Annotated in this window: 49 protein-coding genes and 1 pseudogene; 25 read left to right on the forward strand and 25 right to left on the reverse strand. The window is 72.7% G+C overall.

Translation table 11 applies throughout. The annotated features are described in order from the left end of the window. Positions 1-64: 64 nt before the first annotated feature. Genes HPY23_RS01530 through HPY23_RS01540 form a run of 3 tightly spaced genes read right to left on the reverse strand, consistent with a single transcriptional unit; the run spans position 65 to position 1,530 of the window. The gene (locus tag HPY23_RS01530) at positions 65-301 is read right to left on the reverse strand and encodes an amino acid kinase family protein (protein WP_200649544.1); all 237 of its coding nucleotides are present in this window, start codon (positions 299-301) and stop codon (positions 65-67) included. Between the two features lie 4 nt (positions 302-305). Next, positions 306-998, reverse strand: a complete 693-nt coding sequence (locus HPY23_RS01535; RefSeq protein ID WP_091888041.1) for a (5-formylfuran-3-yl)methyl phosphate synthase — start codon at positions 996-998, stop codon at positions 306-308. A gap of 4 nt (positions 999-1,002) precedes the next feature. After that, positions 1,003-1,530 carry a DUF3280 domain-containing protein gene (locus tag HPY23_RS01540; protein WP_060847547.1) on the reverse strand — a complete coding sequence of 176 codons (528 nt, stop codon included), beginning with the start codon at positions 1,528-1,530 and terminating at the stop codon, positions 1,003-1,005. A gap of 144 nt (positions 1,531-1,674) precedes the next feature. Here HPY23_RS01540 and HPY23_RS01545 point away from each other — a divergent pair, with 144 nt between their 5' ends. From HPY23_RS01545 to HPY23_RS01575, 7 genes are all read left to right on the forward strand, one after another. Continuing rightward, positions 1,675-2,967 (forward strand): ABC transporter substrate-binding protein, encoded by a 1,293-nt coding sequence (locus tag HPY23_RS01545; RefSeq protein ID WP_091888039.1) that lies wholly within the window; start codon positions 1,675-1,677, stop codon positions 2,965-2,967. Positions 2,968-3,095: 128 nt separating this feature from the next. Continuing rightward, complete coding sequence (locus HPY23_RS01550) at positions 3,096-4,088, forward strand: YVTN family beta-propeller repeat protein (protein WP_060847549.1); 993 nt, start codon at positions 3,096-3,098, stop codon at positions 4,086-4,088. A gap of 157 nt (positions 4,089-4,245) precedes the next feature. Continuing rightward, positions 4,246-4,668, forward strand: coding sequence for a cupredoxin domain-containing protein (locus tag HPY23_RS01555; protein WP_091888037.1), 423 nt, complete (start codon positions 4,246-4,248; stop codon positions 4,666-4,668). A 65-nt stretch (positions 4,669-4,733) separates the two neighbouring features. Beyond that, positions 4,734-4,973: a hypothetical protein gene (locus HPY23_RS01560; RefSeq protein WP_091888035.1), complete on the forward strand. Its 240-nt coding sequence runs from the start codon at positions 4,734-4,736 to the stop codon at positions 4,971-4,973. Next, complete coding sequence (locus tag HPY23_RS01565; RefSeq protein ID WP_091888033.1) at positions 4,970-5,722, forward strand: ABC transporter ATP-binding protein; 753 nt, start codon at positions 4,970-4,972, stop codon at positions 5,720-5,722. The genes HPY23_RS01560 and HPY23_RS01565 overlap by 4 nt, the downstream gene beginning before the upstream one ends. A gap of 82 nt (positions 5,723-5,804) precedes the next feature. Beyond that, positions 5,805-6,662: an ABC transporter permease gene (locus HPY23_RS01570; protein WP_091888031.1), complete on the forward strand. Its 858-nt coding sequence runs from the start codon at positions 5,805-5,807 to the stop codon at positions 6,660-6,662. 24 nt (positions 6,663-6,686) lie between these two features. Then, positions 6,687-7,295 (forward strand): hypothetical protein, encoded by a 609-nt coding sequence (locus HPY23_RS01575; RefSeq protein ID WP_060849413.1) that lies wholly within the window; start codon positions 6,687-6,689, stop codon positions 7,293-7,295. Between the two features lie 206 nt (positions 7,296-7,501). Here HPY23_RS01575 and HPY23_RS01580 read toward each other — a convergent pair whose 3' ends face one another. The 4 genes from HPY23_RS01580 to HPY23_RS01595 are packed head-to-tail and all read right to left on the reverse strand — an operon-like array spanning position 7,502 to position 11,953. Continuing rightward, positions 7,502-8,299 (reverse strand): formylmethanofuran dehydrogenase subunit C, encoded by a 798-nt coding sequence (locus tag HPY23_RS01580; protein WP_060847554.1) that lies wholly within the window; start codon positions 8,297-8,299, stop codon positions 7,502-7,504. Then, the gene (gene fhcD, locus HPY23_RS01585; protein ID WP_091888029.1) at positions 8,296-9,228 is read right to left on the reverse strand and encodes a formylmethanofuran--tetrahydromethanopterin N-formyltransferase; all 933 of its coding nucleotides are present in this window, start codon (positions 9,226-9,228) and stop codon (positions 8,296-8,298) included. The genes HPY23_RS01580 and fhcD overlap by 4 nt, the downstream gene beginning before the upstream one ends. Further along, the gene (locus HPY23_RS01590; RefSeq protein ID WP_091888026.1) at positions 9,216-10,856 is read right to left on the reverse strand and encodes a formylmethanofuran dehydrogenase subunit A; all 1,641 of its coding nucleotides are present in this window, start codon (positions 10,854-10,856) and stop codon (positions 9,216-9,218) included. The genes fhcD and HPY23_RS01590 overlap by 13 nt, the downstream gene beginning before the upstream one ends. Beyond that, a complete protein-coding gene (locus HPY23_RS01595) occupies positions 10,850-11,953 on the reverse strand; it encodes a molybdopterin-binding domain-containing protein (RefSeq protein WP_091888024.1) in 1,104 nt (367 codons plus the stop codon). Before HPY23_RS01595 ends, HPY23_RS01590 begins: the two co-directional genes overlap by 7 nt. A gap of 307 nt (positions 11,954-12,260) precedes the next feature. Here HPY23_RS01595 and HPY23_RS01600 point away from each other — a divergent pair, with 307 nt between their 5' ends. The 10 genes from HPY23_RS01600 (at position 12,261) to HPY23_RS01645 (ending at position 20,967) form a co-directional block, all read left to right on the forward strand. Beyond that, entirely contained in the window at positions 12,261-13,241 is a 981-nt protein-coding gene (locus HPY23_RS01600; RefSeq protein WP_082742547.1) for a beta-ribofuranosylaminobenzene 5'-phosphate synthase family protein, read from the forward strand. Positions 13,242-13,556: 315 nt separating this feature from the next. Further along, positions 13,557-14,456: an NAD(P)-dependent methylenetetrahydromethanopterin dehydrogenase gene (locus HPY23_RS01605; protein WP_091888022.1), complete on the forward strand. Its 900-nt coding sequence runs from the start codon at positions 13,557-13,559 to the stop codon at positions 14,454-14,456. A 5-nt stretch (positions 14,457-14,461) separates the two neighbouring features. After that, complete coding sequence (locus HPY23_RS01610; protein ID WP_091888020.1) at positions 14,462-15,676, forward strand: ATP-grasp domain-containing protein; 1,215 nt, start codon at positions 14,462-14,464, stop codon at positions 15,674-15,676. 106 nt (positions 15,677-15,782) lie between these two features. Beyond that, positions 15,783-16,766: a methenyltetrahydromethanopterin cyclohydrolase gene (gene mch, locus HPY23_RS01615; RefSeq protein WP_091888018.1), complete on the forward strand. Its 984-nt coding sequence runs from the start codon at positions 15,783-15,785 to the stop codon at positions 16,764-16,766. A 24-nt stretch (positions 16,767-16,790) separates the two neighbouring features. Continuing rightward, complete coding sequence (locus tag HPY23_RS01620; RefSeq protein ID WP_060847560.1) at positions 16,791-17,699, forward strand: ATP-grasp domain-containing protein; 909 nt, start codon at positions 16,791-16,793, stop codon at positions 17,697-17,699. Further along, complete coding sequence (locus HPY23_RS01625) at positions 17,696-18,580, forward strand: triphosphoribosyl-dephospho-CoA synthase (RefSeq protein WP_091888016.1); 885 nt, start codon at positions 17,696-17,698, stop codon at positions 18,578-18,580. The genes HPY23_RS01620 and HPY23_RS01625 overlap by 4 nt, the downstream gene beginning before the upstream one ends. A 219-nt stretch (positions 18,581-18,799) precedes the next feature. Beyond that, a complete protein-coding gene (gene fae / locus HPY23_RS01630; protein WP_048436284.1) occupies positions 18,800-19,315 on the forward strand; it encodes a formaldehyde-activating enzyme in 516 nt (171 codons plus the stop codon). A gap of 393 nt (positions 19,316-19,708) precedes the next feature. Beyond that, on the forward strand, positions 19,709-19,855 hold the full coding sequence (locus HPY23_RS01635; RefSeq protein ID WP_167543924.1) for a hypothetical protein: 147 nt from the start codon (positions 19,709-19,711) through the stop codon (positions 19,853-19,855). A gap of 132 nt (positions 19,856-19,987) precedes the next feature. Beyond that, positions 19,988-20,125 (forward strand): hypothetical protein, encoded by a 138-nt coding sequence (locus HPY23_RS01640; protein ID WP_167543925.1) that lies wholly within the window; start codon positions 19,988-19,990, stop codon positions 20,123-20,125. Between the two features lie 104 nt (positions 20,126-20,229). After that, on the forward strand, positions 20,230-20,967 hold the full coding sequence (locus HPY23_RS01645) for a class I SAM-dependent methyltransferase (RefSeq protein WP_091888014.1): 738 nt from the start codon (positions 20,230-20,232) through the stop codon (positions 20,965-20,967). 23 nt (positions 20,968-20,990) lie between these two features. On the opposite strand, the gene HPY23_RS01650 is transcribed toward HPY23_RS01645, so the two are convergent. The 6 genes from HPY23_RS01650 to HPY23_RS01675 all read right to left on the reverse strand — a co-directional run bounded on the left by HPY23_RS01650 (position 20,991) and on the right by HPY23_RS01675 (position 29,017). After that, on the reverse strand, positions 20,991-22,289 hold the full coding sequence (locus tag HPY23_RS01650; protein WP_091888012.1) for an MFS transporter: 1,299 nt from the start codon (positions 22,287-22,289) through the stop codon (positions 20,991-20,993). Positions 22,290-22,374: 85 nt separating this feature from the next. Beyond that, complete coding sequence (locus HPY23_RS01655; protein ID WP_091888010.1) at positions 22,375-23,928, reverse strand: UxaA family hydrolase; 1,554 nt, start codon at positions 23,926-23,928, stop codon at positions 22,375-22,377. 349 nt (positions 23,929-24,277) lie between these two features. Next, entirely contained in the window at positions 24,278-25,021 is a 744-nt protein-coding gene (locus tag HPY23_RS01660; protein ID WP_091888008.1) for an ABC transporter ATP-binding protein, read from the reverse strand. 13 nt (positions 25,022-25,034) lie between these two features. Next, a complete protein-coding gene (locus HPY23_RS01665) occupies positions 25,035-26,864 on the reverse strand; it encodes a branched-chain amino acid ABC transporter ATP-binding protein/permease (RefSeq protein WP_091888006.1) in 1,830 nt (609 codons plus the stop codon). Further along, a complete protein-coding gene (locus HPY23_RS01670; protein WP_060847566.1) occupies positions 26,861-27,736 on the reverse strand; it encodes a branched-chain amino acid ABC transporter permease in 876 nt (291 codons plus the stop codon). The genes HPY23_RS01665 and HPY23_RS01670 overlap by 4 nt, the downstream gene beginning before the upstream one ends. Before the next feature lie 120 nt (positions 27,737-27,856). After that, entirely contained in the window at positions 27,857-29,017 is a 1,161-nt protein-coding gene (locus HPY23_RS01675; protein ID WP_060847567.1) for an ABC transporter substrate-binding protein, read from the reverse strand. A 254-nt stretch (positions 29,018-29,271) separates the two neighbouring features. On the opposite strand from HPY23_RS01675, the gene HPY23_RS01680 reads away from it, so the two are divergent. Beyond that, positions 29,272-30,342 (forward strand): malate/lactate/ureidoglycolate dehydrogenase, encoded by a 1,071-nt coding sequence (locus HPY23_RS01680; RefSeq protein WP_091888005.1) that lies wholly within the window; start codon positions 29,272-29,274, stop codon positions 30,340-30,342. Positions 30,343-30,363: 21 nt separating this feature from the next. On the opposite strand, the gene HPY23_RS01685 is transcribed toward HPY23_RS01680, so the two are convergent. Next, positions 30,364-30,777: a type II toxin-antitoxin system VapC family toxin gene (locus HPY23_RS01685; protein ID WP_060847569.1), complete on the reverse strand. Its 414-nt coding sequence runs from the start codon at positions 30,775-30,777 to the stop codon at positions 30,364-30,366. Next, the gene (locus HPY23_RS01690; RefSeq protein ID WP_060849416.1) at positions 30,774-31,001 is read right to left on the reverse strand and encodes an antitoxin; all 228 of its coding nucleotides are present in this window, start codon (positions 30,999-31,001) and stop codon (positions 30,774-30,776) included. The genes HPY23_RS01685 and HPY23_RS01690 overlap by 4 nt, the downstream gene beginning before the upstream one ends. A 147-nt stretch (positions 31,002-31,148) precedes the next feature. On the opposite strand from HPY23_RS01690, the gene HPY23_RS01695 reads away from it, so the two are divergent. After that, a complete protein-coding gene (locus HPY23_RS01695; RefSeq protein WP_091888003.1) occupies positions 31,149-32,168 on the forward strand; it encodes an SMP-30/gluconolactonase/LRE family protein in 1,020 nt (339 codons plus the stop codon). Positions 32,169-32,488: 320 nt separating this feature from the next. Here HPY23_RS01695 and HPY23_RS01700 read toward each other — a convergent pair whose 3' ends face one another. From HPY23_RS01700 to HPY23_RS01740, 9 genes are all read right to left on the reverse strand, one after another. After that, a complete protein-coding gene (locus HPY23_RS01700) occupies positions 32,489-33,238 on the reverse strand; it encodes an SDR family oxidoreductase (RefSeq protein WP_091888001.1) in 750 nt (249 codons plus the stop codon). A 19-nt stretch (positions 33,239-33,257) separates the two neighbouring features. Next, positions 33,258-33,914, reverse strand: coding sequence for an ABC transporter ATP-binding protein (locus tag HPY23_RS01705; RefSeq protein ID WP_091887999.1), 657 nt, complete (start codon positions 33,912-33,914; stop codon positions 33,258-33,260). After that, a complete protein-coding gene (locus HPY23_RS01710; protein WP_091887997.1) occupies positions 33,901-34,671 on the reverse strand; it encodes an ABC transporter ATP-binding protein in 771 nt (256 codons plus the stop codon). The genes HPY23_RS01705 and HPY23_RS01710 overlap by 14 nt, the downstream gene beginning before the upstream one ends. Beyond that, entirely contained in the window at positions 34,668-35,600 is a 933-nt protein-coding gene (locus tag HPY23_RS01715) for a branched-chain amino acid ABC transporter permease (protein WP_091887996.1), read from the reverse strand. The genes HPY23_RS01710 and HPY23_RS01715 overlap by 4 nt, the downstream gene beginning before the upstream one ends. A gap of 31 nt (positions 35,601-35,631) precedes the next feature. Then, positions 35,632-36,564: a branched-chain amino acid ABC transporter permease gene (locus HPY23_RS01720; RefSeq protein ID WP_091887995.1), complete on the reverse strand. Its 933-nt coding sequence runs from the start codon at positions 36,562-36,564 to the stop codon at positions 35,632-35,634. Between the two features lie 14 nt (positions 36,565-36,578). After that, positions 36,579-37,922, reverse strand: a complete 1,344-nt coding sequence (locus HPY23_RS01725; protein ID WP_091887994.1) for an ABC transporter substrate-binding protein — start codon at positions 37,920-37,922, stop codon at positions 36,579-36,581. Positions 37,923-37,994: 72 nt separating this feature from the next. Then, the gene (locus tag HPY23_RS01730) at positions 37,995-38,519 is read right to left on the reverse strand and encodes a Uma2 family endonuclease (protein ID WP_091887993.1); all 525 of its coding nucleotides are present in this window, start codon (positions 38,517-38,519) and stop codon (positions 37,995-37,997) included. After that, on the reverse strand, positions 38,509-38,649 hold the full coding sequence (locus HPY23_RS01735; protein WP_175539999.1) for a hypothetical protein: 141 nt from the start codon (positions 38,647-38,649) through the stop codon (positions 38,509-38,511). Before HPY23_RS01735 ends, HPY23_RS01730 begins: the two co-directional genes overlap by 11 nt. A gap of 70 nt (positions 38,650-38,719) precedes the next feature. Then, positions 38,720-39,307 carry a DUF3237 domain-containing protein gene (locus HPY23_RS01740; protein ID WP_091887991.1) on the reverse strand — a complete coding sequence of 196 codons (588 nt, stop codon included), beginning with the start codon at positions 39,305-39,307 and terminating at the stop codon, positions 38,720-38,722. A gap of 208 nt (positions 39,308-39,515) precedes the next feature. On the opposite strand from HPY23_RS01740, the gene HPY23_RS01745 reads away from it, so the two are divergent. From HPY23_RS01745 to HPY23_RS01755, 3 genes are all read left to right on the forward strand, one after another. Further along, complete coding sequence (locus HPY23_RS01745; RefSeq protein ID WP_200601833.1) at positions 39,516-41,183, forward strand: tannase/feruloyl esterase family alpha/beta hydrolase; 1,668 nt, start codon at positions 39,516-39,518, stop codon at positions 41,181-41,183. Between the two features lie 92 nt (positions 41,184-41,275). After that, a complete protein-coding gene (locus tag HPY23_RS01750) occupies positions 41,276-42,586 on the forward strand; it encodes a lipopolysaccharide biosynthesis protein (protein ID WP_091887987.1) in 1,311 nt (436 codons plus the stop codon). Then, entirely contained in the window at positions 42,583-43,761 is a 1,179-nt protein-coding gene (locus HPY23_RS01755; RefSeq protein WP_418888674.1) for a GNAT family N-acetyltransferase, read from the forward strand. Before HPY23_RS01750 ends, HPY23_RS01755 begins: the two co-directional genes overlap by 4 nt. Here HPY23_RS01755 and tsaA read toward each other — a convergent pair. Then, entirely contained in the window at positions 43,727-44,296 is a 570-nt protein-coding gene (gene tsaA, locus HPY23_RS01760) for a tRNA (N6-threonylcarbamoyladenosine(37)-N6)-methyltransferase TrmO (RefSeq protein ID WP_091887985.1), read from the reverse strand. The two genes, HPY23_RS01755 and tsaA, sit on opposite strands and share 35 nt — an antisense overlap. A 96-nt stretch (positions 44,297-44,392) precedes the next feature. On the opposite strand from tsaA, the gene HPY23_RS01765 reads away from it, so the two are divergent. The 3 genes and pseudogenes from HPY23_RS01765 to HPY23_RS32760 all read left to right on the forward strand — a co-directional run. Then, positions 44,393-45,871: an AMP nucleosidase gene (locus HPY23_RS01765; RefSeq protein WP_091887983.1), complete on the forward strand. Its 1,479-nt coding sequence runs from the start codon at positions 44,393-44,395 to the stop codon at positions 45,869-45,871. A 14-nt stretch (positions 45,872-45,885) separates the two neighbouring features. Continuing rightward, the gene (locus HPY23_RS01770; protein WP_060847580.1) at positions 45,886-46,392 is read left to right on the forward strand and encodes a hypothetical protein; all 507 of its coding nucleotides are present in this window, start codon (positions 45,886-45,888) and stop codon (positions 46,390-46,392) included. A 189-nt stretch (positions 46,393-46,581) separates the two neighbouring features. After that, a pseudogene (locus tag HPY23_RS32760) lies at positions 46,582-46,957 on the forward strand (bifunctional diguanylate cyclase/phosphodiesterase); the annotation flags it as partial.

A 46,957-nucleotide genomic window follows, 5' to 3' on the forward strand; every position in this document is an offset into this window, starting at 1 on the left:
CTACGGCCCCTGGCGGTACTACGGGATGCCGCTATCAACCCTGGAGGCCGATTTGGAGGCGGGGCTACTGTGAGCCCCTATCAACCCCGAATGACGAAGAACCGGAAAATCCGAGGGCCGTTTGCGTCGTGCGCACCGCGTCGGCGAGCGCGCCGCCGCCCGGCACGATCGCCACCGGCCCGTCCTCCCCGTCGGCGAGCGACGAGAGCACCCGGCGCAGCCGGTCGCGGTCGGCCACGAGGCTGCCGCCGACCTTGACGACGGTGAAGGCTCCCGGGAACCCCGGACCCTGCCGCGGCACCGGCTCAGGCCGCCGCGACGCGGGGCGCCGAGAGCCGCCGCGCCGCCTCGGCGATCCGCGCCGGATCGAGCCGCCCGGTGCGGTCCGCCGCCGCGCACAGGCCGCCGCGGAAGCCGAGATAGCCCGGCCGCAACGCCGCGAGATCGGGAATGTCGTCGAGCCGGAGCGAGCCGGCGAGGCCCGAGAGCAGGCCGTGCGCCCGGCACGCCGCCGTGAAGCCGGCGAGCCGCGGCAGGGCCAGGTGGTCGGTGAGGCGACGCCCGTCCTTGCCCCGCGTGTCGATCATCGCGCCGGAAAAACCCGCCTGGGCGAGCCCCGGGACGTCGGCCCCGTCCGGCCCGTCCTCGGCGAACAGCACCGCGATCACCGGCGTGCCGGCGGGCAGAAGCAGGCCCGCCGCGTCGCGCCCCGGCGCCCAGGCGATCTTGAGGTAGCCGACCCCCGTGCCGGCGAGCGCCGCGAGGCAGGCGGAGGCCTCCGCGGCGTCCCGCGGCTCGCCGGCCACCGCGCTGGTGAGCCGGTCGCCGCAGACCGCCACGATCGCCCGCACGGTCTCGGCCGAGAGCGCCCCGAGGGCGCCGCGCTCCGGGTCCTTGCCGTCGATCAGGTCGGCGCCGCCGTCGCGGGCGAGCGCCGCCTCCGCGGCGTCGCGGACGCTGACGAGGAGACGGACGCGGGAGGAAGACGGGTCGGGCACGGGATCAGGACCGGTTCGGCAGCGGCTCGGCAAACAGGCGGTTCTTCACCAGCGAGCGGACGCCGTGGAGCCAGGTCTCGTCGGTGTCGCCCTGGATCACCACCTGGCCGCCGCGCAGCACCTTGCCGCTCGCCACGTCCGTGATGGTGATGTTCATGTTGAGCACCTGGGGCGCGCTGCGCTGGACGTAGCCGTAGACGACCAGAGCCGCCCCCGCCGCCTGGGCGATCTTTTCGGCGCAGCCCTCGCACTTGTAGAGCGGGGCGTCGCGCCGGATCGCCGCGGCCTGGGGCGCCAGGTCCACGGGGTCGAGCCCGCGCCCGGCGACCTCGCGCCGCAGGGCCTCGGTGGCGAGCGCCAGGCGCCGCGCCTCGTCGGGCTTCAACGGCCGCGGCCCGATCACGCCGGGCTCGGCCAGCTCGATCGCGAACACCGCCGCGGGGCTCGACGCCGCCTGGGCGGACGAGCCGGCGGGCAGGGCCGCGAGGGCGGGCAGGATCGCCAGGGCGGAAAGGGCGCGCAGAACCAGCATCGGGCGACCCTCGCATGGCGATGCGGGCCGGCGCAACGCGGCCTCGCGCCACCGGCCTTCGGACTTTGGGCGAAGAATTTCTCAGAAATTCCTCATCGAACAGGCGTTGAGGGCGCCCGACGATCCGGGCTAGCCTGCCCCGGCATGGTCTCCTTCCGTAAGCGCGCCCTCGCCCCCCTCGGCCTCCTCGTCGCCCTGACGGCGGCGCCGGGACCGTGGGCCGTCGCAGCCCAGGCGCAAGCGCCCGATATGCAGGCGCCGGCACCCGCGCCGCCGACGGCCCAGCCCGCGGCTCCGAAGGCGGCGGAGATCCGCATCGGCCTGATCTACCGGCCGGCCCCGGCGCCGTCGTCCTACGACGCGCAGGCCGCGCCCGAGGACGAGGGGCTGGCGGGCGCCAACCTCGCCATCCGCGACAACACCACCACCGGCCGCTTCGTCGGCCAGAGCTACGCCCTCGACGCGGTGGCGCTCGGCACCGCCGCCCCGGGCGCGCCGCCGCCGCAGAGCCCGGTAGAGGCCGCCCGCGAGCTCGCCGCCAAGGGCCTGCGCTTCATCGTGCTGGCGCTGCCCGCCGACGAGATGCTGGCGGTGGCCGACGCTCTCAAAGGGTCGGGCGTCGTCCTGTTCAACGCCAGCGCCCCCGACGACCGCCTGCGCGGCGCCGATTGCCGGGCCGACATCTTCCACGTCGCCCCGAGCCGGGCGATGCAGACCGACGCCCTGGCGCAGTTCCTGGCCTTCATGCGCTGGCGCAAGCTCTTCCTGATCACCGGCCCGCAGGACGGCGACAAGCTCTGGGCCGAGGCGCTGAAGCGCTCGGCCAAGAAGTTCGGGCTCCAGATCACGGCGGAACGGCCCTGGACCTTCGGCCCCCTGGCGCGGGCGCGGGGCGACACCCCGACCCGGTCCGAGGCCCTCGTCTTCACCCGCGGTCTCGACTACGACGTCGCCGTGGTGGCCGACGAGGCGGGCGATTTCGGCGATTACGTGCCGTTCCACACCGTCGATCCGCGCCCGGTCGTCGGCACGCAGGGGCTGGTGCCGACAACCTGGCACCCGACGCTCGAGGTCTGGGGCGCCGCCCAGGCCCAGAACCGCTTCCGCCGCCTCGCCGGCCGGCTGATGCGCCCCCTCGACTACCAGGTCTGGGCGGCGGTGCGCGCCGTCGGCGAGGCCGCCTTCCAGAAGAAGACCACCGACCCGGCGGCGCTCACGGCCGCCATCGCCGACCCGGGCTTCAGCCTGCCGGGCTACAAGGGCGTGGCCTTGAGCTTCCGCCCCTGGGACCACCAGCTGCGCCAGCCGATGCTGCTGGTGCAGCCCCAGGCGCTCGTGGCGGTGGCGCCGGAGCAGGGCTACCTGCACCAGCGCACGCCGCTCGACACGCTGGGCATCGACCTGCCGGAGACGCAGTGCAAGCTGCCGAAATCGTGATGGGTCACGCCCGCCCCCGCGTCAGCCATAAGTCGGCCTCGCCCGCGATCCCGCGGCAGGCCAGGTAAGATCCGAAGAGCACGAAGAGACGGACCGCGCGGGACGAGCGCGGCCGGAAGGGAGGACGAATGAGCCGTCACCGGATCGGATCGGCGCGCCCCGCGGCGCTCGCAGCGGCGTTGTCCGCCGCCCTCCTCGCCGCGCCCGCCCAGGCCACCACGGTCTATGTCAGCAACGAGAAGGGCAACTCGGTCAGCGTCATCGACGTCGAGACCCTGAAGGTCACGGCGACCTGGCCGGTCGGGCGCCGGCCGCGGGGGATCACGGTCGGCAAGGACGGGAGCCTGCTCTACGTCTGCGCCAGCGACGACGACCGCATCGACGTGCTCGACACCAAGACCGGCAAGATCGTGCGCTCGCTGCGCTCGGGGCCCGACCCGGAGCAGTTCATCGCGCACCCCTCGGGCAACCCGCTCTACGTCGCCAACGAGGACGATAGCCAGGTCACGGTCCTCGACATCGAGAAGAACAAGGTGGTGGCCGAGGTGCCGGTCGGCGTCGAACCGGAGGGGATGGGGTTGAGCCCGGACGGGTCGATCCTGGTCAACACCTCCGAGACCACCAACATGGCCCACTTCATCGACACCAAGACCTTCCAGGTGATCGACAACGTGCTGGTCGACGCGCGCCCGCGCTTCGCCGAGTTCAGCCGCGACGGCAAGTGGCTGTGGGTCTCGGCCGAGGTCGGCGGCACCGTCTCGGTCATCGACGTCGAGACCCGCAAGGTGGTGAAGAAGATCACCTTCAAGATCCCGGGCGTCACCGACGAGCAGATCCAGCCGGTCGGCGTGCGCCTGACCGGCGACGGCACCAAGGCCTTCATCGCGCTCGGGCCCGCCAACCGGGTCGCGGTGGTCGATGCCAAGACCTACGAGGTCCAGAAGTACCTGCCGGTCGGCCAGCGGGTGTGGCAGCTCGCCTTCACGCCGGACCAGAAGCTTTTGTTCACCACCAACGGCACCTCGAACGACGTCTCGGTGATCGACGTCGAGGCGATGAAGGTGACGAAGAGCATCCCGGTCGGGCTGCTGCCCTGGGGCGTGGCGGTCTCGCCGCAGTAAGCATCTTCCCCTCCCACTCGTGGGGAGGGGTCATGGGGATCATAGATCCCGCGTGGGGGTAGTGCAGGAGGCACCGCGGAGGTTTCTCCGGCACCACCCCCCTCACCCCTCCCCACAAGGGGGAGGGGTGGCGATTGACCTCCCACCCGGATTCTTCATGCGCGCCCTTCTCACTGCCGCCCTGGCCTTCGGCCTCCTCGCCACCCACGCCTCCGCGGGCGACCTCACCAAGGGCCGCACCGACCTGCCCGAATTGTTCCTCGGCGCCGAGGACAACGACTACGCGGTGCCCGTGAAGGACATCGAGATGGAGGCGGGCAAGCCCTACCGCCTGCGCATCACCGCCAAGGGGCAGAAGGAATACAAGTTCTTCGCCAGCGAGTTCTTCCGCGGCGTGTGGATGAACCAGATCGTCATCAACCACCTCGAAGTGCACATGGCGGGACCGCCGCACCACCTCGAATTCGACGACCAGGGCACGATCGCGGTGGAATTCGTCACCGTGCGGGCCGGCGAGTTCCCGTGGTCGGTCCAGGGGCTGGAAGGCCGGGGCATGACCGGGCGCTTCATCGTGAAATGATCGAGGGTGGGCGGGTCGCCACCGCCGGCCTACATCGACCGTAATACCAAGGAGGACACCCCCGGATGCGCGCGCTCCTCGCCGCCCTGCTCCTGCTGACGGCCTTGCCCGCCCGCGCCGACGACACGGCGTCGTGCCGGGACGGCATCGCGATGATCAAGGCCGAGCTGGCGAAGGCCCCGGCCGAGGCGGTCGCCAAGACCCTGAAGAAGGAATTGCGCGTCGCCGAGCGGGAGCCCGGCGAGAAGGAATACGACGAGTGCCTGGACGCGGTGCGCGACGCCCGCCGGGCGCTCGGCCGATGAGCGGACCGGCCCTGGCGGTCGAGGGCGTCAGCCACCGCTTCGGCGCCCGCACCGCCCTCGACGCCGTGTCGTTCGAGGTGCCGCGGGCCGCCTTCGTGGCTTTGCTCGGGCCGAACGGCGCCGGCAAGACCACGCTGTTCTCGGTGGTGACCCGGCTCTACGCCAGCCAGGCCGGAAAGGTCGCGCTGCTCGGGCACGACCTGAATCGCGAGCCGTCGCAGGCGCTCGCCCGCCTCGGCGTGGTCTTCCAGGCCCGCACCCTCGACACCGACCTGACGGTGCGCCAGAATCTGCTCTACCACGCCGCCCTCCACGGCATCCCCCGCAAGGCGGCGCTGTCCCGCATCGAGGTGCTGCTGTCCCGCATCGGCCTGGTCGAGCGGCGCGACGACAAGATCCGCACCCTGTCGGGCGGCCAGTCGCGGCGGATCGAGATCGCCCGGGCGCTGATCCACTCGCCCGACCTGCTGCTCCTCGACGAGCCGACCGTCGGCCTCGACCTCGAATCCCGCGCCGACATCGTCGCCATCGTCCGCGCCCTGGTGCGCGAGGAGGGGCTGTCGGTGCTCTGGGCCACCCACATCTTCGACGAGATCGAGGCCGACGACAGGGTGGTGGTGCTGCATCGCGGCCGCATCATCGCCCGGGGCCTCGCCGGCAGCCTGAGCGAGCCGGCCGGCTCCCTCGAGACCGCGTTCCGCCGGATGACCGCCGAGCGCGGCCCCGACGCCGGGAAGAGGGTCGCATGAGGCAAGAGCGTCGCATGAGGCAAGAGCGTCGCATGAGGCAAGAGCGTCGCATGAGGCAAGAGCGTCGCATGGGGAGTGTCGCATGAGCGCGGGCACGAGCCTCACCCCGGTGCGCGGCCGGCTCGATGCCGGCGGCTACCTCATCGCGCTCATGGGCATCGTTCGTCGGGAGCTCCTGCGCTTCTTCAACCAGAAGGAGCGATTCTTCTCGGCCCTGGTGCGGCCGCTGGTCTGGCTGTTCATCTTCGCCGCCGGCTTTCGCAACACGCTGGGCCTGTCGATCACGCCGCCCTACGAGACCTACGTGCTCTACGAGGTCTACGTCGTGCCGGGGCTCGCCGTGATGATCCAGCTGTTCAACGGCATGCAATCCTCGCTGTCGATGGTCTACGACCGCGAGGTCGGCTCGATGCGGGTGCTGCTCACCAGCCCGTATCCGCGCTGGAGCCTGCTGCTGGCCAAGCTGATCGCCGGGGTGATCGTCTCGCTGATCCAGGCCTACGTCTTCCTCGCCATCGCGAGCTTCTTCGAGACCGACATCCCCTGGTCCGGCTACCTCCTCGCCCTGCCGGCCTTTCTGGCGTCGGGCCTGATGCTCGGCGCGATCGGCCTCTTCCTGTCCTCGCTGGTGCGCCAGCTTGAGAACTTCGCCAGCGTGATGAACTTCGTGATCTTCCCGATGTTCTTCGCCTCCTCGGCGCTCTACCCGCTGTGGCGCGTCAACGAATCGAGCGCGACGCTGTACTGGATCTGCCAGATCAACCCGTTCACCCACGCGGTCGAACTCGTGCGCTTCGCCCTCTACGGCGCCTTCAACCCGGTCTCCTGCGCGGTCGTGGTCGGGACGGGCGTCGCGTTCTTCGTCATGGCGGTGGCCGCCTACGATCCCGGCCGCGGGCTGCTCGCCCGGCGCGGCGGCCCGGCCGGGGAGGCGGGCTGACCGCCCTTGAGAGAGATGTCCACGATGCTCCGCTCCACCCTCGCCACGCTCCTGGTCCTCGCCGCCGTCCCGGCGCTCGCCCAGCCTAAGGCCGATCCCGACTGGCCCTGCGCCCAGCGCAAGGTCTCGACGCTGGGCCCCGGCGCGGTCTGGACCGGACCCGACCCGACCCCGGCGCTCGCCGAGTGGGGCAACGACACCGACGCGGCCCTGCTGGCGCAGAAGATCGCGTCGCGCCGGCTGCCGCTCGAGGAGGTCGACGGCCTCCTCGACGCCTTCGCGGGCAAGCTCGACAAGGCCGAGAAGGACACCCGCCTGACCCGCGTCTTCGCCGGCGTGTTCGAGGTGCTGAACGGCGAGCGCGACAAGGTGGTGGCCGGCATCGGCCGCTACGCCCGCGGCCAGAAGGTGATGGCCGAGCGCATCCGCGACGAGGCCGGCCGGATCAGCGAGGTCAAGACCGCCCCGGACGTGCCCGACACCAAGGAGCTGACCGAGCTCGAGTCCCGCTTCAACTGGGACAAGCGCATCTTCCAGGAGCGCAGCCAGTCGCTGACCTATGTCTGCGAGGTGCCGACCCTGCTGGAGCAGCGGCTCGGCGCGATCGCCAAGAAGATCCAGGCGCGGTTGTAGCGATATGAGTCGAATCCCGCCCACGACCTCATCCCGAGGCGTCAGTCGGTCTTCGATCGACTGACCTCGAATGGAGGGCACCAGGGACCATTAAGATTCCTGGGGCACTCCTTCGAGGCCGCTCTGCGGCACCTCGGGATGAGGTTTCTGGGTTGGACCGGGAGTTCAGGGCGGAGTTCAGGGGACGAGACGGCTCCGCCGCTCGTTCAGCCCACCGGCGTGAACAATTCCCCCTTGCCCAGGGTCGCGAGGTCGCCGCCGTAGCGGCGCATCGGGCCGCGCAGCAGCGCCGCCGCCCAGGGTGCATGTGTGGCGATCGACTTGGCCAGCAGGCGCAGCACCACGAGATCCTGCCGTCCGGTCTCGACGAAGGTCGGCAGAAGGGCGCCGTGGCGGGCCGCCACCAGGGTGCCGCGGCGCATGCCGTAGCCCGGATGGTCGCCGACCGCCTCCGCCACGATCGTGCCGGCAATCATCCGCGACGCGGCGTGGTCCCCGGCCTCCCTCACGACGATCAAGCCGGCGCGCATCCGGTCGCCGAGGCGGTCGCCGGCGCGGCCGCCAATCAGCAGCGTCGCGCCGTCGAGCCCGGCGGGCGCGCCGTGGATCGCGCCGCCGGCGCTCTCGGCGGCGTCACCCGCGATGCGGATCGTGCCGCCCCTGGCTGCCGTGCCGGCGAAGGGGCCGGCGGAGCCCGAGACCGTGATGGTGCCCCCCGTCATGCCGGCGCCGAGGCGCTGGCCGACATCGCCCTCGACCACGATCCGCCCGGCCGCGAGGCCGGCGCCGATCCGATCGAGGCGCTCCGTCGCGCCGACGATCCGCAGCTCGTCGGATCCGTCGAGGGTGATCGCGAAGCAGTCGCCCAAGGCGAGGGCGTGGCGGCTGGTCCCGACCGCCAGGCGCGCGGCCTCGCCGTCCGACAGGCCGGCGAGGGCAGCGGGGGTGAGCCCGGCGAGGTCGAGGCGCTCGGGGGGTGCGGCGCGCAAGGTGAGGGTGGTCATGCGGCGGCCCCGAGCAGGTCCCGGAGGTGGAAGTGGTGGCGGCCGAGATTGCCGCCGTAATTGCCCGCCGTGACCGCGACGAGGCCGAGATCGGCCCCGGCCGCCGTGGAGGCGTGGAGCGCCGCCCGCATCGCCGCCGAGACGGCGCCGGCCGAGAGTCCGTCGATGACGATCTCCAGCACCACGTCGACCTCCGGCGGCAGGAGCGAGCCGGCGCGGCCCTTCAGGGTCGGGCAATAGGCGTCGTTGGTCGAGGCCATCATGCCCTTGGTGCGCGCGCCGACCTTGGAGCCGGAGCGCACCACGCCGCCCGGGAAGGGCAGGATCGCGTCCGGGATCGTGCGGGCCGCCGCCACCGCGATCTCGGCCACCCGCAGGGTGTCGGGGAAGCGCCGGCCGAGGAAGAGCAGGTTGCCGCCGCCGACCGCGCCCTGGATCGTCGGCACCGAATGCTCGCAGACGAACTCGCCGTCCATCACCGGCGTGCGCCAGTAGCGGCGCCCGTCGATGCGCTTGGCGGTGGCGAAGCCGTCGCCGAAGTAGCGGATCGCCCCGCCGAGCTTGATCGCCTTGGCGGCGTTGGGGTCGTCCCAGGCGATGCCGGCATAGACCGCGCTGCCCGGCGAGGTCAGCACGCATTGCCCGACCCGGCGCAGCAGCTGGTCCTTGAGGCCGCCGGCATCGAAGCCGAACAGCAGGACCCGCACCCCGGGGCGCCCGTCGGGCGTGTCGTCGGGCGACAAGACGGTGTCGATGCCCGCTTCCGCCCCGCAGCCGATCACCGAGGTGGCGAACCCGGTCATGGTGACGGCGGCGATCATCGCCCATTCGGCGGTGTCGGCGGTGAGCACCAGGGCGGTGCCCGCCATGTCGAAGGCCTCCGCGAAGGTGTCCTCGACCCGGATGCCGTTGAGGATCAGGTCCGGCATGCCACCGCCTCGAAAACCGGCTCGTCCGCCCGGCGGCCCGGGAAGGCCGCGTCGGGAACGGTGAAGCTCGACAGGCCGGCACCGAAGCGGCCCTGGAGATAGGACTCCGTCCGCCGCGCCATGCCGGCATCGGCCTCGACGGAGAGCTGGAGCGTGCGGCCGCGGGTCCAGGCGACGACCTCGCCGTCCTCGACGATCACCGTGCCGTCCTTGATCACCCGATGGGCGCGGGCGAACATCGCGGTCCGGTCCGCCTGGTCGCGGTAGACCGCAACGTCGGCCCGCGCGCCCGGGCGCAGGTGGCCGCGATCGGTGAGGCCCAGGAGCTTCGCCGGCCCAGAGCGGGTGAGCTGCGCCACCTCCGAGAGGGTGTATTCGCGCTCGATCGCCGCGAGGCCCGAGCGCTCGGCCGCGACCTTCGGGTGGGCGGCGACCTCGCGGTCGCGCGCCTCCTTGTCCATCAGCAGGTGGAGGATGCGCGGATAGGCGGTGAAGGGCCCGCCATTCGGATGGTCGGTGGTCAGGATGGTGCGCTCCGGGTCGGGCGAGAGAAGCATCATCTCGAGCCCGATGGCGAATTGCAGCGACGAGGTCGGGCCGCGGTCGCGGTAGCGGAACGGCACGATGCCGCCGCCCTCGGCGTCGCCCGCGTTGACGATCCACTTCCGCGGGCTCGCCGCCTTGCGGCCCGAGAACTGGCGCAGGATGTCGAGCGAGATCGTGGCGGTCTGGCCGAACACCACCTGGCCGATATCGAGCGTGGCGTTGGGATGGCGGGCCAGCGCCTCGGCGATGCGCGGCGCCGCCGACCGGAAGCCGCCGGTCAGCGGGTTGTCCTTGTCGACCGCCGCGTAGGCGTAGAACTGGGCGTGGGCGAAGTGGATGCGCCGGCCCTCCGCCGCTGCAAGCGTCTCGATCAGGCTGTCGTCGGCCCCGGGCAGGCCGAGATTGCTGCAATGGACGTGGAGCGGGTGGGGCACCTTCAGCGCCTCGACCGCGTCGAGGAGCCCGTCGAGGATCTGTCGCGAGGTCAGCCCGTAGGCCGGCACCTCGTCGTCGAGGGAGAAGCGGACCGCCCCGTCCTTGAAGGCGTCGGCGCCGCCGGCATTGATCACCTTGACGCCGAGCGCCCGCGAGGTCGCGACGTTCAGCGCCACGAGGTCGCGCACCGCGTCCGCGCTCTCGCGGTCGCGCAGGAGCTGGAGCAGCTGGTCGTCGTTGCCCATCACGCACAGCCCGCCCCGGTCGAGGAGCGGGATCTCGGCGAGCTCGAGCTGGGTGGCGAGCGCGTTGACCGGCGGCATCGCGGGCTCGACCGCGGTGGTGTAGCCCATCCGGGCGTAGAGCAGGCCGACGTCGCGGCCCGACCCGTGCGGGTTCGGCGCGTCGGGCTCGGCGACACCGAGTTCCGGCAGCAGCAGGCGCGCCAGCACCACGTTGCCGCCGGCGATGTGGGAATGGACCTCGACGCCGCCCGCCATGACGATGCAGCCGGCGGCGTCGATGGTGCGGTCGGGCCCGCGATCCGGGGTGGCGACGATGCGGCCATCCTCGATCCAGACGTCACTGACGGAGTCGCGCCCGGCGGTCGGATCGACCACCCGGCCGCCGGCGATGCGGGTCAGCATGAGGCAGAAAGCTCCGAGGTGGCCGCGGACCGGCGCGGCGGCGCGGCGGCGAGGCGGGCATGGAGGTCGGCGAGGGTCGCGGCGGCGCTGGGCGGCGCACCGGCGGCGGACGCACCCGCCTCCTGCCAGGCGATGACCGCCCGGCCCGGATGCCACAGGGCGGCGCCCTCGGTCTCGCCCGGCACGGCGACGCCGATCACCACCCGGGCCTCGGCGCCGGTCGGCGCCCCGAGGAGCGCCACGGTCGGCAGGGTGCCGGCCCAGGCGGGCAGGGGGGCCGGCAGGGCGGCGAGCCAGAGCGCGGCGTCGACCTCGCCGGCGGCGACCTGGCGCGCGGCGTCGAAGCGCCAGGGATCGTGCTCGGGCCGGCCGCGGCCGAATCCGACCCGCGGCCCCTGGCCGGTGCTCCAGGCGGAGACCTGGACGGCGGTGCGGCCCTGGTAGGGGTCGCCGAGGGCGAGCGCGAAGCAGCGCGTGGTCTCGTTGAGGTCCTTGACGAGGCCGGTCAGCATCTCGGCCCCGAGGGCGCCGATCTCGGCCGGATCGTACACCACCACGCCGTAGAGGGCGTCGCGCAGGCGCGCCGCGAGGTCGGCGAGGGGATGGGGACCGGCGACCCGGCCGGCGACGAGGCCGCGCAGCAGCCCGAGCGCCGCCGGGATCCCGGCCTCGCCCGCCGGATAGGCGACGTGCTGCACCGCACCGTCGCCGGTGCCGCCGAGCGCGACGAGCGTGCGCGGTCGGCCCGCGGCCCGGCCGCGCACGGGTGCGTCCGCCGAGAGGTCGCGGGCGAGGCCCGACGCCCACGGCGCCCGGCCGACGACGAGGACGAGATCGGCCCGGCCCCGCGTCTCCGCCGGGGTGGTGGCCATGGCGCCGGCCGAGGCGAGGGCGCCGAGATCGGCGTAGATCGCCGCGCTGGCGGCGGGATCGACCGAGGCGCCGAGCGTCCGGGCGAGGTCGTAGGCCACCTGAACGGCCGCCGCCTCGGCGACGAGGCCGGCGACGAGGGGGCTGCGCGCCCCCGCCAGCAGCTCCGCCGCCGCCGCGACCGCCGCGTCGCGCTCCACCGCCCGCCCGTCGATCCAGGCCGTCATCCGCCCTCGCTCACGTCTTCGCGACCCCGCGGATCGCCCGATCCCGGAGCCGCCACGATTCCGGGTCGGACGGTCGCATCCGGGAGGGCGGCGAGGCAAGTCCCCCGAAAGTCCGGCTCGCCGCGCCGGGCGCTAAAAAATATCCGCCGGGCACGATATCCGCCCGTCATGATATCCGGTCGACATATCCGACCGGCACGGCCAGCCCGAGAGTTGCCCAGGCGACCGGCGGTGTGGGACAGTCCCGCGGGCGGGACGGACGGCCCGGCGTGATCGCCCGGGCGACAGGGCAGGAAGCGAGGCCGGTTTGGCGCACGGGACGGCGACGGCGCGGGCGGAGGTGCGGGTGCGCGCCCCGGCGCGGCTGCATTTCGGCTTCCTCGACCTGCATGGCGGGCTCGGCCGGCGTTTCGGCAGCATCGGGCTCGGGCTCGACGCGCCGGGCATCGACCTCACCGCCGCGCGGGCCGACACCCTCCGGGTCACCGGAGCCGACGCCCCCGGCCTCGCCGCCGAATGCGAGCGGGTGCGCGGCTACGCGGCGCTGGCGGCCCGGCACCTCGGCGTGCCGGAAACGGGGGCGTTCCATCTCGCGGAGGCGATCCCCGCCCATGCGGGCTTCGGTTCGGGCACGCAGCTCGCCCTCTCGGTCGCCGCCGCGCTCGCCGCGCTGCACGGCGCCCCCTTCGCGCCGGCCGCCTTCGCGGACGCCCTCGACCGCGGCAACCGCTCGGGCGTCGGGCTCGCCGCCTTCGTCACCGGCGGCCTCATCGTCGATGGCGGGCGCGACGACACCGACGCGCCGCCCCCGGTCATCGCCCGGCTCGCCTTCCCGGAGGCCTGGCGGGTGGTGCTGCTGCTCGATGCCGGCCGCACCGGCGTCCACGGCCCGGAGGAGCGCCGGGCCTTCCGCGAGCTGCCCCGCTTCCCGGCCCCGGAGGCGGCCGAGATCTGCCGCACGGTGCTGATGCAGGTGCTGCCGGCCGCCGTCACCGGGGACCTGCCGCGCTTCGGCGCCGGCATCACGGACATCCAGCGCCGGATCGGCGACTACTTCGCCCCCCACCAGGGTGGGCGCTACGCCAGCGCGGCCGTGGCGGCCGCGCTCGCCACCGTCGAGGCGCAGGGCGTCGCGGGCTTCGGCCAGAGTTCCTGGGGACCGACCGGCTTCGCCCTCGCGGCGGATGCGGCGCAGGCCGAGGCGCTGGTCGCGACCCTGCGCGCCCGCCACCCGGACCTGACCTACCGCATCGCCCGGGGCCGCAATCGCGGCGCCGAGATCGGCTGATACCAACGGTCGTTGAAAACGACCTTTGGTTCCGCTCTCGGATTTTCGTCAAGCCTTTGGCTTGGCGTCGAAAATTCGAGATGGGTCATCGGCCCGATGCGTCAGCATCTTGGGCCGATGGTATGAGAGGGAATTCGGAAGCATTTTTGCGGGACACTGCCCGCCGGGGCCGGGTTTGAGCCGGCGCAACAGCACTATCGTCCAAGACACAGGCGGGGCCGCGCGGCTTAGAAGGCGGGCGGCGCCCGTCCCATCCCCGCAGCACGGGTCGCCGTCGCGTCCGCACGCGCGCACCGCGCCCGACAGGAGGTTCGCATGGCCCGCTCGATCCTGCACATGCTGACGCCGCTCAAGCACATGAGCCCGTTCGACGTGAACATGGCGGTGGATGCGGGCTTCGAGGTCGTCTCGACCTACACCGCAGTGGAGCTCGCCGAGGTGGTGCCGCTGGTCCAGGACTCGATCTTCTCGCGCGCCCCCCAGGACGGCACCCGCACGGCGATCTTCATCGCCGGCAAGAACGCCGAGGCCTCCCTCGACATGGTGGACGCGGCGACGAGCGCCTTCGTGCCGCCCTTCGCCAACCACGTCTTCGCCGACCCGGCCGGCTCCTTCACCACCGGGGCCGCCATGGTGGCCTGCGTGCGCAAGGCCCTGCGCGACAAGTTCGACGAGGGACTCGCGGGCAAGCGCGTGGCGATCTACGGCGGCACCGGGGTGGTGGCCTATTGCGCGGCGGTCATCGCCGCCCAGGAGGGCGCCCGCCCGGTCCTCGTCGGCTATAACGGCCGCGAGCGGGTGGCGGCGATCGCCGACAGCATCCGGACCCGATTCGGCGTCGCGGTCGAGGCCGCCGACGGCTCGGACCAGGCCGGCCGCCTCGCGGCGGCCCGGGACGCCGAGGTGATCCTGTCGGCGGCCGCCGCCGGCGTGCAGGTGCTGAGCGCCGAGGACCTGACCCAGGCCGGCCGCCTGCTCGTGGCCGCCGACGTCAACGCCGTGCCGCCGGCCGGCATCGCGGGGATCGACGTCAACGCCGATGCGGTCCCGCTGCCGAGCGGGCGCGGCGTGGGCATCGGCGCGCTCGCCATCGGCAACGTCAAGTACGGCACCCAAGCCGGGCTCTTCCGCCGCCTGCTCCAGGCCGACCAGCCCCTCGTCCTCGATTTTCGCGATGCCTACCGGCTCGCCGTCGAGCTGACCGGCCAAGCCTGACCGGCATGGGCCTCGAGGGCGCGACCGGCGCGGCGATCCTGATCGCGGCGCAATCCGGCCGGGCGCTCGCCGCCGCGGCGCGCCGGGCCGGCTACCGCCCCTTCGTGGCCGACCTGTTCGGCGACGACGACACCCGGGCCCTCGCGGCCGGCTATCGCCGCGTGCCCGGCCGCCTCGGCGCCGGGCCGGGCGCACGCGGCGTGGAAGCCGCGCTCGCCGCCCTGGCGGCGGAGGCCGGCCGGCCGGTCGGCCTCGTCCTCGGCTCGGGCTTCGAGGGATCGCCCGGGCTGATGCGGCGGCTCGCGGAGCGCTACCCCCTGCTCGGCGCCTCGCCGGATTCCGTCGCGGCGCTCAAGGACCCGGAATCCTTCGCGGCGCTCTGCGCGCGCCTCGCCATCCCGCACCCGGAGATCGCCCTGGCACCGGTGCCGGACCCGGGCGCCTGGCTGGCGAAACGGCGCGGCGCCTCGGGCGGCGGCCATATCCGGGCGGCGCGGGCCGGGCGGCTCGCGGCGAGAACCTACCTCCAGCGCCGCGTCGCCGGGCGTCCCCACGCGCTCGCGGCCCTGGCCGACGGGCGCGGCCTCGCCGTGCTGGGAGCGACCGAGCAATGGACGGCGCCGGGCACCGACCGGCCCTTCCGCTATGCCGGCGCCGCCGGTCCCGTCACCTTGCCGGATTCCGTCCGGGCGGCGGCCGAGCGGGCGCTCGCCGACCTCGTCGCTGCGACGGGCCTGCGCGGTCTCGTCAGCGCCGATCTCCTGGTCGACGGCGCGGCGTGGTGGCTCCTCGAGGTCAATCCACGCCCCGGCGCCACCCTCGACCTCCTCGACCGCGGGCCCGTCCCGCTGCTTGCCGCCCACATCGCGGCGAGCCGGGGCCGGCTGCCCGAGGCGCTGCCGATCCCGGCAGGCGCGGCGGCGGCCGAGATCCTGTATGCCGAAGCCGACATCCCCGCCGTGCCGGCCCTCGACTGGCCCGGCTGGACGATGGACCGCCCCGCCGCCGGCAGCCGCGTCGCGGCCGGGGCGCCAATCTGCACCGTGATGGCCGAGGGTGCGGATGCCGCTGCAGCCCGTCACGCTCTCGCCGTGCGGTCGGCGGCGCTGCGGGCCCGGTTGGAGAAAAGGCCAGCGGACGCCGCGTTGGCTTTCGCGGGCCGCGGCTTCATGCTTGGCGACACGGCGCAGGATCCCCGCTCCCGGACGGGAGAGGGGTAGGGGGTTCCCGCGCCACCCACCTTACCAACGGGGCCGCGAAGACCCCGACCGATTCGACCGGCCTTCGGGGAGACCCGCCCCGGCCCGGCCCAAGGGAGTCCACCCGATGAGTTCCACCCCCGCCTCCGCCGCCCGCCCGAGCGTCAACGCGCTCGCCGCCCCCCTGGTCGAGGCCCTGGCCGCCGAGGCGGTGCGCCTGCGGCTCGCCGTGACGCGGGCGCCGGACGGATCCCGGCTGATCGATGCCGGTGCGGGCGCGCGCGGCTCGATCGAGGCCGGCCGGCGCATGGCCGAGATCTGCCTCGGCGGCCTCGGCACCGTGACGGTGGCCCCCGCCGGCCCCCTCGAGGCCTGGCCCTTCACGCTGACCGTGCACAGCACCGATCCGGTGCTCGCCTGCCTCGGCAGCCAGTATGCCGGCTGGAGCCTCGCCGACGAGGAGGGCGATTCTGGCTTCTTCGCCCTCGGCTCCGGCCCGGGCCGCGCCGCGGCGACGGTCGAGCCCCTGTTCGAGGAGCTGGGATACCGCGATTCCGCTGCGCGCATCGCCCTGGTGCTCGAATCGGGCAGCCCGCCGCCGGCCTCCGTCACCGCCAAGGTGGCCGAGGCGGCGGGCGTGAAGCCCGCCGACGTCACCTTCGTGTACGCCCCGACCCAGAGCCTCGCCGGCGCGACCCAGGTGGTCGCCCGGGTGCTCGAGGTCGCGCTGCACAAGGCGCATTCGGTCGGGTTCGATCTCGGCGCCATCGTCGACGGGATCGGCGCCGCCCCCCTGAGCCCGCCCCACCCGGACTTCATCCAGGCGATGGGCCGCACCAACGACGCCATCATCTACGGCGGTCGGGTCCAGCTCTTCGTCGAGGCGGACGATGCCGACGCCAAGGGGCTCGCCGAGGCCCTGCCGAGCACGACCTCGCGCGACCACGGCGCGCCGTTCGCCGAGATCTTCTCCCGCTTCAACGGCGATTTCTACGCCATCGACAAGCACCTGTTCAGCCCGGCCGAGGTGGTGGTGACCTCGCTGCGCTCCGGCCACAGCCACCGGGCCGGCCGGCTGGTGCCGGAGCTGGTGGCGCGCTCCTTCGCCTGAGGCGGGAACGGAGGGGATCGGATCATGCGGATCGGGCTCGCGGCCGACAACGGCGCCTGGCACAAGGCCCGGCTGCTGGCCGCGCTGACGGCTCTCGGCGCCACGCCGGTGCTGTTCTCGCTCGCCGACGTCACGGTGGAGACCGGGTACCCGGAGCCCCTGCGGGTGCCGGGATTCGACGGCGCCCTGCCGGACGGGGTGCTGTTGCGCACCATCGCGGGCGGTACCTTCGAGGCCACCACGATGCGGCTCGGCGTGCTCCACGCGCTGGTCGCCGCCGGCACCGTGGTGTGGAACGGGCCCTCGGCGATCGAACGCTCGGTCGACAAGGCGATGACGAGCCTGCTGCTCGCCCGCCACCGCATCCCGACGCCGGAGACCTTCGTGCTCTCGCGCCGCGATGCCGCGGCCGCGGTGGTGGCCCGGGAGGCCGCCCCCGGCCGGCCCCTGGTGCTGAAGCCCCTGTTCGGCTCGCAAGGGGAGGGCCTGCAGCTGATCACCCGGCCCGAGGAGCTGCCGCCCGAGGAGCTGGTCGGCCGGGTGTACTACCTCCAGCGCTACGTCGCCCGCCGCGACGGCGCCTGGCAGGATTACCGCGTCTTCGTCTGCGCCGGCCGGGCGGTCGCCGGGATGATCCGCGAGGGCGACGGCTGGATCACCAACGTCCACCGGGGCGGCCGGCCGCTGCCCTGGCGCCCGCCGGCCCGGGCGGCGGAGCTCGCCGAGGCCGCCGCCGCCGCGGTCGGCTGCGGCTATACCGGAATCGACCTCGTCGAGGACGGGGAGGGCGGCTTCCAGGTGCTCGAGGTCAACAGCATGCCGGCCTGGTCCGGGCTGCAGCAGGTGACGAGCGTCGACATCGCCCGGGAGGTCGCCGCCGGCTTCCTGGCGGCGGTGCGGACCGGGCAAGCGCCGCGGCTCGTGGCGCTGTGAGCGCGCAGGCGCCGGGTCTGGCCGCAGCCGCGATCGCCGAGGCCTACCGGGCGGCCTGCCGGGCCGAGCTCGCGGCGATCAAGCCCGGCAACGTCCACGTCCACGCCGCCGGCCACCGGATGAGCGTGGCGGATTTCGAGGCGAGCGCGGCGCTGTCGGCGCCCCATGTCGCGGCCCCCGGCGCGCGGGTCGGCGCCCGGGCGGAGGCGGCGGTCGCCGCCACCCGGACCGGCGTGGGCCAGAACACCAACCTCGGCATCGTGCTCCTCTGCGCGCCTCTCGCGCGCGCGGCCGAGCGGCCCGGGCCCCTGCGCCCGGCGCTCGAGGCCGTGCTGGCCGAGCTCGACGACGCGGATGCGAGCGGGATCTACGCGGCGATCCGGCTCGCGAGCCCGGGCGGGCTCGGAAAGGCCGAGCGCCACGACGTCACGGCGGAGGGTCCGCCGCCGCCGGTGCTCGCCGCGATGGGCGAGGCGGCGGCGCGCGACCGCATCGCGCGGGCCTACGTCACCGGGTTCGAGGACCTGTTCGGCACCGGGCTCTCCGCCCTCGCGGCGGCGCGGGGCCGCGGCCTCGCCGAGCCCTGGACCACCACGGCGGTCCACCTGGCCTTCCTGACCGGCTTTCCCGACAGCCACGTCGCGCGCAAGTTCGGCGCCGCCGCGGCCGAGACGATGCGGGCGGAGGCCGAGGCCGCCCTCGGCCGCCTCGTCCTCGGGGAGGGCGCGCGGGCAGCACTCCTCACCCACGATGCCGCCCTCAAGGCCGCCGGGCTCAACCCCGGCACGAGTGCAGACCTCACCGTCGCGACCCTGTTTCTCGACGCGCTGCAGAACCTCAAGCTCGACTGTCAGGCGCGAGCAGGCGCAACCTGCCAATAAGTCTTAACCGCAACACGGCTTTCCTTCCGTCGCCGGGACGGAAATGGCCCAAGGTACCGGGCGGGCCGGCTTGTTCGGAGTCCAGCGGCGCTGTAGGGTCCGCCCGCCATCCAGACAACCGGTTCGGCTCCCGCTGAACGCCGACAGCAAGGATGGCGGTGCTGCGCCGCACTGACCTAGCGGCCGGCTAACCTTATCGACACCTGGGAGAAGCCCCACATGGCGACGATCAATAAGGTGATGGTGGGCGAGGCCCTCGTCGGCGACGGCAACGAGGTGGCCCATATCGACCTCATCATCGGCCCGCGCGGCAGCGCCGCCGAGACGGCGTTCTGCAACAGCCTGACCAACAACAAGCACGGCTTCACCAGCCTGCTCGCGGTCGTGGCGCCGAACCTGCCGTGCAAGCCGAACACCCTGCTGTTCAACAAGGTCACGATCAACGACGCCCGCCAGGCGGTCCAGATGTTCGGACCCGCCCAGCACGCCGTCGCCAAGGCGGTGCAGGATTGCGTCGCCGAGGGCATCATCCCGGCGAACGAGGCCGACGACCTGTACATCCTGGTCGGCGTGTTCATCCACTGGGAAGCCGCGGACGACGCCAAGATCGAGAAGTACAACTACGAGGCCACCAAGCTGTCGATCGAGCGCGCCATCAAGGGCACGCCGACCGCCGCCGAGGTCACGCAGCAGTACAAGACCGCCCAGCACCCCTTCGCGGCGAACGTCGCTTAGACAGGAAACCGTCCGGAACAGTCAGCGGCACCTCCCCCGCCGCCCCCGCCGCCTCCGCCGCAGGGTCTGTTCCAGCGACTGGCCTCCATTTTCCTCGGACGCTGAACGCACGATCGGGAGGGCCCTCAGGGGCCCTCCCTTTTTCATTTCCCGGCGCGGGCCGTCCGGGCGCCGCGCGGCGGGCATCGGCTCCGCGGGGCCGCCGGATTCGACACGGTCGTCGGCCGCCCAGCGCATGGGCAGAATCCCGGGGCGGCGCATCTTTGAGCGCCGGCCCCTGAGCGATATCCAGCCTCTCCGCTGTTCCCTTCGGCAGCGTGCTGTAGGGTGAGGCAGGGACGCCCGCGGCAGACGGGCGCCCTGAGGATGCGCGGGACCGGAGGGAGACACACCATGCAGGATGTCGCACGGGCGCCGGATGCGCCGCTGCCGCGGACCGAAAGCACCGCCTGGTGGGCGGCCATGCCCCTCGACCTCTGGGGCGTGGTGCTGGCGGTTATCGCCGCGGGTGCGCTGAAGCTCGCCGGAATCCTGCCCTGACCCCTCCACGCCGCGGTCGCACTCTCGCCAAAGCTCCCGATCACCGTCGCCGGCAAGGGTTTCGCAAGGAACGGCCGGCACGATCCAGGTCCGGACCGACAGCGAATCGATCGCGCGCAGGAGGACGGTTCCATGCTGATGGCCTTCGTCGGACGCCTCGCCCAGTCCTGGCGGGACCTCGTCGCGGAGTTCATGGACCCCTACCGCCCCGAGCTGCACTACATGCGCGGCCCCGGTCCGCGCTGGCGCGAGCGGCATCCCGAGGGCTGAAGTCCCCGCTCATCCGGGCCGGGTGTCGTCCGGGCGCGCCGTCTTGCGCGCCGGTTCCGAATCGGTCCCAGCTCGCGGCTCCGTTCGACGACCGGAGCCCGCCGGTGAGCACAGCGCCCGATCCCGCCCACGAAGACTCCGCCCGAAAGTTCGACGCCTCCCGCGCCGGGGAATACCGGCAGCAGAGCCGCATCGCGCTCGCCGGCTACGAGGCCTGCCACGAGCTCTCCGCCTGCATGCTGGCCGCTGCCCTCGGCGCCGGCCGGGAGGCGCGGATCCTGGTGGCGGGAGCCGGCGGCGGGGCGACCGAGATCGTGACGGCGGCGGCGCTCGAGCCGCGCTGGCGCTTCACCGCGGTCGATCCGTCCGAGCCGATGCTGGCGCTCGCCGTCGCCCGGCTGGCGGAGACCGGCCTGGCGGCGCGGACGGAGGTGGTGCACGGCACGGTCGCCGACCTGCCGGACGAGGCGGCGTTCGACGCCGCGACCCTGATCGGGGTGCTCCACCACCTGCCCGGGGACGAGGCCAAGCGGGCGATCCTGCGGGACATCGCCCGGCGCGTGCGCTCCGGCGCACCGCTGATCCTCGCGGGCAACTACCGGGCCTATGCGAGCGAGCCGCTGCTGCTCGCCGCCTGGGGCGAGCGCTGGCGCCAGCAGGGGGCCGGGCCCGCGGAGGTCGAGGCCAAGCGCGCCAGGATCCTGCAGGGGGCCGATCCGCCCCCGTCCGAGGACGCTGTGGCCGAACTCCTGCGCGAGGGCGGCTTCGCGCCGCCGCTCCGGTTCTTCTCGAGCCTGTTCTGGGGCGCCTGGCTCGCCCGCAGGGTCCCGGACGCGGCCTGAACGGCACGTCCGGGCGGGATGGCTCACCCGGCGACCGCCGCCTCGGCGAGGGTGTCGGGCCGGTCGGAGAGGCGGCTCGCGACCACGAGCCCGATCAGCGCGGAGGCGGCGATGATCAGGGCCGGCGCCGCCGTCCAGCCGGTGGCGCCGATCAGCGCGTTGGCGGCCAGCGGCCCGAGGCCGCTGAGCAGCGTGAAGCCGATGTTGAGCGAGAGCGCGACGCCGCTGAACCGCACCCGGGTCGGAAACAGCCCGGCCAGCAGGTAGGCAAAGCTGCCGTTGGCGCCGGCCACCGCCATGGTGAGGAGCGGCAGCACCAGGAACAGGTTCGCGTCGCCCCGCGCCAGCACCTGGTAGGCGGGAATCACGCCGATCAGGACGACGAGCGCGGAGGCCTGCATCAGCCGGCGCGGCGCCACCCGGTCGGCGAAGAACGAGGCGAAGAGCAGCGAGGCCGACATGGCGAAGAGCGCGAGGTTCATCGCCACCGCCACGGTCTTGGGCGGGTACTTCAGCACCTGGATCAGGTAGGCCGGCATGTGGGCGAACAGGATGCCGTTGAAGCCCGCCGTGAGCGCCACGATGCCGACGCCGAGCAGCACCTGGCCGCGGTGATCGCGCAGCACCTCTCCGACCGGGCTGCGGGCGGCCCGGTGCTGGAGGCGCAGGAATTCCGGCGTCTCCTCCAGGGAGCGCCGCAGCCAGAAGCTCACCAGCCCGACCACGCCGCCGAACAGGAAGGCGAGGCGCCAACCCGACTCGGCCATGGCGGCCGGGGGCAGCACCGATTGCAGGGCGAGGTTGACCAGCGCCGCGAGCAGCACGCCGCCGTTGACGAGACAGAAGACGATGCCGCAGGCGAGCCCCGGGCGGCGCGAGGCGGTCTCGACCACGAAGGTGATGGCGCCGGGGAGTTCCCCGCCGATGCAGAGCCCCTGCACGAAGCGCAGGGTCACGAGGAGCAGGGTCGCCCACACGCCCCACGAGGCGTAGGACGGCACCAGCCCCATGGCGAGGGTGCAGGCCGACATGGTGAAGACGGTGACCACGAACACCGTCTTGCGGCCGTAGCGGTCGCCGAAATGGCTCAGCACCAGACCGCCGAGCGGCCGGGCGAGGTAGCCGACCGCGAACACCGCCAGCGACAGGGTGAGCGCCACCACCGGATCGGTCGCCGGGAAGAACGCCGCGGCGATGTCCTTGGCGAAGATCCCGTAGACGATGAAGTCGTAGTATTCGAGCCCGCCGCCGAGGCTCGCGAGCAGCGTCATTGTCCACTGGCGGCGGGTGAGATCGTGCCCGCCGCTCGAATCCGGTGTCATCGTGGTGCCCTCCGGGGCCTTATCGTTCTTGTGCCCCCGGAGCGCCCCTTAATGCAGTCGGGCCGGCGTCGCTATGTTGCGACCGCTACATCACCGCGCCGATCTGCCAGGGCACGAACTCGGCATCGCCGTAGCCGAACCCTTCCGACTTGGTGCGCTCGCCGGACGCCACGCGCAGGACCGTCTCGAAGATCTGGCGGCCCTTCTCCTCGATCGAGACGCCGTCGAGCACGTCGCCGCAATCGATGTCCATGTCGTCCTGCATCCGCCGGTACATCTCGCTGTTGGTGGCGAGCTTGATCGACGGGGTCGGCTTACAGCCGTAGGCCGAGCCGCGGCCGGTGGTGAAGCACAGCACGTTGGCCCCACCCGCGACCTGCCCGGTGGCGGCCACCGGATCGAAGCCGGGCGTGTCCATGTAGACGAAGCCCTTGGCGGTCACCGGCTCGGCGTAGCGGTAGACGCCGGTCAGCGTGGTCGAGCCGCCCTTGGCGGTGGCGCCCAGCGACTTCTCCAGGATGGTGGTGAGGCCGCCGGCCTTGTTGCCGGGGGAGGGGTTGTTGTTCATCTCGCCGCCGTTGCGGGCGGTGTAGGCCTCCCACCAGTGGATCATCTCGACGAGCTTGTGGCCGATCTCGGGGCTCGCGGCCCGCGCCGTCAGCAGGTGCTCGGCGCCGTAGATCTCCGGCGTCTCGGACAGGATCGCGGTGCCGCCCTCGGCCACCAGCCGGTCGACCGCCGCACCCAGAGCGGGGTTCGCGGTGATGCCCGAATAGCCGTCCGACCCGCCGCATTGCAGCGCCAGCATCAGCTCGGAGGCCGGCACGGTCTCGCGCTTGGCCTTCGCCACGGCGGGCAGCATCTCGCGGAGCGCCGCCACGCCGGCCTCGATGGTGCGGCGCGTGCCGCCGGTATCCTGGATGGTGAAGCTGCGGAAGGTCTCGCTCTCCTCGATGCCGTAGGCGCGCTTCCAGCGGTCGATCTGCAGGCCCTCGCAGCCGAGGCCCACCATGATCACGCCGCCCATGTTGGGGTTGGCGGCGTAGCCCCACAACGTGCGCTTGAGGATGTCGGCGCCCTCGCCCTGGATGTCGTAGCCGCAGCCGGTGCCGTGGGTGAGCGGGATGATGCCGTCGATGCCCGGGAACTCGTCGAGGAGGCCGGAGCGCCGCGCCTCTTCGGCGATGAATCGCGCGACCGTGGCCGAGCAGTTCACCGAGGTCAGCACGCCGACGTAGTTGCGGGTGCCGACCCGGCCGTCGGCCCGGCGGTAGCCCTCGAAGGTGGCGCGCTGGGTCTCCGGCACCATCGCGACGGGACGCGCTTCCTCGCAGAAGCGGTAGTCGCGGGCGAAATCGCCCTTGGCTTCGCCGAGGCCCACATTGTGCTCGTGCACCCACTCGCCCGGGGCGATGGGCCGGTTCGCGAATCCGATGATCTGGCCGAACTTGCGGATCGGCGCGCCCTCGGGAATCGCCACCACCGCGAATTTGTGGCCCCGCGGCACGCGGGCGGAGGCGGTCACGCCCTCGACGGCGGCGCCGGGCACGATCGGGTCCACCGCCACCACGACGTTGTCCTCGTGGCTGAGGCGCACGATGCGGGGGTTGGTGGGGTGGAGCGGGGTGGGGGCGGACATGGGTGGGACCTTCAAAACCTTTATCGAGGTATAATGACGTTCCAAGCGCTTTGGAATTTTGTCAGACCCGGACCCTCAACCTGAGCGCCTGTTTGATCGGGAGGACCGACTTCGAACCCTCCTCGTCATCCTGGGGCCGCGAAGCGGAACCCGGGATCCATAACCGCTGACAGCGCAGAACTCGGTGCAACGCGTTCCGCTTCATCCGGTACCGTCAGCGGTTATGGATCCCGGGTTCTCGCCTTCGGCGAGCCCCAGGATGACGATGGAGAGTTTGAAGTCGTTTCTCCCCACCAAACAGGCTCTGAGGTCGCGGGTGGGACGAATCGACGACGTGCGCGCCCCATCCTCAATGCGCCAACGCCTCCGCCTTGGCCCGCCCGCCCAAGTAGGCCGCGCGGATGTCGTCGTTCGCCCACAGATCCTGCGGTGCGCCGCTGAGCACCAGTTGCCCGGTTTCCAGCACGTAGCCGCGATCGGCGACGGAGAGGCCCATGCGGGCGTTCTGCTCGACGAGGAGCACGGTGGTGCCGCGCCGGCGCACCTCGGCGATGATCGCGAACACCGCCTGGACGATCACCGGGGCCAAGCCCAGCGACGGCTCGTCGAGGAGCAGAATGCGGGGTTTCGCCATCAGCCCCCGGGCGAGCGCCACCATCTGGAGCTGGCCGCCCGAGAGCGTCCAGCCCAGCGCGTCGCCGAAGCGGCGGATGTCGGGGAAGAGCTCGAACATGCCCTCCGCCTCGTCCTTGATCTGGCGGGTCGAGAGTCCCTTCCGGTTGGAGGCGCCGAGCATGATGTTCTCGCGCACCGTGAGGCCCGGGAAGACCCGTCGCCCCTCCGGCACGTGCGCCACGCCGCGGCGCACGATCTCCTCGGGCTTCAGGCCCAGCAGCGACCGGCCCTCGAACAGCACCTCGCCGCCGGCCGGCTTCACCAGGCCCGAGATGGTCTTCAGCGTCGTCGACTTGCCGGCGCCGTTGGAGCCGAGCAGCGTCACGACCTCGCCGGCCTCGACCGAGAACGAGATGCCGCGCACGGCCTCGATCTCGCCGTAGCGCACGGTCAGGTCGCGGATTTCCAGGAGTGCCATGGATGTCTCCTGCTCAGGCCGTCGCGAGGTCGGTCTTGAGGCCGATCATCGGTCCCTCGGTGCTCTCCTGGCCGAGATAGGCCTCGATCACCGCCGGCTCGCGCAAAACCGTGGCGGTCACCCCGTCGGCGATGCGCCGGCCGAAGTTGAGCACCGTGATGTGGCTCGCCACGTCGCTCACCAGCGTCATGTCGTGGTCGATGATCAGGATGGTCAGGCCCTTGGCGGCCATCCGGCGCAGCAGCACGGTGAGCGCGTTCTTCTCGGTCGAGTTGAGGCCCGCCGCCGGCTCGTCGAGGAGGAGCAGCACCGGGTTGCCGGCGAGCGCCCGGGCGATCTCGACCAGGCGCTGGTGGCCGTAGGAGAAGGACGAGATCGGCTCGTCGGCCCGCGCCTCCAGCCCGACGAAGGCGAGAGCGGCGCGCGCCCGCGCCTCCAGCGAGGCGCGGTCCTGGGCGACGATGGCATTGCCCGGCCGCTCGGCGCCGATCACCACGTTCTCGAGCGCGCTCATCGAGCGGAAGAGCCGGATGTTCTGGAACGTCCGCCCGAGGCCCGAGGCCGCGCGCCGGTGCGGCGCGAAGCGGGTGATGTCCTGCCCGTCGAGCCGAACCCTTCCGCCGGTCGGGGTGTAGAGGCCCGACAGCACGTTGAGCGTCGTGGTCTTGCCCGACCCGTTCGGGCCGATCAGCGCGTGGATGCCGCCGCGGGCGACCGTGAAGCTGACCTCGTCCACGGCCTTCAGGCCGCCGAAGTGCTTGGACAGGCCCTCGACCTGGAGCACCGGGACGGCGGAGGCCGCCGCTTGCGTCAGCGTCAGTTCCTGCGCCCGGGGGGCGGCGAGTTTCCTCGGCCGCAGGCGCTTCACCTGGTCGCCGAGGAAGCCCCAGATGCCCTCCGGCATGAACACCACGATCAGGATGACGGCGAGCCCGTAGATCGCCAGGTAGAGGCCGGGGATCTCCTTGAGGAACCGCAGCCATTCCGGGATCAGGATCAGGAGCCCGGTGCCGATCACCGCGCCGACCGGCGAGCCGACGCCGCCCAAGAGCGCCATGGTGAGGAACACCACCGACTCGGCGAAGGAGAACTGGTCCGGGCTGATATACGTGAAGCTGCCGGCAAACAGCCCGCCGCCCAACCCCGCGAGGAGCGCCCCGATGGCGAAGGCCGCCACCTTGGTGCGGTAGATGTCGATGCCGGTGACGCCCGCCGCCAGTTCGTTGTCGCGCACCGCCCGCATGGCGCGGCCGAGCCGGGTCCTGGGCATCCGCCACACCGCGTAGGCGACCGCCGCCAGCACGACGATGCAGAGCGCGAGGTAGCTCTGGCCGTCGGTGAACAGGCCCGGCCGCTTGATGTTCGGCACGCCGTCCGGTCCGTGGGTGACGGGAATCCAGTTGATCATGATCAGCGTCAGGATCTGCTGGAACGAGATCGTCACCATGGCGAGGTAGTGGCCGCCGAGCCGCAGGGTCGAGGCACCCAGGACAGCGCCGAGGACGAGCGCGAGCGCGAGACCGATCGGCAGGCAGAGCCAGAAGCTGATCCCGAGATCGACCGTGCCGAGGCCGACCGCGTAGGCGCCGATGCCGAAGAAGGCGGCCTGGGCGAGGTTGATCTGCCCGCACAGCCCCAGCACGACGGTGAGCCCGATGACCGCGATGGCGTAGGTCGCGGCCTGCATCAGGATGTTGAGCACGTAGCCGCTGAACGGCGTCGTGGCGGCGAGGAACACCGCGACCGCGACCAATGCGACGTAGGCGAGAGTGCCGACGGGGAAGCGGCGGGCGGGAGCCACGGACGCCGGGTCCGCCGCGACGGGGCGAGGGGAGCCGGTCATGCTTTCTCCGCGATGCGTTCGCCGAAGATGCCCTGCGGGCGCAGGGCCAGGAAGGCGACGAGGACGATGAACGCGAAGGCGTCCTTGTAGGGCACCGAAATGTAGGCCGCGCCGAAGGTCTCGATGATGCCGAGAGCGAGCCCGCCGATGATGGCGCCCGTGACGTCGCCGAACCCGCCGATGATGGTGGCGGCAAACGCCTTCAGCGCGATGGTGGCGCCCATCTGGATCGACACGAACAGCACGGGTGCCACCAGGATGCCGGCGATGCCGCCCAGCACCGCGCTGTACACGAAGGTCAGCATGATCATCCCGGCGACCGGGATGCCGAGCAGTGCCGCCATCTCCTTGTCCTGGGAGGTCGCCTGGAGCTTCTTGCCGATCAGGGTGTGCTCGAAGAACCAGTACTGGAACGCCACCAGCACCGCGGTCACGGCGATGATCAGCAGGTACTGGGTGTCGAGGTAGACCGGGCCGACCAGGAAGCCTTGCGTCTCGAAGACCGGCGGCAGCACCTGCGGCTGCGGCCCGTAGAGCGCGAGCGTGGTGTTGGCGAGGAAGATCGAGGCGCCGATGGTCGAGATGATCACCGGCAGGTAGGTGCGGTGGCGCAACGGATAATAGACGCCGAGGTTGAACAGGGCGCCGAGCGCCGCCATGCCGCCGATGGCGAGCAGGAAGGACAGCCAGTACGGCCATTGCAGGTCGACGGCGAAGACCACCATCAGGAAGGCGGCCACCATCGAGAACTCGCCTTGCGCGAAGTTCACCACGTTGGTGGCGCGGAAGATCAGCACGAAGCCGAGCGCCACGAGCGCGTAGACGGCGCCGATGCCGATCCCCGTGAAGAGAAGCTGGAGGATGAGGTCCATGCGGGCCCGCCCCGATCGGATGAGAAGGGTCGTGCCGCCGCGCGTCTTGTCGAGACTCTTGCAGCGGCCGAGACGGCGTCGGGACGGCGCGTCGCCGTCCCGCTCGGGGTCTTCCGAAGGTCAGGCCTTGTAGAAGTCGATGCGCTTGTCGAAGACGATGTTGCCCTTGTCGTTGCGCACCACGTTGTAGCCGTGCAGGCCGTCGCCGTTCTGATCGAAGTTGTAGGTGCCCTCGGCGCCCTCGTGCCCGCGGATGGCGAGGAGTGCCTCGCGGATCGCCTTCGGGTCGGTCTTGCCGGCGGCGTTGATGGCCTTCGCCAGCACCGTCACGGCGTCGAAGGTCCAGGAGGACTGGTTGTCGGGGGCGAGCTTCATCACGCCCCGGTAGGCCTTGCCGAAGTTGCGCGCCGCGTCGCTCGATTCTTCCGCGTAATCCGCCACCCCGTAGGTGTTGTAGAGCGACGGCCCGGCGAGCTTGAGCGCCGTGACGTTGACGATCGAGGCCGAGCCGACCCAGGGCGCCTGCACGCCGAGCTGGCGCAGTTGGCGGGCGAAGATGCCGAGGTCGTTCTCGAAGGTGAAGTACGAGCCGATCACGTCGGCGCCGGACTGGCGGATCGCCAGCACGACGGGCGTGAAGTCCTGGCTCTGGTTGGTGTAGCCCTGGTCGAGGGCCACCGTGGCGCCGGCCTTGCCCAGAGCCTCCGTCAGCGCCTTGGCGCCGCTGGTGCCGAAGGCGTCGGTCGAGTGGATGATCGCCCACTTCTTCTTGGCGAGCGTGGTCACGCCGTACTCGGCGATGACCCGGGCCGAGAAGCTGTCGTTCGGGCGGAAGCGGAACAGCCAGGGATTGCCGAGCTGGGTCAGCACCGGATCGGTGCCGCCGAAGGCCACGGGCTTTCCGGTCTTGAGGATGTCCGGCGCCATGGCGTGGTTCTGGGTCGAGCGGATCGAGCCGAGGAACGCCACGAGGTCGGGTTGCGAGGCGAGCTTCGAGAAGGCCAGCACCGCGCCCGGATTGGTGGTCTGGTCGTCCTCGGTGACGAGCTCCAGCGGCTTGCCGAGCACGCCGCCGGCCTTGTTGACGGCCTCGAGCGCGATCTTGGCGCCGTTGAGGGCGAAGCGGCCGGCATCCGCCCCGGGTCCGGTGACCGGCAGCACCATGCCAATCCGCACCGTGCCGCCCTGGGCGCTCGCGGGCCGGATGATCGACGGCGCGACGACGCCGGCGGCCGCGACCGTGGCCGCACTCTTCAGGAAAACGCGACGCGTCGTCCTCATCGGCATGTTCCTCCCGTGGGAATTGGCCGATGCTTCGAGGCCCGGCCTTGGCTCGGATGAGACACCGGCAGCGCTGCCATGTCCATCCCCAACGCCGACGGCCCGGGATTAAAATTGCCGGGCCTGATCTGCGCCGGACGCCCTCGACCTGCGGCCGCGGCGCGGCCATTCTCCCGCGCGCCAGACCGTGCGGCCGTCTCGACCGGCTGCCGGGACCAAGAAACCCAGAACCAAGAAACCGGGAGGATTCTTCCATGCAGATCTCAGCCAGCGGCCTGACCGCCTACGTGCGGGACATCTTTTCCCACGCCGGCTGCTCGGAGGCGGAGGCCGAGCGGATCGGCCGCTACCTCGTCGCCGCCAACCTGACCGGGCACGACAGCCACGGCGTCATCCGGGTGCCGCGCTACGTCTCCTGGCTGCAGGAGGGCGAGGTCGAGGCCGACAAGACCCCCGAGGTGGTGACCGACGGCCCGGCCTTCGCGCTGGTCGACGCGCATTACGGCTTCGGCCAGACCGCCGGGCCGTTCGCGACCGAGCTCGGCATCCGCAAGGCGCGGGAGAACGGCGTCGCCATCGTGGCGTTGCGGCATGCCGGCCATCTCGGCCGCATCGGCGAGTGGGCCGAGCAGGCCGCCGCCGCCGGCCTCGTCTCGGTGCATTTCGTCAACGTGGCCGGCAGCCTCCTCGTCGCGCCGTTCGGCTCGGTCGACCGGCGCTTCTCGACCGCGCCCTTCGCGGCCGGCTTCCCGGTCCAGGGCGCCGAGCCGGTGATCCTCGACTTCGCCACCTCGGCGGTGGCCGAGGGCAAGGTGCTGGTCGCCTCGCAGGGCGGCAAGGCGCTGCCCGAGGGCGTGCTGATCGAGCCGGACGGGCGCCTCTCGTCCGACCCCGCGACGCTCTACGGCCCCCTCGACGGTCCGGAGCGCGACAACCTCAAGGGTGCGGGCGCGATCCGGGCCTTCGGCGAGCACAAGGGCTCGGGTCTGGCCCTGCTATGCGAGCTGCTCGCCGGGGTGCTCACCGGATCGGGCACGGCGGGGCCGGGGCCGCGGCGGTTCTGCAACGGGATGCTGTCGCTCTACATGACCCCGGAGGCCTTCGGCTCGCAGGACGCGATGGTGCAGGAGACCCGCGCCTATCTCGACTTCTTCAAGGGCGCGCGGCCGGTGCCGGGCGGCGAGGTGCTGCTGCCGGGCGAGCCGGAGCGGCGCACCCGCGCCAGGCGCCTGGCGGACGGCGTGCCGCTGCCCGATCCGGTGTGGGAGACCCTGCTGGCGGCAGGACGGCCGTTCGGGTTGGATGGGGAGGCGTATCGCACATAGCTCAGCGGATCCGAGCGGTCCTCATTGGGCCGCCCAATCCTCGATGACGAGACCGGGCACTCGGCTGAACTCACCGACATTGCCGGTCACGAGCGTAAGGTTCGCCGCGAGCGCGTGCGCGGCGATCCAGACATCGTTGTTGCCGATCAGCTGCCCTTGTCGTCCGAGCGTGGCCCGGATTTCACCATAGCGGCGGCCGGTTTCCTGGGGCTCGGCGATCTCGATCGGAACGACCGCGACCAGCCGGGCGAGGACTGCGAAAGCGTTGTCCCGGTCCGCGCTCTTCTCCGCCCCAAAGCACAGCTCGCCGTAAGTGACTGGCGACATGACGGCTTCGCCGATGCGGAGTGCCGTCAACCGAGCGACGACCGAGCGTGGCCGCCGGCGCCTGAGCGCGATGATGACGTTCGTATCGAGGAGGTAGCGAGGCTTCACAGGCCCTCGCGCTCCTGCGGCGGCCCATCCTGCAGATCGATCAGCATGTCGGCGGGCATGTCGTCGATGATGTCGAGGAGCACGGAGAGATTGGCCGGGCGCTCGCGCAGGACGACTTCGTCGCCACGACGAAAAATCTCGACCTCGCTGCCGTCGAATCGGAACTCTCGCGGCAGTCTGACGGCCTGGCTGCCTCCAGACATGAAGAGCTTGGCGACAGTCATGATGCCTCCGTATATACCCGACATATATACATCGGCCGTCCGATCGCCACAACGGCGGTCGGCTCGTAGAAAACAGCGAGACACCGCGCCCCGCTTCCGTACAATCCCCTCCGTCCGGCACGAAGACCGGACGGGAGGAGACGAGTGATGAACCGACGTGACGTCCTCGCGGGCGCCGCCGCCCTGGCTGCAACCACGGTCGCGGCGCGGGCCGAAAGGCTGCCCCTCGGCGACCTGCCGGGCACCCGCTATCCCGACCCGCGGGTCGAGGCCCTGGACAAGCGCTTCCGCTACAAGGTCGGCAACGCCGCCATCGAGCGCATCGCCACCGGCTTCCGCTGGGCCGAGGGGCCGGTCTACTTCCGGGACGGCGGCTACCTGCTGTGGAGCGACATACCGAACAACCGGATCATGCGCTGGCTCGAGAACGGCCATGTCAGCGTCTACCGGGCGAATGCCAACTACTCGAACGGCAACACTCGCGACCGGCAGGGGCGGCTGATCACCTGCGAGCACGACACCCGCCGGGTGACCCGCACCGAGCCCGACGGCAAGATCACGGTGCTGATCGACCGGTTCGACGGCAAGCCGCTCAACGCCCCCAACGACGTGGTGGTGGCGTCCGACAACGCGATCTGGTTCACCGATCCGGGCTACGGCATCGACGGGTTCTACGAGGGCCACAAGGACAAGGCGGAGTTGCCGACCCGGGTCTACCGCCTCGATCCCGCGACCGGCCAGGCCAAGGTGGCGGCGGAGGGCATCGACCGGCCGAACGGGCTCGCCTTCTCGCCCGACGAAAAGATCCTCTACGTCGTCGATTCCGGCGCCACCCATGGCGGGCGGGCCAACATCCGCGCCTTCACCGTCGAGGGCGACCGCCTCACCGGCGACCGGGTGTTCGCGGAGGGCTTCGCGCCGGGCTTCACCGACGGGGTGCGCACCGACGTCGACGGCAACGTCTGGTGCTCGATGGGCTGGGCCGACCCGAAGGAGGACGGGGTGCGCTGCTACGCGCCGTCGGGCGACCTGATCGGCAAGATCCACCTGCCCGAGACCTGCGCCAACCTGTGCTTCGGCGGGCCGAAAAAGAACCGGCTGTTCATGGCGGCGAGCACGTCGATCTACGCGGTGTACGTCGAGACGCAGGGCGCGATGGTGCCGTAACGGTCTCGAAGACGGCTCGAAAGGGGCGGCGCGAAGACGGTCGTAGAAGGCTCACGGACCGCGACCGCCCGGTCTCCCTCCGCTGCGGGCGGGGGCATGTCCCGGCGAGACGGCTACGGGCTCGTCGCAGGACAGGGGGCGAACCCCACGACCCGAGAGCATCGCACGATCGCGACGCGGTCGTGCGATGCTCGAGCGGATTCACGCCGCCCGGTTCGAGCGCTGTCCCCGTCGACGGTCGTGCGTCTCTCCTCCCCGGCCGATCTCGGGCCTGCCCGCGATCGGTCGCACTTGCGGGGAGGGGCGGGCCGGACCCGCGCTCACACCGTCCGCCCCCCGTCGATCGGCATCTCCACGCCGGTGATGAACTCCGCCTCGTCGGAGGCGAGGAACAGCGCCACGTTGGCGATGTCGGAGGCCCGCGACATCCGGCCGAGCGGGATCGTGGCGACGAACTTGGCGCGGTTCTCCGGGGTATCGGGCACGCCCATGAAGGCTTCGAGCAGGCCGGTCTCGCCCATCACCGGGCAGAGCGCGTTGACGCGGATCTTCCAGGGCGCCAGCTCGACGGCGAGCGACTTCGACATCAGGTTCACCGCGCCCTTCGAGGCGTTGTACCAGGTCAGGCCGGGACGGGGCCGGATGCCGGCGGTCGAGCCGACGTTGAGGATCACGCCGCCGCCGTTGTCGCGCATCGCGGGCGCCAGCGCCCGGACGAAGTGGAAGATCGACTTCACGTTGACCCGGAAGACCCGGTCGAAGGCCTCCTCGTCGACATCCATCAGCGGCTGGTTGCGATGGGTGGTGCCGGCGTTGTTGACGAGGATGTGGGGCGTGCCGAAGGCCTCGGTGGTGCGCGCGACCGCCGCCTTCACGTCCTCGGCGCTGCCGACATCGGCCGCGATGGCGATGGCCGACGCGCCGATCTCCCTCGCGACGCGCTCGGCGGCGTCGCCCCGCAGGTCGAGCACCGCGACCTTGGCGCCCTCCGCGGCGTAGCGCCTGGCGATGCCCTCGCCGAAGCCGCCGCCGCCGCCGGTGACGATCGCGACCTTGCCGTTGAGCCTCATGGGGAACACTCCTTGAATGTCAGGCGGCCGAGATCTCGCCGCGCTCGATCTGGACGGTGGTGTCGACGAGCGCCCGCAGCAGGTCCGGGCTGCTCTCGGTGATGAGGATCGCGACGTCGGGGAGGGCGGCGCGCAGGCGGGCCAGCGCCTCGGCGTAGCGGAGCGCCAGCGCCGGGGCGAGGCCCTGGAACGGCTCGTCGAGAAGGACCGCCCTGGTGCCGACCATGAGGGCGCGGCCGAGCGCCACCATCTTGCCCTGGCCGCCCGACAGGCCCGCCGCCTTGCGGGGCGCGAAGTCCTTGAGCTCGGGCAGAAGCGCGTAGACGGAATCCAGCCGCCGCGAGACCTCCGCCTTCGGGAGCCCGAGCACCTGGGCCGGCAGGAGCAGGTTGTCCTGCACCGTGAAGCTGCCGAACAGCTTGCGCTCCTCCGGCGCGTAGCCGATGCCGAGTCGTGCCCGGTGATGGGCCGGCACGGTGCCGGCCTCCCGCCCGTCGAGGACGAGCCGGCCGGCCTGGAGCGGCAGAAGCCCCATCAGGGCGCGGAGCGTCGTGGTCTTGCCGGCGCCGTTGCGGCCGATCAGCGCCACGCGGCCGCCCGGCGGCACGGCGAGCGAGACGCCGCGCAGCACCGGCGCGCCGGCGATCGCGACCGCCGCTCCCTCAAGCCGCAGCATGGGTGCCTCCGTTCGGCGCGATGCCGATCACCGTACGCTGCACCTCCGGATCGTTGAGGATCCGGGACGGGGGCCCGAGCGCCGCGATCTTGCCCTGGCCCCACACCGCCACCCGGTCGGCGAAGCGCCCGACCACCTCCATGTCGTGCTCCACGAACACCGCCGTCACGCCCGCCTCGCGCAGGACCCGCACCAGGGTCTCGACGATCGCCATCTTCTCCGCCGCGGCGACGCCGCTCGTCGGCTCGTCCATCAGCAGGAGGCGGGGGCGGAGCGCCACCGCCATGGCGATGTCGACGAGCTTGCGTGCGCCCTCGTTGAGGGCGTCGGCCCGCACGTCGGTGATGCGGGTGAGGCCGAAGCGCGCGATCAGCTCCGCCGCCTCGTCGCGAAAGCGCGGGCGCAAGAGCGGGGTGAGCACCGACCACACGCCCTCGCGGGCAGCGACCGCGAGCGCCACGTTCTGCAGCACGGTGTGCTCGGTGAAGAGCTGCGGCAGCTGGAAGCTGCGCGCGACCCCGAGCCCGACGATGCGCCGCGGCGACAGGCCGAGGATCGGCTTGCCCTCGAAGGCGATCGAGCCGCCTTGGGGCTTCAAGTAGCCGGTCGTCATGTTGATGAAGGTGGTCTTGCCGGCGCCGTTCGGGCCGATGATCGCCAGGAACTCGCCGGCCTCGACGTCGAGGTCGATCCCGTCCGCGGCCTTGAGCCCGCCGAAGGCGAGGCGCAGGTCGCGGGCCTGGAGCAGCGCGGTCATGCGGCCCTCCGGCGGCTCGTGATCATCCCCCACAGCCCGCCCGGCGCGAACACGATGACGGCGAGCAGCACGAGGCCGAGCACCAGCTGCCAGGCATTGGCGAAGGTCGCCGCCGCGTAGACCCGGGTCAGCTCGTAGGCGGCCGCCCCCAGGAACGGCCCCAGCACGCTGCCGGCCCCGCCGAGGATCGCGATGAAGACGAGCTCTCCGGACGTGGTCCAGTAGCTGAGCGCCGGGGTGACGTGCCGGGTGGTGAGCGCGATGATCGCGCCGGCAAACCCCGCCATCACGGCCGAGGCGACGTAGGCCGCGAGCAGCACGCGCTTCGGGGACACGCCCATGAAGTCGAGCCGGGTCTCGCGTGTCTTGATGCCGGCGAGCGCTTCCCCGAGCGGGGAGGCGAGCGCCACCCGCACGAGCGCGCCGCAGGCGAGGGCGAGCACCAGCGCCATGCCCAGCACCGTCCACTCGCCGGCTTCCCCCGCGAGCGGCCGGCCGAGGAACGTGACGGGCGGGAGCCGGATGCCGTCGGCGCCGTGGGTCAGCGCGTAGAACTTCTCCAGCACCGAGTAGAACACCATGCTGAGCGCGAGATTCAGCATGCCGAAGAAGATCTCGCGGTAGCGCACCACGAACAGGCCGATCAGCAGGCCGACGATCCCGGCGAGCAGGGCCGCGGCGGGAAGCAGCAGCAGGGCCTCCGGCACCACGACGGCGCCGAACGCCACCGTGTAGGCGGCGAGCGCGAGGTAGAGCGCGTGGCCGAAGCTGACCTGGCCGGCCCGCAGCAGCAGCAGGATGCCGAGCACGGCGAGCCCCTTGGCGAGCGCGATGGTGAGCACGAAGCGCAGCCACGGCACCGCGTAGGCGAGAGCGAGGATCAGGGCGGCGCCGGCCAAGGCCAGCAGGGTCTCGGAGCGGCGGGTCATCGCGCGGCGCCTCCGTGCCAGGAAATGCAGGTCATATCCGCCGGGTCTCCGCCACGCCGAACAGGCCTTGGGGCCGGAACAGCAGCACCGCCACCATGATGGCGTAGGGCACCACCACCTCGAATTCGGGCGCGACGTAGACCGCGAAGGACCGGCCGAGGCCGATCAGCAGGGCCGCCACCGCCGCGCCCTCGATCTGGCCGAGGCCCGCCGTCGCCACCACCGCGAAGGAGAGGACGATGGTCGAGGCGCCCACCCCCGGCACCAGCGACACGGTGGGGGCGGCGAGCGCGCCGCCGAGCGCCGCGAGCGCCGCCCCGACCGTGAAGGTCAGCATCGTCACCTTGGCGGCGTCGATCCCCATGGCCCGGGCCGCCTCGCGGTCGATCGTGACCGCCACGACCATCCGGCCGGTGAGCGTGTAGCGCAGCACGGTGGCGAGGATCGCCAGCGTCGCGAGGGCGACACCCGGCAGCACGTAGAGCTGGTAGGCGGTGAACGGGATGACGTCCTGGCCGAACGGCACGTCGACGGTGCCGAGCCACTTCAGCGGCGCGTCGAACACCACCGGCTGCACGCCCCAGACCAGCTTCTGCAGGTCCTCCAGGATCATGAACAGCGCGAAGGTGACGAGGAGCTGCAGCACCGGCTCGCGGTCCTGCATCCGGCGCAGCAGCAGCCGCTCGATCACCGGCCCGAGCGCGACGCCGACGAGGACCGCCGCCGCGAGCAGGATCGGCAGGCCGAGCCAGGGCGGCGCGCCGAGCGAGGTCGCGAACAGCCCGATCGAGGCCGCCGCGTAGCCGCCGATGGCGTAGAGGCTGCCATGGGCGACGTTGAGCACCCGCAGCACGCCGAACACCAGGTTCAGCCCCACCGCCACCATGAAGACGGCGGCGGCGTAGGACAGCCCGTCGAGCAGGGCCAGCCCGACGAGGATCCCGTTATCGGAGAGCCAAGCCATCGATAGCCAAGCCATCAGCTCTTGAAGGCCTGCGCCTGCGGGAGCTTGGCCACGATGTCGGGGGTCAGCGTCTTGAGCCAGTCGGCGCTCTTCTGGCCGACCGGCGTCGTCACGGACTCGGCCGGGAACACGACCATGTCGGTGAGCACCGGGAACGGATACTTGTCGGAGTGCAGCGTCGTGCCGATGAGCTGGTTCTCGAGCCCCTGGCCGTCCTCGCGGATGCGCACGCTGGCGGTGGGCGAGGGGAATTCGAGGCCCTTGAAGGCGGCGGCGAGCTCCGCATCGGTCGGCCAGCCGCCGCCCTTCGCCGCCACCGCCTTCTCGATGCCGGCCTTCATCGCCGAGACGGCCTGGGCCATGTGGAAGCACGGATAGATCGGCCAGGCATTGTACTTGGCGCGGTAGGATTCGCTGAAGCGCTTCAGCCGCTCCGGATCGGTCGGGGAGGGGTGCAGGAACCAGTGGTCGCCGCGCGCGCCGACGATGTGGCCGGCCGGCAGCGCCTTGCCGACCCGCTGGAGCGAGGATTCGGCGAGCGGCATCACGAAGGTCGCGCGCTCGAACAGCTTGCGGTCCGAGGCCTGGCGGATCAGCGCGTCGAGGTCGCCGCCCCAGGAGGTCGACAGCACCACGTCGGGCCGCAGCGCCAGCACGCGGGTGATCTCGGTCGAGAAGTCAGTGGCGCCGAAGCGCGGAAACAGCTCGGCCGAGACCTTCACCCCGGGCTTCAGGGTGTTCATCGCGGTGCGGAAGATGTCCCAGGAATCGCGGCCCCAGGCGTAGTCCTGGTTGATCACCGCGATCGACTTGAAGTCGGGCTTGACCTTCAGGAGGTAGAGCAGCGCCGCCAGGATCTCCGGCGTCGCGTTGGCCTGGGTGCGGAAGGCGTAAGAGTAGCGATTGTCCTCGAAGATGCGCTGGGTGCCGCAATCCCACAGCAGCGTCGGGCGCTTCAGCTCGTCGGCGAGCGGCGCGCAGGCGATGCAGTCGGCCGACGAGATCGCCGCGAAGATCAGGTGCACGCCCTCCGACTGGACGAGGCGGCGATACTCGCCGACGACGTGGTCGACGCCCGGACCCTCGTCGACGAAGATCGGCCGCACCTTCACGCCGGCGATGCCGCCGGCGGCGTTGATCTCGTCGAACAGCATCTCGGCGGTCTGGCGGCCGGGCACGCCGAAGACACTGGCCGGGCCCGACAGGTAGGTGGCGATGCCGACCTTCAGCTCGGCGGGCTTCGCCGCGCCTTGCGCCCAGGCTCCCGCGCCCGGCAGCATCAAGCTTCCCGCCACGGCGCCCGCCCCGATCAGCGCCTCGCGCCGCGTGACGATCCCGTCACGACCCGTCCCGGCCATGCCTTCCTCCCTGACTTCGTGCGCGGGCCGGCCCCTCTGGAACTGGCGTCGGGGGCCTGGCCGCGGGCGGGATCATGGGGGCGCGGTGACCTCCTGTCCAATAGCTTGTTCGCCCACGAGCGAGAGGTTCGAGATATGGGAGTGGGCGGCGCCCTCGCCCGCGGCGGCAGCGGGCCGCCGTAAGGGGAGCGGGTTGTCGTCGTAGATCGCTGCGAGCGTCAGCGTGACGCCGATCTCCGGCAAGTCGACCGACTCGGTACAGGCGGCGGGCGACAAGCCGCCCGCCGGGCTTCGGCGATGCACCGTCACCGCGCGCCGGTCCTGGCGCACCAGCACGACGCACCGGATCGAGGTCACGGCGGCGGAGGCGGCGAGCGTCGAGGCCTGGCGCCGCGGCGTGTCGCTGGGGGAGAGGACCTCGAACACGACGAGCGGTGAGGGCGTCACGCAGAGGTCGTGTCGGCCGTCGTCGGGAGCGACGAGGATATCGGGCGCCACGGTGCGGGCCTCGCCCGGCACCGGCACCTGGCTCGGGCCGGACGGGCGCCAGGGGCTGCCGTGACGACGCCTGTGCTGTCGCAGGCTCTCAACTCTCAACGATGTTGGTCTGGATCCAGTCGTGCCGCCGCGTCGGCTGGGCGTTCATCAGCGGCACCCCGTCGGCCAGCTCCCAGCGCTCCCCGGCCGGCCGCTCGGCGAGGAAGGTCAGGAAGCCGTCGAGGCTCATCGGAGGGTCACGCGTCTCGGCGGCGCGCATGGCGGGCGCTCCCGTACATCCTCGGCGAGGATACCACGTCTCACGCCAGCCGGAACGCCCGCACCAGCACGGCGGCCCGGGCCGGGCGCAGGCTGTGCAGGGTGCCGACGAGCACCAGCCGGTTGAGCCAGGCATGCGGCCCCTCGGGCGCCGTCACCTCGATGGTCGAGAACCGGTAGTCCGGCGCGCCGTCGCGGCCGGGGTCGATCAGGACCTGGTTGCGGACGGTCAGGATCGCCCCGTCCTCGGCCTGCATCTCGTAGAGGGCGTCGAGGCGCCGGACGCCGTCCTTGCGCACGAGCTGCCGGTCGGCGCCGCCGGACAGCACCGTGCCGCGGATCCGCGGCCCCTGGAAGCGCCCGCCGGTGATCGGCACGATGCGGCGCTCGCCGAGCGGGGAGTCGCCGAGGGAGACCAGCGGGGCGATCTCGACCACGGCCTCGTAGACGAATTCCGTGCGCGGCGCCACGAGCGGCAGGTCGGAGAGGGGGCCGGCAGGAGGGGCGGGCGCCTCCGCGGCCGCGGCCGGTCCCGAGAGGCCGAGACCCGCCAAGGCGGCACCGGAGAGTGCGGCACCGGAGACGAGCAGGGCCCGGCGGTCGGGGCGCGGCGCGGCACGGTCCGGCATGGCGATTCTCTCCCTGGTTCTCGTCTCCGACGATCATGCGCCCGCCCGGCAATCGGCGACAATGGGGCAGGCCTCCTGCCGCAGGGTTCCGAACGACGAATCGCCACGGCCGCGCTTGACGGGCTCCACCGGTCCGGGCCGAGTGGCGGACGCGGAGCCGGGCCGGACACGCGACGGCCCGGCGGATCTCCGGGGCAGGGGGGTGCCGATGGGACGTCACGTCAAGCGGAGGGCGCAACCGCGCCGGCCGTTCCTCGGCTCCGCCATGGTTCTCTCCGCCATGGTCCTCTCCGGGCAGGCGCTCGCCGGGCCGCTCGCCTGCGGCGACCTCGCCGGGCTCGCCCGTCCGGACCTGCTCATCGACCGGGCCGAGGCGGTGCCCGCCGGCACCCTGCCGGCCGACAACCCGGCCCGTGCCGCGCTCACCGGGGCAGCGCGGGCGAAGGCGGCGCTCCCGGCCCATTGCCTCGTCGAGGGCACGATCGACCCGCGCACCGGCGTCGGGGGCGTGCCCTACGGCACCGGCTTCCAGCTGCGCCTGCCGGAGGCGTGGAACGGCCGCTTCCTGTTCCAGGGCGGCGGCGGGCTCGACGGGGTGGTCGGCGAAGCTTTGGGCGCGATCCCGGTCTCGGGGGCGACGGCGGCGCCGGCCCTGCTGCGGGGCTACGCCGTGGTCTCGACCGATTCCGGCCATCTCGGCCGCGACAACGCCGACGCCGCCTTCGGCCTCGACCAGCAGGCCCGGATCGACTTCGCCTACGGGGCGGTCGGCACCGTGACGCGGGAGGCCAAGGCGCTGGTCGCGGCCCGCTACGGCCGGCCCCCGGCCAAGGCCTACTTCATGGGCTGCTCCAACGGCGGCCGCTCGGCCCTGATGGCGGCGACGCGGTTTCCCACCGCCTTCGACGGCATCGTCGCCGGTGCCCCGGCCTTCCGCCTGAGCCGGGCCGCCCTCGGCCAGATCTGGGACACGAGGAGCTTCCTCGACGCCGCTCCAAAGGACCCGGAGGGCCGCCCGATCCTGGCCGAGGCGTTGAGCCCCGCCGACCTGACCCTCGTGGCCGACGCGGTGCTCAAGGCCTGCGACGCCGCCGACGGCCTCGCCGACGGGTCGGTCGAGGCGGTCTCCGCCTGCCGCTTCGATCCGGGAAGCCTCGCCTGCCCGGGGGAGAAGCGCGCGACCTGCCTGAAGCCCGCGCAGGTCGAGGCCCTGCGCCGCGCCTTCGAGGGCGCCCGGGACGGGCAGGGCCGCCCGGTCTACGCCTCCTGGGCCTGGGACCCGGGGATCGCGGCGCCGGGCTGGCGAGCCTGGAAGCTCGGCACCTCGCGGACCGGGACGGCGAACGCCCGCAACGTGACGCTCGGGCCGGCCGCGATCGCGAACTACTTCCTCACCCCGCCCGATCCGGGCTTCGACGCGCTGCGCTTCGACTTCGACCGCGACACCCCGCGCATCGCCGAGACCGCCGCCCTCAACGACCCGACCGGCACCTTCCTGTCGACCTTCACGGCCCGCGGCGGGCGGCTCCTCGTCTACCAGGGCGTCGCCGACCCGGTCTTCTCCGCCCGCGACCTCGTCGATCACTGGCAGGAGCTCACCCGCCACAACGGCGGAGCGCAGGACCTGTCGGCCTCGGCGCGGCTCTTCCTGGTGCCGGGCATGACCCATTGCGGCGGCGGGCCGGCGCTGGACGACTTCGATCCCCTGAGCGCGATCGAATCCTGGGTCGAACGGGGCGAGGCCCCCGACCGGCTCATCGCCCGCGGCACGGCCTTCCCGGGCCGCACGCGCCCGCTCTGCCCGTTCCCGCAGGAGGCCCGCTACCAGGGCGGGGAGCCCGACCGCGGCGAGAGCTTCGCCTGCCGGGCGCCCTGACGAACCCGGACGTTTCGCGCGGCGGGCTTAACCCGCCCGCAAGCCCGGCCCGTTACGCAGGAACCTCGCGCGGCGCGGTTCGGAGCGGCGGAATGGCGGCCGGGGCATCTCTCGGCGAGGCGGAGGCCGGCGGCAGTGCCGGCACCGCGCTCGCGGTGTTCGGCGTGCGGATCGCCGCCGCGGGCTGCGCCTTCGTGGCCCAGGTGCTGATGGCCCGGCTGATGGGTGGCGAGGAATACGGGATCTTCGCCACGATCTGGGTCTGGACGGCCCTGCTCGGCCATGCCTCGACCTGGGGCCTGTCCCAGGCCGCCTGCCGCTTCCTGCCGACCTACCGGGCGCAAGGCGCCGCCGGGCCGGAGCGGGGCTTCCTCGTCTTCGGCGCCGTCTTCTCGCTCGCCGCCGCCGCGATCCTGGCGGCTGCGGGCGCCGGCGCGCTCTGGCTCCGGCCCGGCCTCGTCGGGGACGCCTATCGGGCCCCGGCGCTCATCGCCGCGCTCGTGCTGCCGCTCTTCGCGCTGCAGGATTTCTGCGAGGGCGTGGCGCGGGGCCGCAACTGGACGCTGCTCGCGGTCGCACCGCCCTACCTCCTGCGCCAGGGCCTGATCATGGCCTTGATGCTGGCGGCGGTCGGGTTCGGCGCGCCGGCGGAGGCCGGGATCGCCGTCGCCTGCACGCTCGCCGCCACCGCCCTGTCGCTGGCGATCCAGGCCGGGATCCTGGTGCGGCGCCTGTGGGCCGAGCGGCGGCCGGGCCGGGCGCTCTACCCGCGCGGCGAGTGGCTGCGCGCCGCGCTGCCGATGGCGCTGATCGATCTCGCCGGCTCCGGCTTCAACTTCGTCGACGTGCTGGTGCTCGGCTTCCTGCTGCCGCCGGCGGAGGTCGGCGCCTATTTCGCGGCGACGCGGCTGCTGCAATTCGTGGTCTTCGTCCAGTACGCTGCCTCCTCGGTCACCGCGCAGCGCTTCGCGGAGGCGCAAGCCAGGGGCGACCGGCCCGGGCTCGAGGCCCTGGTGCGGCGCTGGTCGCGGCTGACGCTGCTGGCGACGGTCGCGACCGGGCTCGGCGTGGTCGGGGCGGGGCCGTTGCTGCTCGGCCTGTTCGGGCCCGAGTTCCGCGCTGCCCTGCCGCTGCTCGCCATGCTGGTGGCCGGCCACGGGCTCGCCGCCGCCTGCGGGCCGGCGGAGGATCTGCTGACCATGCTGGGGGGCGAGCGCGCCTGCGCGGCGGTGACCGTCGGGCTCCTCGCGGTGGCGGTTCTCCTCACCCTGGCGCTGGTGCCGCTCCTCGGGCTCACCGGCGCGGCGCTGGCCGCGAGCCTCGTCACCGCGGGGCGCGGCGCCGCGCTGGCGCTCCTGGCCCATCGCCGCCTCGGCCTCCTCACCCCGGCCTTCGTCCGATGAACGCGCCCGTGATCCCCCTGCCGACGCCCGAGACGACGACAGAGACGGCGACGACCGCAGCGGCGATGACCTGCACGGTCACGACGCTCGCCGCCCTCTCCCGCAATCCCGCCGCCTGGGACGCCCTGGTGGCCGGCGCCGACCGGCCGACGCCCGACTATTCCCGGCGGGTGATGGAGGCGCATCGCGACCACGGCCTGGCGCCCGCGGACCTGCCCTGCCTGGCGGTGCGGCGCGGCCCGCATCTCGCGGCCTTGCTGCCCTACCGGATCGGGCGCGGGCCCCTCGGGTGGGGCCGGGTCGCGCGGCCCTTCGCATCCCCGTACCTCACCGTGACGGCGCCGCTGGTGGTCGCCGGCCCCGACGGCGCGCCGGCGCTCGCCGCGCTCGCGGCCGGAATGCGCGGCCTCGGCTGCCCGTGGTGGTGGCCGCTCCTTCCCACCGGGGACGGGGCGGGGCCGGCCCTCCTCGCGGCGCTCGCCCGCGACGGCTGGAGCCGGGCGGAGGTGTCCTGCTTCGACCGCCCGGTCCTCGACCGGCGCGCCAGCCACGACGCCTTCCTGAAGGGCCACCCGCACAAGGGCCGGCTCAAGGACCTGCGCCGGCGGCGCCGCCGGCTGGAGGAGGCGGGGCTGCTCGCGGTCGAGGTAGTCGGGCCGGACGGCGACCTCGCGGGCGCGGTGGCGGAATTCCTCGCCCTGGAGAAGCGCGGCTGGAAGGGGCGGGCGGGTACCGCGCTCGCCTGCCGGCCGCAGACCGCGGGCTTTGCCCGCGACGTCTTTCGCGCCGGCGACGGGCCGGTGACGGCGCGCGCCGACCTCCTGCGCCTCGACGGGCGGGTGGTCGCGGCGAGCCTCGCCCTCGTCTGCGGCGGCACCGCCATGCTGCTCAAGACCGCCTACGACGAGGACCTGCGCCAGCTCGCTCCCGGCGTGGTCCTGGAGGCCGAGATCGTCCGGGCCCTGCACGAGACCCGCTTCGCCGAACGGCTCGATTCCGCGACGCTCGCGAGCGCGGTGCTGGACGACCTCTACCCCGAGCGGACCCGCATCGCCGAGACGATGCTCTCGCCCCCGGGCGGCCCGGCGCCTTCGCTGCTCGCCGACCGGGCGAGACGGCAGCACGCCGCCAAGGCCTGGCTCAAGGCGCGGCTCGCCCGCCTGCGCCGGCGCTGAGCCCGGCCTCGCGGGCTGCGTCGGTCCCGGGGACCGCGTCGGTCTCGCGCCAACCGACGCGGGCCTGGGGCCTCGCATCGGTCGAGGCGAAGTAGGGCTTGATGTCGAGGAGCGGCGTGCCGTCGAGGCAGTCGAGCCCGCGCACCCGCAACGAGGCGCCGTCGATCCCGAGGAGTTCCACCACCGAGACGGCGATCGGGTTCGGCCGGGCCGGCGAGCGCAGCGCGAAGGTGCCGCGGGGCGCCGGAGCGTGGCGGGGCTGCTGCGCCACGAGGTTCCGGGGCGCCCGGTCCATCCAGTAGAGCACGATCAGGTGGGTGGTGCCGGACAGCTCCCGCAGGGCGGGGGCGAAACGCGGGTCGACCTCCAGGGTGCAGACCGCGTCCGACTGGGCCGAGTTGCGCGGGCAGTCGGCGCGCGCGGTCCAGGGCGTGCGCACCCGGCCGACGAAGTACAGCCCGGCATCGTAGGCCGCCGGCAGGTCGACCGTCTCCTCGCCCGGGCGCGGGCCGAATTCCGTCTCCGCTGCGCTCATCGCGTCACCTCGCTCCTCGAAACCCGCGGGATCCGGGTCGCCCCGGCGCGGCACCCGGTATAGGCTGGCCCGCAGGGCATCAGGGAGACCGATCGCGTGTTCGCCGACGAGCTGAGACCGATGGAGACGGTGGCCGACCCCGAGACGGCGGTCGATCGCCTGGCGAGCCTGCACACCGCCGCCACCGGGAGCCTGCGGGACGCGCTGAACCGCTTCCTCGCCGAGGGCGTGCCGCCCGACTCGGCCGAGCGGCTGACCTTCCGCTATCCCGAGCTGCGCCTGACCTACCGGCCGACCGGACCGATGCCGCGGATCACCCGCGCCACCGCGAAGTTCCAGGGCCCGGGCGTCTTCTCCACCACCCTGACCCAGCCCGGGCATTTCCGCGCCTACCTGCTCGAGCAGCTGCGCCCGCTGGTGCAGGATTACGGCGCCACGATCGAGGTGGGCCTGAGCGCCCAGGAGATCCCATACCCCTACGTCGTCGAGCCTGGGGCGGAGCTCGCCCGCGGCGTCACGTCGAGCGACCTCGCACGCCACTTCCCGACCCCGATGCTGTCGAGCGTCGGCGACGAGATCGCCGACGGGCTGTGGCTCGACACCGACGACGAGGCGCGCCCGCTCGCCCTGTTCGACGGGCCGCGGGTCGATTACTCGCTGCGCCGCCTCGTGCACTATACCGGGGCCGACTGGCGCCAGATCCAGCCCTGGATCCTGCTCACCAACTACCACCGCTACGTCGACCAGTTCGTGCGCGTCGGCCTCAAGGCGCTCGTCGCCGAGCCGGAGCGCTACGCCCGCCTGGTCCTGCCCGGCGGCGTCTCGGTCGAGGCCGGGGAGGCGGCGGGCATCGAGGCCGACGCGCTCATCGCCGCCTCGCCCTGGCACCGGTTCCAGATGCCGGCCTACCACCTCGTCGCCCGGGACGGGCAGGGCACCAGCCTCGTCAACATCGGCGTCGGGCCGTCGAACGCGAAGACCATCACCGACCATCTCGCGGTGCTGCGGCCGCATTGCTGGCTGATGGTCGGCCATTGCGGGGGCCTGCGCCAGTCGCAGACCATCGGCGACTACGTGCTGGCCCACGGCTACCTGCGCCGCGACCGGATCCTCGACGAGCTGGTGCCGCCCGACGTGCCGATCCCGGCGCTCGCCGAGGTCCAGGTCGCGCTCCAGGAGGCCGCCGCCAGCGTCACCGGCGAGCGGGCCGAGGCCCTGAAGCAGCGCCTGCGCACCGGCACCGTCGTCACCTACGACGACCGCAACTGGGAGCTGCGCTGGTCGCAGGAGCGGCGGCGGATCAACCTGTCGCGGGCGATCGGCGTCGACATGGAGAGCGGCACCATCGCGGCGCAGGGCTACCGCCTGCGGGTGCCCTACGGCACGCTGCTCTGCGTCTCCGACAAGCCGCTGCACGGCGAGATCAAGCTGCCGGGCGCCGCCAACGCCTTCTACGAGCGGGCGGTGGGCGAGCACCTGCTGATCGGGCTCGCCACCCTCGACGCCCTGCGGCGCAACCGGCACGGCCTGCACTCGCGCAAGCTGCGCAGCTTCGACGAGCCGCCGTTCCGGTAACGGTGACCCGCCGCATGGCCGCCCTGCCGATCTCGAACAGCCGCCACGTCGCCGTGGCGGAGGGCGACGCGACCCGCGTCGTCGCGGTGGCCGACCTCGCCGCCTCCCTCGGGGCCGAGGCGCTGATCCGCCTGCACGAGGCGGATTTCGCCGCGCTCGCGGCGGTCGGCCGGGACCTCGTCCACTTCAACCTCGAGCGCACGATCAACCGGGCCGGCACCCGTTACGCGCTGGTGCCGATCGTCCGGCCCGGGCGGCGCCGGCCCGGCGGGCCGGAGGAGCTGCCGGTCCTCGACCCGACCCGGTTCCGCACCGGCCTGTGCGTCGCGGTGCGCCAGGGCGTGCCGGTGGCCGAGGTACCGGCGCCGCTGTTCGCGATCTCGCTGCCGACGATCCGGGATGCCGACGCCCTCGCGGCGGCCCTGGTGCGCCGCTACGCCGAGCTGTTTCCCGATCTCGGCCCGGCCGAGATCGTCGGGCGGGGCTGCGCGGTCACGCGGCTGCGGCTCGACCGGCCCTGACAAGACTCCGCGCGCCGCGCGCAAGTCCACGGAGGCCGTTCCGGCGCGGCGCAGACCGGGATCGTCCAGTCGATCGATGACTTTCCCGGCCCGATCGTCCACTACCGAATGATTCGGCAGGTGTATTTTACCGGTTCGCAACCGTGAGACCGGCACGGTGGCCCCGTCGCGATCGGATGCGGGCCCTCCATGCTGCAGACCGCCGGAACCCTGCTCGCCCTGCATGACGGGCGGCTCATCGGCCTGTCGGTCCTGATCGGCGTGCTCGCCTCGATCACCATGGTCGACCTGCTGCAGCACGCCCGCGCCGCCGCCGGCACCAGCCGGGGAATCTGGCTCTCGACCGCCGCGGTCGCCGGCGGGTTCGGGCTGTGGGCGAGCCAGGTCATCGCCCAGGCCTCGATCCGCCCGGCCGCCGACCTCCTGCGCCACGGCGGGATCCTGCTCCTCGCCCTCGTCCTGATGGTCGGCCTCGCCGGGACCGGCCTGCGGGCCGCCGTCTCGGCCCCGCGCCGGGTCGGGCCGGCGCTCGGCGGTCTCCTCCTGGGCTCCGGCCTCGCGGCGG

This window comes from Methylobacterium ajmalii, from assembly GCF_016613415.1.
In the GTDB taxonomy this organism is placed as follows: Bacteria; Pseudomonadota; Alphaproteobacteria; order Rhizobiales; family Beijerinckiaceae; genus Methylobacterium; species Methylobacterium ajmalii.

Bases quoted from the DNA above. Each gene is read 5' to 3' on its own strand.
- HPY23_RS01540 (WP_060847547.1), bottom strand. From the start codon at position 1,530: ATGCTGGTTCTGCGCGCCCTTTCCGCCCTGGCGATCCTGCCCGCCCTC.
- HPY23_RS01545 (WP_091888039.1), top strand. From the start codon at position 1,675: ATGGTCTCCTTCCGTAAGCGCGCCCTCGCCCCCCTCGGCCTCCTCGTC.
- HPY23_RS01550 (WP_060847549.1), top strand. From the start codon at position 3,096: ATGAGCCGTCACCGGATCGGATCGGCGCGCCCCGCGGCGCTCGCAGCG.
- HPY23_RS01555 (WP_091888037.1), top strand. From the start codon at position 4,246: ATGCGCGCCCTTCTCACTGCCGCCCTGGCCTTCGGCCTCCTCGCCACC.
- HPY23_RS01560 (WP_091888035.1), top strand. From the start codon at position 4,734: ATGCGCGCGCTCCTCGCCGCCCTGCTCCTGCTGACGGCCTTGCCCGCC.
- HPY23_RS01565 (WP_091888033.1), top strand. From the start codon at position 4,970: ATGAGCGGACCGGCCCTGGCGGTCGAGGGCGTCAGCCACCGCTTCGGC.
- HPY23_RS01570 (WP_091888031.1), top strand. From the start codon at position 5,805: ATGAGCGCGGGCACGAGCCTCACCCCGGTGCGCGGCCGGCTCGATGCC.
- HPY23_RS01575 (WP_060849413.1), top strand. From the start codon at position 6,687: ATGCTCCGCTCCACCCTCGCCACGCTCCTGGTCCTCGCCGCCGTCCCG.
- HPY23_RS01580 (WP_060847554.1), bottom strand. From the start codon at position 8,299: ATGACCACCCTCACCTTGCGCGCCGCACCCCCCGAGCGCCTCGACCTC.
- fhcD (WP_091888029.1), bottom strand. From the start codon at position 9,228: ATGCCGGACCTGATCCTCAACGGCATCCGGGTCGAGGACACCTTCGCG.
- HPY23_RS01590 (WP_091888026.1), bottom strand. From the start codon at position 10,856: ATGCTGACCCGCATCGCCGGCGGCCGGGTGGTCGATCCGACCGCCGGG.
- HPY23_RS01595 (WP_091888024.1), bottom strand. From the start codon at position 11,953: ATGACGGCCTGGATCGACGGGCGGGCGGTGGAGCGCGACGCGGCGGTC.
- HPY23_RS01605 (WP_091888022.1), top strand. From the start codon at position 13,557: ATGGCCCGCTCGATCCTGCACATGCTGACGCCGCTCAAGCACATGAGC.
- HPY23_RS01610 (WP_091888020.1), top strand. From the start codon at position 14,462: ATGGGCCTCGAGGGCGCGACCGGCGCGGCGATCCTGATCGCGGCGCAA.
- mch (WP_091888018.1), top strand. From the start codon at position 15,783: ATGAGTTCCACCCCCGCCTCCGCCGCCCGCCCGAGCGTCAACGCGCTC.
- HPY23_RS01620 (WP_060847560.1), top strand. From the start codon at position 16,791: ATGCGGATCGGGCTCGCGGCCGACAACGGCGCCTGGCACAAGGCCCGG.
- fae (WP_048436284.1), top strand. From the start codon at position 18,800: ATGGCGACGATCAATAAGGTGATGGTGGGCGAGGCCCTCGTCGGCGAC.
- HPY23_RS01635 (WP_167543924.1), top strand. From the start codon at position 19,709: ATGCAGGATGTCGCACGGGCGCCGGATGCGCCGCTGCCGCGGACCGAA.
- HPY23_RS01640 (WP_167543925.1), top strand. From the start codon at position 19,988: ATGCTGATGGCCTTCGTCGGACGCCTCGCCCAGTCCTGGCGGGACCTC.
- HPY23_RS01650 (WP_091888012.1), bottom strand. From the start codon at position 22,289: ATGACACCGGATTCGAGCGGCGGGCACGATCTCACCCGCCGCCAGTGG.
- HPY23_RS01655 (WP_091888010.1), bottom strand. From the start codon at position 23,928: ATGTCCGCCCCCACCCCGCTCCACCCCACCAACCCCCGCATCGTGCGC.
- HPY23_RS01660 (WP_091888008.1), bottom strand. From the start codon at position 25,021: ATGGCACTCCTGGAAATCCGCGACCTGACCGTGCGCTACGGCGAGATC.
- HPY23_RS01665 (WP_091888006.1), bottom strand. From the start codon at position 26,864: ATGACCGGCTCCCCTCGCCCCGTCGCGGCGGACCCGGCGTCCGTGGCT.
- HPY23_RS01670 (WP_060847566.1), bottom strand. From the start codon at position 27,736: ATGGACCTCATCCTCCAGCTTCTCTTCACGGGGATCGGCATCGGCGCC.
- HPY23_RS01675 (WP_060847567.1), bottom strand. From the start codon at position 29,017: ATGAGGACGACGCGTCGCGTTTTCCTGAAGAGTGCGGCCACGGTCGCG.
- HPY23_RS01680 (WP_091888005.1), top strand. From the start codon at position 29,272: ATGCAGATCTCAGCCAGCGGCCTGACCGCCTACGTGCGGGACATCTTT.
- HPY23_RS01690 (WP_060849416.1), bottom strand. From the start codon at position 31,001: ATGACTGTCGCCAAGCTCTTCATGTCTGGAGGCAGCCAGGCCGTCAGA.
- HPY23_RS01695 (WP_091888003.1), top strand. From the start codon at position 31,149: ATGAACCGACGTGACGTCCTCGCGGGCGCCGCCGCCCTGGCTGCAACC.
- HPY23_RS01700 (WP_091888001.1), bottom strand. From the start codon at position 33,238: ATGAGGCTCAACGGCAAGGTCGCGATCGTCACCGGCGGCGGCGGCGGC.
- HPY23_RS01705 (WP_091887999.1), bottom strand. From the start codon at position 33,914: ATGCTGCGGCTTGAGGGAGCGGCGGTCGCGATCGCCGGCGCGCCGGTG.
- HPY23_RS01710 (WP_091887997.1), bottom strand. From the start codon at position 34,671: ATGACCGCGCTGCTCCAGGCCCGCGACCTGCGCCTCGCCTTCGGCGGG.
- HPY23_RS01715 (WP_091887996.1), bottom strand. From the start codon at position 35,600: ATGACCCGCCGCTCCGAGACCCTGCTGGCCTTGGCCGGCGCCGCCCTG.
- HPY23_RS01720 (WP_091887995.1), bottom strand. From the start codon at position 36,564: ATGGCTTGGCTCTCCGATAACGGGATCCTCGTCGGGCTGGCCCTGCTC.
- HPY23_RS01725 (WP_091887994.1), bottom strand. From the start codon at position 37,922: ATGGCCGGGACGGGTCGTGACGGGATCGTCACGCGGCGCGAGGCGCTG.
- HPY23_RS01735 (WP_175539999.1), bottom strand. From the start codon at position 38,649: ATGAGCCTCGACGGCTTCCTGACCTTCCTCGCCGAGCGGCCGGCCGGG.
- HPY23_RS01740 (WP_091887991.1), bottom strand. From the start codon at position 39,307: ATGCCGGACCGTGCCGCGCCGCGCCCCGACCGCCGGGCCCTGCTCGTC.
- HPY23_RS01745 (WP_200601833.1), top strand. From the start codon at position 39,516: ATGGGACGTCACGTCAAGCGGAGGGCGCAACCGCGCCGGCCGTTCCTC.
- HPY23_RS01750 (WP_091887987.1), top strand. From the start codon at position 41,276: ATGGCGGCCGGGGCATCTCTCGGCGAGGCGGAGGCCGGCGGCAGTGCC.
- HPY23_RS01755 (WP_418888674.1), top strand. From the start codon at position 42,583: ATGAACGCGCCCGTGATCCCCCTGCCGACGCCCGAGACGACGACAGAG.
- tsaA (WP_091887985.1), bottom strand. From the start codon at position 44,296: ATGAGCGCAGCGGAGACGGAATTCGGCCCGCGCCCGGGCGAGGAGACG.
- HPY23_RS01770 (WP_060847580.1), top strand. From the start codon at position 45,886: ATGGCCGCCCTGCCGATCTCGAACAGCCGCCACGTCGCCGTGGCGGAG.